The sequence below is a fragment of the Bacillus sp. C28GYM-DRY-1 genome, from assembly GCF_030519405.1.
Taxonomy (GTDB): domain Bacteria; phylum Bacillota; class Bacilli; order Bacillales; family Bacillaceae; genus Bacillus; species Bacillus spizizenii_A.
In genome coordinates this window covers 1-55,647 of sequence record NZ_JAUMKF010000017.1, presented here as the reverse complement: position 1 = coordinate 55,647, position 55,647 = coordinate 1, and the positions used below count along the sequence as shown (strand labels likewise).

At 42.6% G+C, this 55,647-nt stretch carries 66 protein-coding genes, 1 other RNA gene, 2 pseudogenes and 1 riboswitch; of the genes and pseudogenes, 18 read left to right on the top strand and 51 right to left on the bottom strand.

Annotated elements, in window-relative coordinates; translation table 11 throughout:
• Positions 1 to 51 precede the first annotated feature (51 nt).
• The 7 genes from Q3W56_RS15590 to ilvA all read right to left on the bottom strand — a co-directional run bounded on the left by Q3W56_RS15590 (position 52) and on the right by ilvA (position 5,380).
• Positions 52 to 1,347 carry an MATE family efflux transporter gene (locus tag Q3W56_RS15590; protein WP_302896114.1) on the bottom strand — a complete coding sequence of 432 codons (1,296 nt, stop codon included), beginning with the start codon at positions 1,345 to 1,347 and terminating at the stop codon, positions 52 to 54.
• Positions 1,348 to 1,418: 71 nt separating this feature from the next.
• The gene (gene ypmT, locus Q3W56_RS15585; RefSeq protein WP_019714694.1) at positions 1,419 to 1,613 is read right to left on the bottom strand and encodes a protein YpmT; all 195 of its coding nucleotides are present in this window, start codon (positions 1,611 to 1,613) and stop codon (positions 1,419 to 1,421) included.
• Between the two features lie 12 nt (positions 1,614 to 1,625).
• A complete protein-coding gene (locus tag Q3W56_RS15580) occupies positions 1,626 to 2,189 on the bottom strand; it encodes a YpmS family protein (RefSeq protein ID WP_302896113.1) in 564 nt (187 codons plus the stop codon).
• Between the two features lie 8 nt (positions 2,190 to 2,197).
• Positions 2,198 to 2,965: an SGNH/GDSL hydrolase family protein gene (locus Q3W56_RS15575; RefSeq protein ID WP_302896112.1), complete on the bottom strand. Its 768-nt coding sequence runs from the start codon at positions 2,963 to 2,965 to the stop codon at positions 2,198 to 2,200.
• A 77-nt stretch (positions 2,966 to 3,042) separates the two neighbouring features.
• Positions 3,043 to 3,624, bottom strand: coding sequence for a cytochrome c oxidase assembly accessory protein ScuA (gene scuA, locus Q3W56_RS15570; protein ID WP_019714697.1), 582 nt, complete (start codon positions 3,622 to 3,624; stop codon positions 3,043 to 3,045).
• Between the two features lie 150 nt (positions 3,625 to 3,774).
• Positions 3,775 to 4,026, bottom strand: a complete 252-nt coding sequence (locus tag Q3W56_RS15565; RefSeq protein WP_302896111.1) for a DUF2535 family protein — start codon at positions 4,024 to 4,026, stop codon at positions 3,775 to 3,777.
• 85 nt (positions 4,027 to 4,111) lie between these two features.
• The gene (gene ilvA, locus Q3W56_RS15560) at positions 4,112 to 5,380 is read right to left on the bottom strand and encodes a threonine ammonia-lyase IlvA (RefSeq protein ID WP_019714699.1); all 1,269 of its coding nucleotides are present in this window, start codon (positions 5,378 to 5,380) and stop codon (positions 4,112 to 4,114) included.
• A gap of 237 nt (positions 5,381 to 5,617) precedes the next feature.
• Here ilvA and Q3W56_RS15555 point away from each other — a divergent pair, with 237 nt between their 5' ends.
• Both Q3W56_RS15555 and trhA read left to right on the top strand, forming a co-directional pair.
• Complete coding sequence (locus Q3W56_RS15555) at positions 5,618 to 6,610, top strand: sigma 54-interacting transcriptional regulator (protein WP_302896110.1); 993 nt, start codon at positions 5,618 to 5,620, stop codon at positions 6,608 to 6,610.
• A gap of 20 nt (positions 6,611 to 6,630) precedes the next feature.
• On the top strand, positions 6,631 to 7,272 hold the full coding sequence (trhA, locus tag Q3W56_RS15550) for a PAQR family membrane homeostasis protein TrhA (protein ID WP_019714701.1): 642 nt from the start codon (positions 6,631 to 6,633) through the stop codon (positions 7,270 to 7,272).
• A gap of 32 nt (positions 7,273 to 7,304) precedes the next feature.
• Here the strand turns inward: trhA and Q3W56_RS15545 are convergent, their stop codons facing one another.
• The 11 genes from Q3W56_RS15545 to Q3W56_RS15495 all read right to left on the bottom strand — a co-directional run bounded on the left by Q3W56_RS15545 (position 7,305) and on the right by Q3W56_RS15495 (position 16,350).
• Entirely contained in the window at positions 7,305 to 7,925 is a 621-nt protein-coding gene (locus Q3W56_RS15545) for a lysophospholipid acyltransferase family protein (RefSeq protein ID WP_302896109.1), read from the bottom strand.
• Positions 7,926 to 8,432, bottom strand: a complete 507-nt coding sequence (gene dfrA, locus Q3W56_RS15540; RefSeq protein ID WP_268400718.1) for a dihydrofolate reductase DfrA — start codon at positions 8,430 to 8,432, stop codon at positions 7,926 to 7,928.
• The gene (locus Q3W56_RS15535) at positions 8,429 to 9,223 is read right to left on the bottom strand and encodes a thymidylate synthase (protein WP_302896108.1); all 795 of its coding nucleotides are present in this window, start codon (positions 9,221 to 9,223) and stop codon (positions 8,429 to 8,431) included. Before Q3W56_RS15535 ends, dfrA begins: the two co-directional genes overlap by 4 nt.
• A gap of 83 nt (positions 9,224 to 9,306) precedes the next feature.
• Positions 9,307 to 9,840, bottom strand: a complete 534-nt coding sequence (locus tag Q3W56_RS15530) for a phosphatidylglycerophosphatase A family protein (RefSeq protein WP_302896107.1) — start codon at positions 9,838 to 9,840, stop codon at positions 9,307 to 9,309.
• Positions 9,841 to 9,855: 15 nt separating this feature from the next.
• Positions 9,856 to 10,470: a YpjP family protein gene (locus Q3W56_RS15525; RefSeq protein ID WP_302896106.1), complete on the bottom strand. Its 615-nt coding sequence runs from the start codon at positions 10,468 to 10,470 to the stop codon at positions 9,856 to 9,858.
• Between the two features lie 258 nt (positions 10,471 to 10,728).
• Positions 10,729 to 11,514, bottom strand: a complete 786-nt coding sequence (locus Q3W56_RS15520) for a class I SAM-dependent methyltransferase (protein ID WP_302896105.1) — start codon at positions 11,512 to 11,514, stop codon at positions 10,729 to 10,731.
• Between the two features lie 41 nt (positions 11,515 to 11,555).
• Positions 11,556 to 11,990 carry a bacilliredoxin BrxA gene (brxA, locus tag Q3W56_RS15515; RefSeq protein ID WP_003218231.1) on the bottom strand — a complete coding sequence of 145 codons (435 nt, stop codon included), beginning with the start codon at positions 11,988 to 11,990 and terminating at the stop codon, positions 11,556 to 11,558.
• A gap of 105 nt (positions 11,991 to 12,095) precedes the next feature.
• The gene (gene ilvD, locus Q3W56_RS15510) at positions 12,096 to 13,772 is read right to left on the bottom strand and encodes a dihydroxy-acid dehydratase (RefSeq protein ID WP_302896104.1); all 1,677 of its coding nucleotides are present in this window, start codon (positions 13,770 to 13,772) and stop codon (positions 12,096 to 12,098) included.
• 291 nt (positions 13,773 to 14,063) lie between these two features.
• Entirely contained in the window at positions 14,064 to 15,197 is a 1,134-nt protein-coding gene (locus Q3W56_RS15505; RefSeq protein WP_302896103.1) for a conserved virulence factor C family protein, read from the bottom strand.
• Positions 15,198 to 15,225: 28 nt separating this feature from the next.
• On the bottom strand, positions 15,226 to 15,855 hold the full coding sequence (locus Q3W56_RS15500) for an HD domain-containing protein (RefSeq protein ID WP_302896102.1): 630 nt from the start codon (positions 15,853 to 15,855) through the stop codon (positions 15,226 to 15,228).
• A 12-nt stretch (positions 15,856 to 15,867) separates the two neighbouring features.
• Positions 15,868 to 16,350 (bottom strand): glutathione peroxidase, encoded by a 483-nt coding sequence (locus tag Q3W56_RS15495; RefSeq protein ID WP_302896101.1) that lies wholly within the window; start codon positions 16,348 to 16,350, stop codon positions 15,868 to 15,870.
• Positions 16,351 to 16,686: 336 nt separating this feature from the next.
• On the opposite strand from Q3W56_RS15495, the gene metA reads away from it, so the two are divergent.
• The 4 genes and pseudogenes from metA (at position 16,687) to cspD (ending at position 19,412) form a co-directional block, all read left to right on the top strand.
• Positions 16,687 to 17,592, top strand: coding sequence for a homoserine O-acetyltransferase MetA (gene metA, locus Q3W56_RS15490; protein ID WP_019714712.1), 906 nt, complete (start codon positions 16,687 to 16,689; stop codon positions 17,590 to 17,592).
• A 228-nt stretch (positions 17,593 to 17,820) separates the two neighbouring features.
• Positions 17,821 to 18,969 carry a diglucosyl diacylglycerol synthase gene (locus Q3W56_RS15485; protein ID WP_302896100.1) on the top strand — a complete coding sequence of 383 codons (1,149 nt, stop codon included), beginning with the start codon at positions 17,821 to 17,823 and terminating at the stop codon, positions 18,967 to 18,969.
• 101 nt (positions 18,970 to 19,070) lie between these two features.
• Positions 19,071 to 19,193, top strand: a pseudogene (locus Q3W56_RS15480) (hypothetical protein); the annotation flags it as partial.
• An 18-nt stretch (positions 19,194 to 19,211) separates the two neighbouring features.
• Positions 19,212 to 19,412, top strand: coding sequence for a cold-shock protein CspD (gene cspD, locus Q3W56_RS15475; RefSeq protein WP_003153604.1), 201 nt, complete (start codon positions 19,212 to 19,214; stop codon positions 19,410 to 19,412).
• Between the two features lie 51 nt (positions 19,413 to 19,463).
• Here the strand turns inward: cspD and degR are convergent, their stop codons facing one another.
• Positions 19,464 to 19,646 (bottom strand): transcriptional regulator DegR, encoded by a 183-nt coding sequence (degR, locus tag Q3W56_RS15470; RefSeq protein ID WP_003218247.1) that lies wholly within the window; start codon positions 19,644 to 19,646, stop codon positions 19,464 to 19,466.
• Between the two features lie 155 nt (positions 19,647 to 19,801).
• On the opposite strand from degR, the gene Q3W56_RS15465 reads away from it, so the two are divergent.
• Complete coding sequence (locus Q3W56_RS15465) at positions 19,802 to 20,071, top strand: DUF2564 family protein (protein ID WP_302896099.1); 270 nt, start codon at positions 19,802 to 19,804, stop codon at positions 20,069 to 20,071.
• 30 nt (positions 20,072 to 20,101) lie between these two features.
• Here the strand turns inward: Q3W56_RS15465 and Q3W56_RS15460 are convergent, their stop codons facing one another.
• Entirely contained in the window at positions 20,102 to 20,284 is a 183-nt protein-coding gene (locus Q3W56_RS15460; protein WP_004397944.1) for a zinc-finger domain-containing protein, read from the bottom strand.
• Positions 20,277 to 20,957 (bottom strand): ribonuclease H family protein, encoded by a 681-nt coding sequence (locus Q3W56_RS15455; protein ID WP_029317056.1) that lies wholly within the window; start codon positions 20,955 to 20,957, stop codon positions 20,277 to 20,279. The genes Q3W56_RS15460 and Q3W56_RS15455 overlap by 8 nt, the downstream gene beginning before the upstream one ends.
• A gap of 85 nt (positions 20,958 to 21,042) precedes the next feature.
• Here Q3W56_RS15455 and Q3W56_RS15450 point away from each other — a divergent pair, with 85 nt between their 5' ends.
• From Q3W56_RS15450 to sspL, 3 genes are read left to right on the top strand one after another with little or no spacing between them, the layout of a single operon-like run.
• A complete protein-coding gene (locus Q3W56_RS15450; protein WP_019714716.1) occupies positions 21,043 to 21,732 on the top strand; it encodes a queuosine precursor transporter in 690 nt (229 codons plus the stop codon).
• A complete protein-coding gene (locus Q3W56_RS15445) occupies positions 21,732 to 22,130 on the top strand; it encodes a reverse transcriptase-like protein (protein WP_302896098.1) in 399 nt (132 codons plus the stop codon). The genes Q3W56_RS15450 and Q3W56_RS15445 overlap by 1 nt, the downstream gene beginning before the upstream one ends.
• Before the next feature lie 40 nt (positions 22,131 to 22,170).
• Entirely contained in the window at positions 22,171 to 22,299 is a 129-nt protein-coding gene (gene sspL, locus Q3W56_RS15440) for a small, acid-soluble spore protein L (RefSeq protein ID WP_003218255.1), read from the top strand.
• 7 nt (positions 22,300 to 22,306) lie between these two features.
• Here sspL and exnP read toward each other — a convergent pair whose 3' ends face one another.
• From exnP to kdgR, 14 genes and pseudogenes are all read right to left on the bottom strand, one after another.
• Entirely contained in the window at positions 22,307 to 23,194 is an 888-nt protein-coding gene (exnP, locus tag Q3W56_RS15435) for a 5'-3' exonuclease ExnP (protein WP_483298534.1), read from the bottom strand.
• A 100-nt stretch (positions 23,195 to 23,294) separates the two neighbouring features.
• Complete coding sequence (locus tag Q3W56_RS15430) at positions 23,295 to 23,441, bottom strand: hypothetical protein (protein WP_003230761.1); 147 nt, start codon at positions 23,439 to 23,441, stop codon at positions 23,295 to 23,297.
• 74 nt (positions 23,442 to 23,515) lie between these two features.
• Positions 23,516 to 23,773 carry a YpbS family protein gene (locus tag Q3W56_RS15425; RefSeq protein ID WP_302896096.1) on the bottom strand — a complete coding sequence of 86 codons (258 nt, stop codon included), beginning with the start codon at positions 23,771 to 23,773 and terminating at the stop codon, positions 23,516 to 23,518.
• Positions 23,774 to 23,837: 64 nt separating this feature from the next.
• Complete coding sequence (gene dynA, locus Q3W56_RS15420) at positions 23,838 to 27,419, bottom strand: dynamin GTPase (protein WP_302896095.1); 3,582 nt, start codon at positions 27,417 to 27,419, stop codon at positions 23,838 to 23,840.
• A gap of 177 nt (positions 27,420 to 27,596) precedes the next feature.
• Positions 27,597 to 27,686, bottom strand: a complete 90-nt coding sequence (fbpC, locus tag Q3W56_RS15415; protein WP_100198919.1) for a Fur-regulated basic protein FbpC — start codon at positions 27,684 to 27,686, stop codon at positions 27,597 to 27,599.
• Between the two features lie 70 nt (positions 27,687 to 27,756).
• A complete protein-coding gene (locus Q3W56_RS15410; protein ID WP_268400707.1) occupies positions 27,757 to 28,263 on the bottom strand; it encodes an isoprenylcysteine carboxyl methyltransferase family protein in 507 nt (168 codons plus the stop codon).
• 3 nt (positions 28,264 to 28,266) lie between these two features.
• Positions 28,267 to 29,363: pseudogene (locus Q3W56_RS15405) on the bottom strand (type III polyketide synthase).
• A 72-nt stretch (positions 29,364 to 29,435) separates the two neighbouring features.
• Entirely contained in the window at positions 29,436 to 30,752 is a 1,317-nt protein-coding gene (gene pbuX / locus Q3W56_RS15400) for a xanthine permease PbuX (protein ID WP_302896094.1), read from the bottom strand.
• Positions 30,749 to 31,333 carry a xanthine phosphoribosyltransferase gene (gene xpt, locus Q3W56_RS15395; RefSeq protein WP_302896093.1) on the bottom strand — a complete coding sequence of 195 codons (585 nt, stop codon included), beginning with the start codon at positions 31,331 to 31,333 and terminating at the stop codon, positions 30,749 to 30,751. Before xpt ends, pbuX begins: the two co-directional genes overlap by 4 nt.
• A 92-nt stretch (positions 31,334 to 31,425) precedes the next feature.
• A riboswitch (purine riboswitch) is annotated at positions 31,426 to 31,525 on the bottom strand.
• Positions 31,526 to 31,667: 142 nt separating this feature from the next.
• Positions 31,668 to 33,173, bottom strand: a complete 1,506-nt coding sequence (gene ypwA / locus Q3W56_RS15390; protein ID WP_019714726.1) for a carboxypeptidase — start codon at positions 33,171 to 33,173, stop codon at positions 31,668 to 31,670.
• A gap of 108 nt (positions 33,174 to 33,281) precedes the next feature.
• Positions 33,282 to 34,274, bottom strand: a complete 993-nt coding sequence (gene kdgT, locus Q3W56_RS15385) for a 2-keto-3-deoxygluconate transporter (protein ID WP_019714727.1) — start codon at positions 34,272 to 34,274, stop codon at positions 33,282 to 33,284.
• A gap of 43 nt (positions 34,275 to 34,317) precedes the next feature.
• Positions 34,318 to 34,908: a bifunctional 4-hydroxy-2-oxoglutarate aldolase/2-dehydro-3-deoxy-phosphogluconate aldolase gene (eda, locus tag Q3W56_RS15380; RefSeq protein ID WP_302896092.1), complete on the bottom strand. Its 591-nt coding sequence runs from the start codon at positions 34,906 to 34,908 to the stop codon at positions 34,318 to 34,320.
• 1 nt (position 34,909) lies between these two features.
• Complete coding sequence (gene kdgK, locus Q3W56_RS15375; protein ID WP_302896091.1) at positions 34,910 to 35,884, bottom strand: 2-dehydro-3-deoxygluconokinase; 975 nt, start codon at positions 35,882 to 35,884, stop codon at positions 34,910 to 34,912.
• Between the two features lie 37 nt (positions 35,885 to 35,921).
• Positions 35,922 to 36,941, bottom strand: coding sequence for a pectin utilization transcriptional regulator KdgR (gene kdgR, locus Q3W56_RS15370; protein ID WP_302896090.1), 1,020 nt, complete (start codon positions 36,939 to 36,941; stop codon positions 35,922 to 35,924).
• 221 nt (positions 36,942 to 37,162) lie between these two features.
• On the opposite strand from kdgR, the gene kduI reads away from it, so the two are divergent.
• Both kduI and kduD read left to right on the top strand, forming a co-directional pair.
• On the top strand, positions 37,163 to 37,990 hold the full coding sequence (gene kduI / locus Q3W56_RS15365) for a 5-dehydro-4-deoxy-D-glucuronate isomerase (RefSeq protein ID WP_302896089.1): 828 nt from the start codon (positions 37,163 to 37,165) through the stop codon (positions 37,988 to 37,990).
• A 1-nt stretch (position 37,991) separates the two neighbouring features.
• A complete protein-coding gene (gene kduD, locus Q3W56_RS15360) occupies positions 37,992 to 38,756 on the top strand; it encodes a 2-dehydro-3-deoxy-D-gluconate 5-dehydrogenase KduD (RefSeq protein ID WP_302896088.1) in 765 nt (254 codons plus the stop codon).
• Positions 38,757 to 38,798: 42 nt separating this feature from the next.
• Here the strand turns inward: kduD and Q3W56_RS15355 are convergent, their stop codons facing one another.
• Positions 38,799 to 40,724: an ATP-dependent DNA helicase gene (locus tag Q3W56_RS15355; RefSeq protein WP_302896087.1), complete on the bottom strand. Its 1,926-nt coding sequence runs from the start codon at positions 40,722 to 40,724 to the stop codon at positions 38,799 to 38,801.
• Positions 40,725 to 40,827: 103 nt separating this feature from the next.
• Positions 40,828 to 41,019 (bottom strand): hypothetical protein, encoded by a 192-nt coding sequence (locus Q3W56_RS15350; protein ID WP_302896135.1) that lies wholly within the window; start codon positions 41,017 to 41,019, stop codon positions 40,828 to 40,830.
• A 162-nt stretch (positions 41,020 to 41,181) separates the two neighbouring features.
• Between Q3W56_RS15350 and Q3W56_RS15345 the strand changes: the two genes are divergently transcribed.
• A complete protein-coding gene (locus Q3W56_RS15345) occupies positions 41,182 to 41,334 on the top strand; it encodes a YpzG family protein (protein ID WP_010327933.1) in 153 nt (50 codons plus the stop codon).
• A 52-nt stretch (positions 41,335 to 41,386) separates the two neighbouring features.
• Here Q3W56_RS15345 and Q3W56_RS15340 read toward each other — a convergent pair whose 3' ends face one another.
• The 9 genes from Q3W56_RS15340 to Q3W56_RS15300 form a co-directional block, all read right to left on the bottom strand.
• Positions 41,387 to 42,544: a THUMP domain-containing class I SAM-dependent RNA methyltransferase gene (locus Q3W56_RS15340; protein WP_019714735.1), complete on the bottom strand. Its 1,158-nt coding sequence runs from the start codon at positions 42,542 to 42,544 to the stop codon at positions 41,387 to 41,389.
• A gap of 97 nt (positions 42,545 to 42,641) precedes the next feature.
• Positions 42,642 to 43,023: RNase P RNA component class B (rnpB, locus tag Q3W56_RS15335), an RNA gene on the bottom strand.
• Positions 43,024 to 43,088: 65 nt separating this feature from the next.
• Positions 43,089 to 43,385: a cell division regulator GpsB gene (gene gpsB, locus Q3W56_RS15330; RefSeq protein WP_019714736.1), complete on the bottom strand. Its 297-nt coding sequence runs from the start codon at positions 43,383 to 43,385 to the stop codon at positions 43,089 to 43,091.
• Positions 43,386 to 43,460: 75 nt separating this feature from the next.
• Positions 43,461 to 44,006 carry an SLOG family protein gene (locus Q3W56_RS15325; RefSeq protein ID WP_302896086.1) on the bottom strand — a complete coding sequence of 182 codons (546 nt, stop codon included), beginning with the start codon at positions 44,004 to 44,006 and terminating at the stop codon, positions 43,461 to 43,463.
• Positions 44,007 to 44,094: 88 nt separating this feature from the next.
• Positions 44,095 to 44,319 carry a spore coat protein CotD gene (gene cotD / locus Q3W56_RS15320; RefSeq protein WP_080010318.1) on the bottom strand — a complete coding sequence of 75 codons (225 nt, stop codon included), beginning with the start codon at positions 44,317 to 44,319 and terminating at the stop codon, positions 44,095 to 44,097.
• An 83-nt stretch (positions 44,320 to 44,402) separates the two neighbouring features.
• Complete coding sequence (locus Q3W56_RS15315; RefSeq protein WP_119996594.1) at positions 44,403 to 44,531, bottom strand: hypothetical protein; 129 nt, start codon at positions 44,529 to 44,531, stop codon at positions 44,403 to 44,405.
• Between the two features lie 99 nt (positions 44,532 to 44,630).
• Positions 44,631 to 45,881, bottom strand: a complete 1,251-nt coding sequence (locus Q3W56_RS15310) for a ribonuclease H-like domain-containing protein (RefSeq protein ID WP_302896085.1) — start codon at positions 45,879 to 45,881, stop codon at positions 44,631 to 44,633.
• 14 nt (positions 45,882 to 45,895) lie between these two features.
• A complete protein-coding gene (mrfA, locus tag Q3W56_RS15305; protein WP_302896084.1) occupies positions 45,896 to 48,145 on the bottom strand; it encodes an ATP-dependent helicase MrfA in 2,250 nt (749 codons plus the stop codon).
• Between the two features lie 103 nt (positions 48,146 to 48,248).
• On the bottom strand, positions 48,249 to 48,755 hold the full coding sequence (locus tag Q3W56_RS15300) for a PTS sugar transporter subunit IIA (protein ID WP_268400692.1): 507 nt from the start codon (positions 48,753 to 48,755) through the stop codon (positions 48,249 to 48,251).
• Between the two features lie 139 nt (positions 48,756 to 48,894).
• Here Q3W56_RS15300 and Q3W56_RS15295 point away from each other — a divergent pair, with 139 nt between their 5' ends.
• On the top strand, positions 48,895 to 49,317 hold the full coding sequence (locus Q3W56_RS15295) for an Hsp20/alpha crystallin family protein (RefSeq protein ID WP_302896083.1): 423 nt from the start codon (positions 48,895 to 48,897) through the stop codon (positions 49,315 to 49,317).
• A 20-nt stretch (positions 49,318 to 49,337) separates the two neighbouring features.
• Here Q3W56_RS15295 and Q3W56_RS15290 read toward each other — a convergent pair whose 3' ends face one another.
• Positions 49,338 to 49,706 carry a YppG family protein gene (locus Q3W56_RS15290; RefSeq protein ID WP_268400690.1) on the bottom strand — a complete coding sequence of 123 codons (369 nt, stop codon included), beginning with the start codon at positions 49,704 to 49,706 and terminating at the stop codon, positions 49,338 to 49,340.
• A gap of 184 nt (positions 49,707 to 49,890) precedes the next feature.
• On the opposite strand from Q3W56_RS15290, the gene Q3W56_RS15285 reads away from it, so the two are divergent.
• Positions 49,891 to 50,079: a YppF family protein gene (locus Q3W56_RS15285; RefSeq protein WP_003225611.1), complete on the top strand. Its 189-nt coding sequence runs from the start codon at positions 49,891 to 49,893 to the stop codon at positions 50,077 to 50,079.
• 39 nt (positions 50,080 to 50,118) lie between these two features.
• Here Q3W56_RS15285 and Q3W56_RS15280 read toward each other — a convergent pair whose 3' ends face one another.
• Together Q3W56_RS15280 and Q3W56_RS15275 are read right to left on the bottom strand one after the other, a co-directional pair.
• Positions 50,119 to 50,490 (bottom strand): YppE family protein, encoded by a 372-nt coding sequence (locus tag Q3W56_RS15280; RefSeq protein ID WP_019714743.1) that lies wholly within the window; start codon positions 50,488 to 50,490, stop codon positions 50,119 to 50,121.
• A 45-nt stretch (positions 50,491 to 50,535) separates the two neighbouring features.
• Positions 50,536 to 50,781, bottom strand: a complete 246-nt coding sequence (locus Q3W56_RS15275; protein WP_019714744.1) for a DUF5446 family protein — start codon at positions 50,779 to 50,781, stop codon at positions 50,536 to 50,538.
• 198 nt (positions 50,782 to 50,979) lie between these two features.
• On the opposite strand from Q3W56_RS15275, the gene sspM reads away from it, so the two are divergent.
• Entirely contained in the window at positions 50,980 to 51,084 is a 105-nt protein-coding gene (sspM, locus tag Q3W56_RS15270; protein WP_302896082.1) for an acid-soluble spore protein SspM, read from the top strand.
• A 24-nt stretch (positions 51,085 to 51,108) separates the two neighbouring features.
• Here the strand turns inward: sspM and Q3W56_RS15265 are convergent, their stop codons facing one another.
• Entirely contained in the window at positions 51,109 to 52,071 is a 963-nt protein-coding gene (locus Q3W56_RS15265) for a DUF2515 domain-containing protein (protein WP_302896081.1), read from the bottom strand.
• A gap of 40 nt (positions 52,072 to 52,111) precedes the next feature.
• Here Q3W56_RS15265 and recU point away from each other — a divergent pair, with 40 nt between their 5' ends.
• Positions 52,112 to 52,732: a Holliday junction resolvase RecU gene (gene recU, locus Q3W56_RS15260; RefSeq protein WP_302896080.1), complete on the top strand. Its 621-nt coding sequence runs from the start codon at positions 52,112 to 52,114 to the stop codon at positions 52,730 to 52,732.
• Positions 52,733 to 52,753: 21 nt separating this feature from the next.
• Positions 52,754 to 55,501: a PBP1A family penicillin-binding protein gene (locus tag Q3W56_RS15255; protein ID WP_302896079.1), complete on the top strand. Its 2,748-nt coding sequence runs from the start codon at positions 52,754 to 52,756 to the stop codon at positions 55,499 to 55,501.
• Between the two features lie 61 nt (positions 55,502 to 55,562).
• Here Q3W56_RS15255 and Q3W56_RS21040 read toward each other — a convergent pair.
• The coding region (locus Q3W56_RS21040; protein ID WP_131121716.1) for an IS3 family transposase at positions 55,563 to 55,647 on the bottom strand (85 nt) is incomplete at its 5' end.

The window sequence follows — 55,647 nt, the reverse complement described above, 5'->3', positions numbered from 1 at the left end:
GCGCCTCACTTATTTTCCAGTGAACAGTTTCATTGTTTTCCAGCGGCCGTATTAGTAATACAAAAACGCCGCACAGCTGCTTAATACAAAACTCATTCCAATTCCGAGCCCGATCCCTTTCTGTCCAAGCCAAGCTGAACATAGAGCTGTAAAAGGATATCTCAAAACCCAAAACGAAATCAAATTTAAAACCAGAACCTGCAGCATCGCTCCCGAAGCTCTGACGATTCCGTTCAGGACGAAGTTAATCCCAATAAAAGGATAGAAAAACGCGATCCACCGCAAATATTGTTCACCAAACGCAACCGCATCTGGCTCGCTGATAAATAACCTCATGAGGTATTTACCAAATACCCAAATCATAACAGCAATCACCAGCATGCAAGAAATAACAGCCATCACACCTAGCCTTGCAATCGTTCCCACTCTTTTATCGTTTCCGATTCCGATATTTTGCCCTGCCATACTGTTGACCGCCGTACCGGCAGCCATTGCTGGAAGCGTGATGATACTGTCGAGCCGCTGCACCGCGCCGAAGCCCGATACCACATGCTCCCCGTATGAGTTCACAACACTCATAATCGCCATCATTCCGCCTGTAATCACCATCATCTGCAAACCGGCTGGAATTCCGAGTTTCAAAATCAGCGCGGACTCTTCCCACTTGGGCACTCGCGGTATAGAGAACGGCACGAGCTTATGTTTGATGACATAGTACAATCCATACAGAAATGCAATGCCCTGTGACAAAATCGTCGAATAAGCAGCTCCCGCTATTCCCATGCGGAACACAGAAATAAAAAGCGGTGCCAACACTGTATTCAGCACAACGGCAAACGCGATAAACCGGAGAGGTGTCTTGCTGTCGCCGAGCGCCCGAAGCACAGTACTGATAAAGTTATAACCAAATAAAAATAAAATGCCGATAAATTGAATCTGTAAATAGGTCTCAGCAAGCGGTATCATTGACTCCGGTGTTTTCAGAAGACGAAGCAAGTGCTCTGACAGAAAAAAACCGGCCGCGCCGAATCCGATGCTTAGGCCTGTTAATAAAACGACAAAAGCGTTAATATACGACTTCATTCCTTTTTCATCGTCTTTACCCTTTTGCTGTGACAAAATGGTTAACGTCGCATTGTTAAGACCCAAAATAAAAGACAGTACTGTTAAAACAATCGTGCTTGATACCGCAGCTGCCCCTAGAGCCTTTGCCCCCAATAAATTGCCGATCCACAAACTGTCTATCAATTGAAAGGAAACCTGCAAGGCGTTTCCGAGCATAATAGGTGTTGAAAACAGCACAAGCTGTTTCAGCACGTTCCCCTGTGTAAAATCATATGCTTTCATTTTTTCTCCTTGTGTTATCAAATTTTCGTCAAACCGCACGAAAAAAGAGACGTTGTTTCATGTCTCTTTTTTCATGATTTATCGGTTTTTTTCCGGTCTCTCATACCGAATGTAAACACCATCACGCTTAGGAACAAGGCACAATAGGAAATGTTCAAATACGTTTGATCCATATCTTCAGCGGCTAGATGATGATATGCAAGCCAGCCGAAATACAGGGAAAATGTAAAGGATAATAAACTGAAATACTGGTAAATCCGTTTCATTTTCAGTCACCTCTATTGTTTAGGATGGTAATAGGAAAATTCAATTTCATCTTTTTCTAAATTTATTTTGTCCGCTTTGACATACATTCCATTCGCTAAAGGCATTTCTGACAGACGCACTTCGATGCTTTTATCGCCAGGATGAACGTGGACAAATGATGGCAATTCGTAAAAGCTATCCATATAATTTAACACAAAGCTAATTGGTATACTCAATTTCCCTAACGAAAATTTCGTGACATTCAGCTCCACATCGCCATTTTTTTTCACGCTCGGTTCAAAAGCGACAAACGCATCAATCGACGTGGAAAAGGCCTTGATTTTCCCTGCGACATGAACATCATCACTAATATCTACTTTATAATCAAGCTTGGTTGATGCTTTGTCGTTTAAATATGAGTTGACAAACGCAGCTAATGATTCTTTTGTGCTTGTCACTTGAAATCCATATTCGCTCTCAGCTGAATCCTTCACCTGGGCTTGTTCTCCCGGCATCATAACAAGTGCCATAAATCCAACGGCGAGGATAATATTAATTGCAAGCAATATAAAAAATAGTCGTTTCCACTTATTCATGTGTCACCCTACTCTTTCGGTAATCCTTCTTTTTTTATGGCTTGATAGACGCGTTTTGCAATGAGGGTATAACCCGTACCGTTAGGATGAAAATCATCTTCCTCAGAAATTCGGCTGCTGTCACTTTTTTGATTGAACAAGTCTGCGATATGAATGATCCTTGCATGTTTATCTTTTTTCAGCTCTTTTTCAGCAATATGGTTCCAATTAGTGACGACTCCGTTTATTTCACTTAATTCAGATAACGTAAACGTAAACGGATTATACATGCTGACATAAATCAGCTCAGCGTGATTATTCAGCTCCCGAATTTCAGAAATGATTTTTCCAAAACGCTTTTCATACGGCTTTTCCGCTTCCTGAAACGGTTCAACGGTTAATTGAAGAAAGTTTTGGCGAAGGACTTTCATCAGATCGTTACCGCCAATGGTAAAAAAGACATAATCTGCGTCCTTTATGCCTTTTTGAACCTTTTTATCTTTTAATTTCTCTAATAAATCATCCGAACGGTTCCCTTTCACGGCATAATTTTTTACGACTACCGTTTTGACTTGCTTTTCTGAACGGATGGAATCTGCCACCTTGCCGACATATCCCTTTCCGTCGGGATCTCCGATTCCTTCTGTCAGCGAATCTCCGACAGCCGCAATGACAATGTCCTCTTTCATTTTCGGTTCATGAGCTTTTTGTTTTCCCTCAGATGCTGTACGTATATTCGTACAAGCAGTAAGAAGCAAAATCAAACCGACCATGATTGAAAAAATGCGCAGCTTCAATCTTGTTGCTCCTTCCCATTCTACTAGTGGAAAGTGTATCATGTTTTAGAAGATTTGCAAATGCATAGTCTTCTAGCTTACTTGAGTGTACTGGCTGACTTCACATCGGCGATAATATCATCGTACGGTGTATTTTCCACTCCATTGTAATCTTTCAGCACCTTGCCGTCCGGGCCTACCAAATAAAAAGAAGATTGATGAATGACTTGGTCCTCTCCCTCCGGTTTCTTCACAATCGCTTTAAAGCTCTTAAGCGCGAACGCCTCAATATCACTCTGGCTGTAACCCGTGAGGAAATCCCAATTATCAAAGGATAATGGATAATTTGCGGCGAATTTCTTCAGCTGCTTCGGCTTATCGTTTTCTGGATCAACACTAAACGATACGATGCGGACATCTATATTCTCGGCTTTCAGTTTTTTTTGCAGATCTGTCATATGAGCCGTCATCGGCGGACATACCGTTTCACAATTGGTAAAAATAAAATCTGCCAGCCATACTTCTCCTTTTAAACTCTCTAAAGAAACGTTCTTGCCGTCTTGATTTTGAAATGTAAAAGGCTCCACCTCGTAATTGAGCGGATCTTTAATCTGTTGTCCCCCGCAGGCACACAAAAGCAGAAAAAACAGCCCTGCCATTACACCTTTGATAACCTTCATGACATTCACCCTCTCCAGCCAGCGTAAAAGCGCTTTCTAAAATTGTCCTTACTTGCTGTGTCCCATGCTTGTATTCGATACTGGGCAAAAAAATCCTGCATGCCTCCCATTCACTGATTCAAAGGGGGACATACAGGTATAAACGGCATATTACGCGTTGTGCTTTAACACCTCTTGATGAAAAACAGCCTGATAATCTGTCCATTTCATCTGGCGCTTCATATAATGTCGGAAAGAATACACTTTTGCCCTGCTGTTTGATGAAAACACTTCTTTTAAGTAGAATTGCAAATGGTGATGTAACATAAAGAAATAGTGCTCATCTTCCTTTAATACAGGTATTTCTGTCACTTTCACCTGAATCCCGTCACTGCGTTTGAACTCTAGGCTTTTGAGTAACAAGCTATCAATCCTCTTTTTTGTTTTTCTTCTATTATATACAATGCCAGCCGGACTGTCTGTCATTTTGCGCGGTTGTGTAAAAAAATTAGATCAGCAAATGGAACAGGTCCTCATCCTTATTCACCTCTACATAATGAAGCGGTTTTCTGTTCATCCGTTCAATCAGCGGCCCATAGTCGGCCTTGTTCTGCAGTTCGATGCCGACAAGAGCAGGTCCGTTGCTTTTATTATTTTTCTTCGTATATTCAAATCTTGTAATATCATCATTAGGTCCGAGAACTTCGTCAAGAAATTCGCGGAGCGCCCCCGCTCTTTGCGGAAAATTGACGATAAAATAATGCTGAAGCCCTTCAAAAATCAAGGACCGCTCCTTCATTTCCTGCATTCTTCCGATATCGTTATTGCCCCCGCTGACCACACATACCACATTTTTGCCTTTAATTTCATCTTTGTACAAATCAAGCGCTGCGACAGAAAGAGCTCCAGCCGGTTCAGCAACTATCGCACATTCGTTATATAATTCAAGAATGGATGTACATACTTTTCCTTCAGGCACAAGGAGGATGTCATCAACGACATATTCCAGCGTTTGGAACGTTTCCTCACCAATTTTTTTAACTGCTGCTCCATCTACAAACTTATCAATTTTATCAAGTGTGACGACATGCCCAGCTTTGTTTGATTCAAAATAGGATGCCGCTCCCGCCGGCTCAACAGCAATTACTTTTGTATCAGGAGACACATTTTTCAAATATGTACCTACTCCTGAGAGAAGCCCGCCTCCTCCGACACTTGCAAAAAGAAAATGGGGTTCTGTATCAATGTCGTTTAAGATTTCGACTGCCAACGTTCCCTGTCCGGCCATCACATCCGGATCATCGAACGGATGGATAAACGTCCGGGATTCCGCCTCACAGCATTCAACAGCGCTTTTATACGCATCGTCAAACGTATCACCTGTCAAAATAATATCGATAAACCCTTTACCGAATAGTTCAACTTGAGATACTTTTTGTTTCGGTGTAGTGGACGGCATAAAAATTTTCCCGTGAATGCCGAGATGCTTACACGAGAACGCCACACCTTGAGCGTGGTTTCCGGCACTTGCACACACAACTCCGTTCTCAGTCTGCTCGCTGGAAAGCTGTTTGATTTTATGATAAGCCCCTCTGAGCTTAAAAGATCTGACAACTTGCAAGTCTTCACGTTTCAAATAGATATTGCATTCATATCTCTCAGAGAGTCTATCATTCCTTTGCAATGGTGTGTGAATGACAACGTCCTTCACGTTTTGATGAGCCTTCAAAATGTCTTTCACTTGGATGAGAGAGTTTTCTTTAAGCAACGGTTTCATGTACAGATTCCTTTCTTGTTTTAAATCCCTATTTAATATGCCATTATAACACGAATATTCAAAAAATAAGACAATTAATTTTTTAATAATTTTAAAAAGTACTGACTATCTCCACTATATCTTGTCGTTACACCTGCTTCACCAAGGCCTAAGAAAAAAGATGACCGTAAATAAAACGTGTTTTCAGCCAAAAGGCATGTTATAATAAAACCAATTAGAACCAAAAGGAGCCAATTGATGAATACCGCACCAATACCTAACACATTTCAACATCTCATCGGAGAACATCAAACATTTCTAGAAACGAAGCGAATCGCCAAGCAGTTCTCACGATCAGAGCTTCCTGTCCTGATAACAGGAAAAATCGGAACAGGAAAAGATCTTTTCGCACAAGCAATACACCAGGGCTCTTCGAGATACAGCGAACCTTTTATCAGCGTCAATTGCAGTACCCATTCGGAAGAAAGCCTTATGCGTGAGCTTTTTGGTCCTAACGGAAACTCAGGTGTCTTTCAAGAAACGGCTCGAGGAACCCTTTTTCTTGATGAAATATGGCGCATGCCTACCTCTGTACAAGCTCAGCTGTTAAAAGTGCTTGATTCAGACACGGAGAAACCGAGAATCATCTGTGCTTCCGCAGATGGATGCGCAGACTATACATTCAGGCAAGACTTATTTTACAGACTAAGTATCTTAACGCTCACACTGCCCGAACTGTCTGAACGAAAAAGCGATATACCGCTTTTGACACAATATTTTCTCTCAAATTCCGGTCAGCAATTGTTAATTGACCCCTCAGTCTTTTCGATGCTGGAGCAACACACATATGAAGGCAATGTCAGGGAGTTAAAAAACGCCGCAGATTATATGGCGACAGTCGCAACCGGAGGAACGATTCATCCATATGACCTGCCTCCATATATTAGGGGTGCAATAGACGGAAAAGAGAAGAAAAAAGCAAAGCTGCTGACTTTAATGGAAAAAGCCGAGTTTTTGTTTATTTTGGAAACAATAAAAGCGTTAAACGAAAAAGGAGAACCAGCCAGCAGACGGATCATTTCGGAACACAGCAAAAACACCCAAACCTCGTTATCTCCGCAGCAGGTCAGAAGCCGTCTCGATTATTTGGAGAAAAAAGATTATGTCACAAAAAGCCGAGGACGCGCCGGCACTAAAATTACTTTAGAGGGTTTAAGCTTTTTAGAAACGCTGAAAAATCAAATGATCTAACGATCGAAAGGAGAATGCACTTGTTTACAATTAAAGAAGAAATCGCGAATGCGATAACACACGGGATCGGTGTGATCTTATCCATACCAGCATTAGTGTTTTTGATCATATTTGCAGCTCATTACGGATCTGCATGGGACATAGTCAGCTTTACAATATTCGGTGTCTCTATGCTGCTATTATATTTGAGCTCCACATTGCTTCACAGTATCACACATAAAAAGACGAAGGATATTTTGGAGATTATTGATCATAGCGCCATTTACGTACTCATTGCCGGAACCTATACGCCTTTTTTGCTGGGGCCGCTGAAAGGCACACTTGGCTTCACCCTGCTGGTTATCGTTTGGTCTCTTGCCCTAGGAGGAATCGTTTTTAAAATATTCTTCGTGAAACGGTTTATTCTATTGTCAACCTTAGTGTATTTGATTATGGGATGGCTGATGATTATCGCGGTTAAACCTTTATACGCTTCACTAAGCGGAGCGGGATTCAGCCTTCTTTTTCTCGGCGGCATTTTATACTCTGTCGGAACCATCTTTTATATTTGGAAAAAGATCCCCTTCCATCACGCCATTTGGCACAGCTTTGTATTAGGCGGAAGCGCTGCGATGTTTTTCTGTGTGTTGTTTTATTGTGTGAAGGTGCCGTTTATTTCGTAACAGAAAAGCGCAGTCTTTAAGACTGCGCTTTTTCATGCACGTAATTGTTTTTCATTTGTAGGTATAAAAGCTTTTGAAAAGGACAATTCAATGTCTGCTGGTTTTAAACGTTTAAAAAACGATCCCTTTTGCAAGTCATCTGTTCCTTTCGTCTCCACCATCACCAACGGAAGATGATAGCGGAACGCAAGCTCTACAGGATCTATAGAACCGTCTAATGAAAGAATCAGGCTCTGTCCTTTTTCCAGCTGTTTCGTCACATCTTCATATACCTTTTCTGAATCGCCGTCTGAAATCACATCCATCCGATCTAGCCATTGCCCGATAAAAGGCAAGCGAAACACTTTTGGATTGGCAATAAAACCGGCCGGTTCTTCAATATATCCAGCAATTAAGGCCAGTTCAGCCAAACGCAAACGAGGATGCACATACAAAACAGGACCGCGCGGTATTGGTTCAGGCTGATTAATCGTCACAACTGAACCGGTGATGCCGATACAGCCTTCCAAAAACGCCTTCGGCTGCTCGTAGACAAGGGTCATCTGTTTTTTGTATGACAGACGTGGATCAAGCATCCTTTGATTAAATAATTGTTTCATATTTTTTAACAGCATATACACAATATAAACCACTAGCAAGCTGTAACGAACCAATTAAAATCCTCCCGCTTCAGAAGAATTCTTTTTTTCATACACTAGAAATTCATAATCGTATGGGTTTTTTTCGTCCTTGATCCCCCGCTCAGAAGAAACCAGTTTCCAATTGATTTCGTCAAATTCTGGGAAGTGGCGGTCACCCTCAAACTCGTGATGAATTTTCGTCATATACAATCTGTCCGCATAAGGGAACAGCGCAGTATAAAGCTGAGCCCCTCCGATCACAAAGCATTCGCCAGAGCCTGAACAAATGTCCAAAACATCCCTTAACGAACTGACAACCGTGCATCCCGGAAATTCTGAAGCCGGAGCTGATGTGACGACAATATTTTTCCGGTTCGGAAGCGGACGTCCAATCGATTCATATGTTTTCCGGCCCATAATGATTGAATGGCCCGATGTTACTTTTTTAAAGTACGCAAGATCATTGGGCAAATGCCACGGCAAATCATTGTCTTTGCCGATCAGCCTGTTGGCATCCATCGCAAAAATGAACGAAATCATACGCTGACCGCTCCTTTAATATGAGGGTGCGGATCATAATCCTCTATGATAAAATCCTCAAATGTAAAGTTGAAAATAGAATCAATTTCTCTGGCGAAACGAAGCTTCGGCAGCGGGCGCACATCTCTTGTCAGCTGCAAATTGACCTGTTCAATATGATTTTGATAAATATGGACATCGCCAAATGTATGAATAAACTCGCCCGGTTCAAGCCCAGTCACATGAGCAATCATCATGGTTAACAGGGCATAAGAAGCAATATTAAACGGCACACCGAGGAAAACATCAGCAGAGCGTTGATACAGCTGACAGGACAGCTTGCCATCAGACACGTAGAATTGGAACAGGCAATGACACGGCGGCAATGCCATTTTATCAATTTCACCAACATTCCATGCGTTCACGATTAAGCGTCTGGAGTTCGGATTTGTCTTAATATCTTCAATAAGGCGGGAAATTTGATCTACGGTTTCCCCGTCAGCTCCCCGCCAAGAACGCCATTGTGAACCGTATACAGGTCCGAGTTCACCATTTTCATCAGCCCACTCATTCCAGATTCGTACTCCGTTTTCCTGCAGATATCGTACATTAGTATCTCCTTTTAAAAACCATAGCAGCTCATGCGCAATTGATCTAAAGTGGAGTTTTTTTGTGGTCAGCATCGGAAAGCCTTCCTGTAAATGAAATCTCATTTGATACCCGAAGGTGCTGATTGTTCCGGTCCCTGTCCGGTCTCCCTTTTTTTCGCCATGCTCTAATACATGTCTGCATAAATCCCTATACTGTTTCATTTTTTTCATCCTTTAAAAGTAGTCTTCTAGTAGTGTAACACAATAAAAAAATCATTTCTGAACCAGAAATGATTTTTTTATTGTCAGCTGATGACAGGTTTTTCATCCTGTTCTTTTTCTTCGTCTTGCAGATCCTGATGCGTATGAGCAATTCTGCTCGCCGCTGCTGCCGCAAGGGCTGCCACAATATCATCCAAAAAGGTATGAATACCGTCTGTACTTTCATCAAGTTCCTTAATGATTCCAACCTTCTCTTTATCCAAATAACCGAAGTTGGTCAAGCCTATCGATCCGTACACATTAACGATAGAAAGAGGGATAATTTCATCTATGCCATAAAGCGGTTCATCCGTTTCGACAAGGTGCTGCAGCGGTTCCGGAAGAAGTTTCTGCTCAGCGAGCTGATCAAGCGCAAGACCTGTTAAAACAGCATGAATAATTTCACGTTTGTTCAGCACCTTATCTACGTTCTCCATACATACACTGAGCGGAAGATTTGGATTGTATTTTTCCTGAAGTTTTTGAACAATCCGCGCAATATCTTCTAACATAACGCCCCGTTTATTTAGCATATCTTTTGTTATATCGACCATTTCATTCATTGTGTACTTCTTCATGTCATGGCATCTCCTTTACGCACTCATCCAGTTGGGAGGCGTGTTGCGGTCCCAGTAAATGCTCCCAAGCTCATGATGTGATTGAAATCCATCTTCTGCTGTATGATAGTGAAAATTAAACCAGTAGCCGTCGTGGGGCGGGTGGTCTCTTCGCACATGAAATCTGATGAGGTCTTCTCCAGTCGTCCGATTGTAAACGTTGAACATTTTTTCCGTTTTGCCCGCTGAAGGCATGCTGGAAATTACGACATCTTGATACGACTCATCATCTTGCAATGTTGCTAAATAATCACTAATCACGTTTTCAATTTGCGGCAGGATCTCTTTCCGATAGTCATCCTCAATGACCGGAGCGATTTTGCTGCCGAATTTCAAAAAGGACTGATCCTCAGCACTATCGAGGAGCTGTTCCTTGTACGATTGAAAAAGCAGTTCAGGGTCTTGCCTGTCTTCCAACTCATTATCATCGTACAGATCATGCTCATCATAAAAAGCGGTGTAATCATTCTGCTCAAGACTGCTCGGCTGTCCGGAGGGCTTGTCCGCCATAAGAGCAGCCGGAGGAGATACGAGCCCGAAGGTTACAATGGTAAATAAAACTACAAGAGTCTTTCTCATCCACAATTTCATGACTGCTTATTCCTCTCTATTTTATTGTCATATTTCTCTTATTTTAGCACACCCGAAACATGCAAGTCATGTATGATATGAAACTGATATGCAAATTAGGAGATTCGTTGCTTTGCGGTTTGTGTAATAACGCTTACAATATTCTATGAAAGGAGGCATCCGCATGATTGACGCTCTGTTTGCCACAGTTTCACTCTTAACATTGTTATACTTTGTCGTCATGGAAGTCACCGATTAACAGAAAGCCCGTGATATCAATCACGGGCTTGTTTTGCTTGCGGCTTGAATAACGCCATAATGGAACAATGCTGTTTTTCTTTTCATGACGTTAAAACCAAACTGTTCAAATCGCGGGCTTTTCCAGTGGTCTTTTAGCACAACACTTTTTCTGGCAGCGCGCACCGCTTCTTTGATACACCCTTCATCCAAAACTGAGTCCTCTGCCAAATCCCGTAAAGGCGCGATACCGTCAGACGACTCTACAGGCTCATGAAACATTGGATCAAAATAAACCACATCAACAGAGTTGTTAGGAAGCTGCTTGATGTATTCAAAGCAATCACCATTCTTCACTTGAATTCTTCTCATTGCAGCCTGAAGCTCTTCTATGCCTGTTTCCCATGAATGCAGTCCCGCCCTCACCAAAACGGACACAAGATGGTTTTTTTCAATCCCAATCACAGAACCCGTTTTGCCTACTGCCATACTTGCGATAATGGCGTCAGAACCTAGTCCGAGTGTGCAATCTAAAAATGTGTCCCCTTCCGATAAACCAGCTGCCCGAAGCATCGGCTCCTGCTCCCCCCGTATGAAGCGTTTAGCTCTGAACATCGCTGTATTCGGGTGAAAAAAGAATTTTGCGCCTTGTTTCGTATAAAGTTCAAACCGTTCTTTGCCGACCACTAGTAAATTACGTTCAGCTGACTTCAGCAGGTTTTCAACCGTTTGTTTATTTCGGCCGCAAAATGGCATATTCAGCTCTTTTGAAAGCTGCTTTGCGGTTTTTATGGTATGTTCAGACGGTCTATAGCTTGTTGTTATCATCTTCAGTACTCCTAAAAAGAAAATGCCCGGAAAACGGGCATTTAGCAGTGTGCATCAAAGGCAGCGGTCAAATTTTTCATAATCTCTTCCATATCATGTCCTTCAATTTCATGGCGTGGAATAAAATGTACGACTTCTTTGCCTTTCAAAAGAGCCATTGATGGTGAAGAAGGCTCCTGGCCAGTAAAATACTCACGCATTTTTGCAGTAGCTTCTTTATCTTGGCCCGCAAATACAGTCACCGTATTGTCAGGTGTTTTGTCATGCTGGAGGACTGCCTGTGTTGCCGCAGGACGTGCAAGGCCTGCCGCACAGCCGCACACAGAGTTAACGACTACAAGTGTTGTGCCCTCTGCCTTTTCCATAAAGTTTTCTACTTCTTCCGCTGTTGTTAATTCATCAAAACCTGCCCCAGTCAGTTCACGGCGCATCGGTACGACAAGCTGGCGCATGTATTCTTCATAAGCCATTGACATAAAAAAAGCCCCCTCTATTATCCTTCATCTGAAGTAAGGATACTATAGAGAGGGCCGGATTTCAAATGTTCACGCCTTAAAATAGAAGAAAGAGTTCCCCGTTGTCTAGATTTTCATGATACCGCCGGTGTTGGCGCTTGTCACAAGTTTAGAATAACGTGCCAAGTAGCCGGTTTTTACTTTCGGTTCAAACCCTTTCCAGTTGGCTTTTCGTTTTTCCCATTCTTCTTCAGGCACTTGTACATCCAAAATGCGTTTTTCAATATCAACGATGATATGGTCTCCGTTTTCAACAAAGGCAAGCGGTCCTCCCTCTGCGGCCTCTGGTGATACGTGACCGATTGAGAGACCTCGGGAGGCTCCGGAAAAACGTCCGTCTGTAATCAATGCCACTTTTGGGCCAAGCCCCATTCCAACAATTTGGGATGTAGGCGCAAGCATTTCCGGCATGCCAGGGCCGCCTTTTGGTCCTTCGTATCGGATGATGACAACGTCGCCTTCTTTTACTTTCCGGTTGATAATGCCATCAAGTGCCTCATCCTGAGAATCAAATACGACAGCCGGCCCTTCGTGTCTTGTAATACCGTTTTGTACGCCGCCTGTTTTAATGATAGCGCCGTCTGGAGCCAGATTACCGAATAAAACAGCAAGGCCGCCCTTTTCAGTGAATGGTTGTTCCAGCGGATGGATGACGTCATAATCCTTTACTTCATGTCCAGCAATGGTTTCTCCAAGTGTTTTTCCTGTAACAGTCAGCGCGTCCAAATGAAGCGCTCCTTCTTTCTTGGAAAGCTCATTCAGCGCCGCTGACACACCGCCTGCTTCATGAAGATCTTCAATAAACACATCAGATGCAGGCGCCAGCTTGGCCAAGTGCGGTACGCGCTCAGCAACTTCGTTAATGCGTTCTAAAGAGTAATCAACGCCGGCCTCGTTTGCAAGGGCAAGCGTATGAAGAACGGTATTAGTCGAACCGCCGAGCGCCATATCGAGTGCAAACGCGTTATCAATCGCTTTTACAGTGACGATATCACGCGGTTTGATATCTTTGCGAATGGTTTCCATTAATTGCGTAGCAGACTTTCTGACAAACTCTTTGCGTTCCGGTGATGTCGCGAGAATGGTTCCGTTACCCGGCAAAGCAAGTCCAAGTGCTTCGGACAGGCAGTTCATTGAATTTGCCGTAAACATGCCAGAGCAAGACCCACATGTTGGACATCCGAACTGCTCTAATTCTTGAAGTTCGTTTTCGTTGATTTTTCCTGCTTGGTAAGCGCCTACCCCTTCGAAAACTGAGGAAAGGGAGATTTTCCGTCCGTCACTTGTTCTTCCTGCCGCCATCGGCCCGCCGCTGACAAAAATCGTCGGAATGTTGATGCGCATTGCCGCCATGAGCATTCCAGGTGTGATTTTGTCGCAGTTCGGTATACAGACCATTCCGTCAAACCAGTGTGCGGATACAACCGTTTCCACAGAGTCAGCGATGATTTCACGGCTCGGCAATGAATATCTCATACCGATATGCCCCATCGCGATGCCATCATCTACTCCGATGGTATTAAATTCAAACGGTACGCCCCCAGCTTCTCTAATTGCTTCTTTTACGATTTTCCCAAACTCCTGCAAGTGAACATGACCGGGAACGATATCAATGTATGAATTACAAACCGCAATAAACGGCTTGCCGAAATCCTCTTCTTTTACACCTGCTGCTCGAAGCAAACTGCGGTGCGGAGCTCTGTCGATTCCTTGTGTGATCATGTTACTGCGTAATTCTGCCATGGTGATCCTCCTAAACACTTTGAATTGTTGGATTGATTTTTATTTTAACAATTTTCAGTTTATTTTGGGCTGTTTTTGCAAAAAGATCAAATACAGGCCGCCCTCCCCTGGATTGTTTCTCTTATGTTTTTTTATATTTATATAACATTCTGTCGATCTGAACCCTCCAACTATTAATATTGTTACTTACTATATATAGTTTTTGCTCATTTTTCAACAATATTCGAAATAATTTTTATAAAAAGTGAATTCACATAAAAAAGGTGCATGAGCTGCACCCTTTTCTTGGTTTTATTCACCTTTTTTTCTACTCTCTGTCATTTGCTTCCAAACAGAACCTTTTGCTTCTTCTCCATGCTCAATACGTTCAAGCGCCATTTTCACTTGTAGGCTGACCTCAAATTCCGGATCGTCTTCGGCAGCGCGCAAAGCTTCAATTGCACTTTCATCGCCGACCTCGTACAGGAACATAGCCGCACGCCAGCGGACAAGCTTGCTGGAGTCGCTTAACGACTTAATCATAGCAGGAATGGCTTGAGGGTCGCCGATATCTGACAGGCAGTCTCCAGCCGTTCTTCTGACTGATACAGCTTTGTCCTCAAGTGCTTTATACAATAGAGGAAGAACATCAGGTGTTTCAATCATTCCTAAGTATACAACAGCCTGTCTTCTGATGGACACCTTGGGATCATCTAATGCCTTCTGTAAAACCGGGATATCCTCCTCTTTCGGATCCATCTGTTCCAGATGTGCATAACGATTTTTCCAGTCCTCATCATCCAGCATGTCGAGCGTTACTTTATACGCTTTGCGTTGTACAGCTTGTTTTGCTTCGCCCTTTCCTTGAGCGGCTGCTTCTGTCAGCCGTTTCAAACGTTCATCACTGTATGCGGCCTGAAGCTCTTCTGTCACGTCGTGACCAATTTCATTAAAGTCGCCGAATCTAACGCCTTGTTCTTTCCAGGCCCGCTCAAACACAACATTTGAGGCTTCAGATCTGAGTTTTAAGATCGCCTGCTGAAAGCGTTCAGGTAAACCGAAGCGCTCTTCCCGCTCTCCATCCGTCAATTTGACCTGCATAGGAATGCCGCTGAACATCTGCACAAAAACTTTTACCTCTCCAAAAGACTCTTGGTCTTTGCGGTTTCCTTCCGCGCTTTCAGCACTTTCCATCCCAAATGCAGTGCGGACTTGCGGTAAAATGTCTTTCCAGTCGTATCTTGCGTTCCGTTCAACAGCAAGAAAGTCAGCAACGTGGTACACCCCTTTAACCCCTTCAATTTTAAGGATTTCAGATATAACAAGCGGTGCGCCTTCTGCTTGATCCGGTTTATAGTTATTGCTTTTTCCCGCCGGAAGCTCTTCTGTTAAGATAACCTTCATTGTATTCGGGCTTGGCGTAGGTTCAATTGATTTTATCTTCATGATTGTCCTCCTATAGCATATCTGTGACTTATTCTATCATAGTCGCCCCATGCCTTCTATTACGACGTATGTCTTTTTCTAATTGATGGATAAACCGAAGCATAAAATCGTGTCTTTCTTCTGCCAGTTCCCGTGCAGTGTCTGTATTCATCATATCTTTCAGCCGCAGCAGCTTATGAAAAAAATGTTCGTAGGCGCTTTGCTCATCTCCATAAAGGCCGTGCCCTTTTGCGCCTGCAAACATAAAAGCTCTGGCAATACCAACTGCACCGATCGCATCAAGCCTGTCAGCGTCCTGTACGACCTTTCCCTCAATGGAGAGCGGCTCCCCCTCAAGCTTCTCCCTGTCCCGAAAGGACATCTTTGTGATGATGTCAGTCACTTTGTCAGCATCCTCTTTTCTAATTCCGAAAATAACAAGCTGATCATTTACTTCGCTCAAAGAAAGCCTGACCGTATCAGGAAGTTTGACATCAATTAAATCATGAACCAACGCCGCAGTTTCAACGATGAACAAATTCGCGTTTTCCTTTTCTCCAATATACACAGCAAAATTTGCAACTCTTGATACATGTAGCCAATCATGTCCAGAACTTTCGCCTGTTAAGACAGATTGCACCCATGTCCTGATTTGGTCTGACTGCTTCAATTCCTGCATAAAAACACCTCTTTATTGCCCTAATAGCTCCATGATAACGTCTTCCAGCTCTCTCGGATTTGTATTTGGTGAATAGCGCCCAGCGATTTCTCCATTTCTGTCCACTATAAACTTCGTGAAATTCCACTTGATTGCCTTAGTTCCCAGCATTCCTTTCGCGTGCTCAGTCAAATACACAAACAGCGGATGTGCATCTTTTCCATTTACTTCTACTTTTGAAAACATAGGAAACGTAACACCGTAATTTGTTTCGCAAAAATCCTGTATGTCTGCCTCATCACCAGGCTCTTGATTCATAAATTGATTGCAGGGGAACCCTAAGATCTCCAAGCCCTCCTGCTGATATGTATCATATAATTCTTGAAGCTGCTTCAACTGGGGAGTAAACCCACATTTACTCGCTGTATTCACGATCATCAGTACCTTTCCGGCAAAAGGCTGAAGTGTCATGTCTTTCCCTGTTATTGTACGTACTCTCATATCATATATAGACATGTAAGTCCCTCCTATGTCCCTGCTGCTGATTATTTTACCTTTTTTATACCTCAATTCAAAATGCAAACATCATTTATCAGAACTCTTAGTGGTGAGCATCTGCTCATTATAATTTTTGTCGCTCATTTTTTATCTTATCATTCTATAAAACAATACAATTCCCTTCTGAGATACACCATGGAAAATCATTTCACTGTGAAACCAAAAGGCGTATCTATGCGTTTTATTTAAAGAGTTTTCTGTTGTTTCTCCCTCAACACTTATAGATAGATTGAAAATTGGCGTGAAAATTCCTATAATGAAGAAAATCAACGGGGAAATGATGGGGGTGGCACGTTGCCTATTAATATACCAACACACCTGCCGGCAAAACAGGTGCTTGAGAGTGAACATATATTTGTAATGGATGAAAGCAGAGCATTTCATCAGGATATCCGGCCGCAAAAAATTATCATATTGAATTTGATGCCGAAAAAAATCCAAACAGAGACTCAACTTCTCAGATTGCTTGGAAATTCTCCTTTACAGGTTCATTTTACATTTTTAATCCCAAGCACACACACGCCGAAAAATACTGCAAGAGAACACCTTGACGAATTTTACACGACTTTTTCCAATATCCGTCACAAGAAGTTTGACGGCATGATTATCACCGGTGCGCCGATCGAGCATTTGGCGTTTGAAGATGTTTCATATTGGGAGGAGCTCAAAGAGATCATGGAGTGGAGCAAAACAAATGTCACTTCAACCTTGCATATTTGTTGGGGCGCTCAAGCAGGTTTGTATTACCATTACGGAGTTGAAAAAATTCAAACGCCGAAAAAAATCTTCGGTGTGTTCGAACATACAGTTCTTGCAAAACACGAAAGATTGGTAAGAGGTTTTGACGAGCTATACTACGTGCCGCATTCCCGGCATACAGATATAAATATGGAGCAGCTTCAAGCAGTGTCCGAGTTAAATATTCTTACCGCATCGAAGGAAGCTGGGGTTTGCTTAATTGTGTCTAAAGACGAAAAACAAGTCTTTTTAACAGGGCACCCTGAATATGATACAAATACGCTTCTTCAAGAGTATGAAAGGGATCTTGAACGAAACCTTTCTACTGTCGAGCCGCCTAAACATTATTTTGCAGAAGACAGCAAAGAGCCTGTGAATCGCTGGAAAGCGCATGCGACATTATTGTTTATGAACTGGCTGAATTATTACGTTTACCAAGAAACTCCTTATGAATGGGACTAATTTTTCTTTTTAGTGATACGCTGAGCAAAAAATATGATAAAATACATCTGATTCAGTATGCGTATAACAAAAATTAAAAATAATGGAATCCAAATCTTTTAAAATTAGCTTAATTTTTTCACTGCATTAATAATTCGATTATGTATTTGTGTTATGTTTATGTATAGACAATAACTCCTTACGATGCATGAAGCTTGCTTGTTGTTGATTACATTGAGGTGAATTTACTTGAATACCAATAAAAGAGTGTTAATTTTGACTGCAAATTACGGAAATGGACATGTGCAGGTAGCCAAAACGCTTTATGAGCAATGTGTACGTCTCGGCTTTCAGCATGTAACAGTTTCTAATTTGTACCAAGAGTCAAATCCGATTGTTTCAGAGGTAACTCAGTACCTTTATTTAAAAAGCTTCTCAATCGGGAAACAGTTTTATCGTTTGTTTTATTACGGAGTTGACAAAATCTATAATAAACGTAAATTTAATATTTACTTTAAAATGGGCAATAAACGATTGGGCGAACTTGTCGATGAACATCAGCCCGATATTATTATTAATACATTTCCGATGATCGTCGTGCCGGAATACAGACGCCGAACAGGGAGAGTCATCCCTACTTTCAACGTCATGACTGATTTTTGCCTTCATAAAATTTGGGTTCACGAAAACGTGGATAAATATTATGTGGCAACAGATTATGTGAAGGAAAAACTGCTGGAGATTGGCACTCATCCAAGCAATGTAAAAATCACCGGTATTCCAATCAGGCCGCAATTTGAAGAATCTATGCCGGTGGAACCGATATATAAAAAGTATAATCTTTCACCAAACAAAAAAGTGCTTCTGATCATGGCAGGCGCCCACGGTGTATTAAAGAATGTAAAAGAGCTGTGTGAAAACCTTGTCAAAGATGACCATGTGCAAGTGGTTGTCGTGTGTGGAAGAAACACGGCTTTAAAAGAATCTTTAAGTGCGCTTGAAGCAGAGAACGGTGACAAATTAAAAGTTCTTGGCTATGTGGAGCGCATTGATGAGCTGTTCCGGATTACAGATTGCATGATAACAAAACCTGGAGGCATTACTTTGACAGAAGCAACTGCTATCGGTGTGCCTGTCATTCTGTACAAACCCGTGCCTGGCCAGGAAAAAGAAAATGCAAACTTCTTTGAAGATCGCGGAGCTGCGATCGTCGTGAACCGTCATGAAGAAATTCTCGAGTCAGTCACTTCCCTTCTCGCGGATGAAGATACGTTACAGCGTATGAAGAAAAACATTAAGGATCTTCATTTAGCAAACTCATCTGAAGTGATTTTAGAGGATATCCTGAAGGAATCAGAAATGATGACGGCCAAACAAAAAACCAGAGCGCTATCTTAATGATGTTTTTGGAGAGCATACGATTTTCGTGTGCTCTTTTAATTTAAATTTATCTATTTTTAAAAGCGGTTACATTTTTTTGTGAAACTTGCTCTTCTTTTGAAAATAAGCAGTTTCGAAACTTGACGCGTGCTCCCAGATGGTGTATAGTTGAACCATCATTTAACAATGAATCAGCGTTAAATGATGACAAAATTTTTTTTAGCACACAGGTGCTACAGTACTGGGAGGAATTAAGCAATATGCAAAACGGTAAAGTAAAATGGTTCAACAACGAAAAAGGATTCGGCTTCATTGAAGTTGAAGGCGGAGACGATGTATTTGTTCACTTCACAGCTATCGAAGGAGAAGGATACAAATCATTAGAAGAAGGACAAGAAGTTTCTTTTGAAATTGTCGAAGGTAATCGTGGACCTCAAGCTTCTAATGTTGTAAAACTCTAAACTCAATACATGATGATGAGATGACAAATAGAGGAGAGGCATTTGCCTCTCCTATTTGATTTTCATCTGGATTTCTATCGCCAAAATATTTTGTTTACACCTCTGTTCAATCTCTTCAACATGTTTTTCCATTGATGGCTTCCCTTTTTTCGCAATATCCGCCAGTTCTTCTAAATCACTGTATATTTCTATAAATGTTTTGTGAAGGATCGACTTCAAGTCTTTATCATCCATAGCTGCGTTCCCCTTCTCTGCCAAGATACCTCAAATAGTAAAACAGTCCTATTTATTCTGGTTCAATAGTTATATCGGCTTATTTTCATTTTATTTTCTATTTTAGTACATAAATTTTAAAAAAACTCTGCAAAATAATTGCGGAGGTGTTTGTTGTGAGTTTAGAATTTCATGATGAGGATCAGACTGGCTTTACGGATAAGCGGCAGCTGGAACTGGCGGTGGAAACAGCGCAGAAAACGACAGGAGCCGCAACGAGAGGCCAAAGCACAACATTGGTCGATTCCGCATACCAAGCCATTGAGGATGCAAGAGAACTGTCACAATCTGAAGAGCTGGCAGCTCTCGATGATCCTGAATTTGTCCATCAGCAACAGCAGCTGCTGGATGACAGCCAGCATCAGCTTGATGAATTTAAAGAATAAAAAACCGCAGCTTCTGCGGTTTTTTATTCTTTAGTGATTGGTTAAGACATCTCCGTATGCTTTCAGCTTTTCACCAACCGTACATTTATTAATACAAAATGAATGCGCATAGGTTTTGCCAAATTCCTTGCGAAACTGCTTCTTAATAAAACAGTCCTTGCAATATTCATCGTGCAGTTCTGTCAGTTCTTTAAAGATCATTTTCTTATCCAAGATCGTCATCTCCGTTACGGTCTAATTTCGTGTGGCTTTCTACAAATTGATGGGATAGAATTTTTTTAGCGAGCCCGTCAGCTTCCTGGTTGTCTTTCCGCTGTATGGTTTCGTAGGTTGGAGTAAGCTTCAGCGATTCAAGGAGTGCTTCTATTTTGTCCAGCCATTCATTATGAGACGGATCATAGCAAGGCCAGCTGCCGTCAAGCTGATTCAGCACAACAAGGGAGTCTCCTTTGATCGTAATTGAATTTCTGCTTGCCCCAAGCTCTCTAACTTCTCTTATTGCTTCATACAGCGCCGCGTATTCAGCTTCATTATTGGTTTTCAGCCGAAAGCTTTTATTTTTTCTCAAACGATGCCGGATTCCTCCCAATGAATAATAAATGACGATTCCGAGTCCGGCCAGTTCACTCTCCTTATCGAAACTGCCATCAAAATAAACAGTAATGTCATCAGGCTCCTGAGCAAGCTCCTCTGTCAGCTTTTCCAATTCCTTCAGCGACCAGCTGCCGCCTTTCTCGTCTTCAAACAAGAGTTCTTTCATGTATGGAAAACGGCCAAGCTCTCTGGCGAGCATCCGCGCTTGCTGTGCTGTCAGCCAGTCTTCGCCCAAAAATGAGACCGATCCCGTCCCTTTCGCTTCTATTTTCATATGCGGTCTGAGCTTCATTACAATCACCCTTACCATTCATTAGTTGCCGGGCTTGTGCTATAATCAAACCAATCTCCTAACCCGGAAAGGAAGCATTTTCATTTTGTTTAATAATTCATTTTGGATCATTTTTGCGATCATTCATTTTATCATTGTTCTTTTATTTTATAAAGGATTTGGCAAAATGGGACTATTTGTTTGGATCGGTTTTGCGACAGTCTGTGCCAACCTTCAAGTCGTAAAAACAGTCGAACTGTATGGCTTAACAGCAACGCTCGGGAATGTGATGTACGGCACAATCTTTTTTGCGACAGATGTGCTGAATGAAAAATACGGACCAGCTGAAGCCAAAAAAGCAGTATGGCTGGGATTCTCAACGCTCCTGACGCTGACATTTGTCATGCAAGGCGTGTTGCTTTTCGAACCGGCTTCCAGTGACATATCACAAACAGCGCTGGAAACGATTTTCGGATTCCTTCCACGAGTAGCGTTAGGAAGTCTGCTTGCCTTTATCTTCAGCCAAACGCTGGATGTTTATGTATATTCGGCAATCAGAAGGATATTTCCTTCTGATCGGCTTTTATGGCTCAGAAACGGCGGCAGTACAGCAGTCAGCCAGCTGTTTGACACATTTATATTCACTTTTGTCGCTTTTTTTGGCATTTATTCCGCAGGCGTTTGGCTTCATATTTTTATTTCTACATATTTGATTAAGTTTGCGGTATCTTTGATTTCATTGCCTTATGCTTATGCAGCAAAAAAAATGATACCAAATGATGAAAGGAGTTCATAATGCCTACAGAAATATATGTAGACGGCGCAAGCGCCGGTAATCCCGGACCATCCGGGATCGGCATTTTTATCAAACATGAAGGAAAAGCAGAATCTTTCTCTATTCCAATTGGAATGCATACAAACCAGGAAGCGGAATTTCTTGCATTAATTGAAGGGATGAAGCTATGTGCAAAGCGCGGGTACCAATCTGTTTCCTTTCGAACCGATTCAGATATTGTGGAACGGGCCGCTGAGTTTGAAATGGTTAAAAATAAAGCGTTTCACCCGTATGTGGAAGAGATCATCCAATTAAAAGCGGCCTTCCCTCTTTTTTTCATCAAATGGATACCGGGCAAGCAAAACCAAAAAGCCGATCATCTGGCAAAAGAAGCGATTCGGCTGAATGATAAGAATTAAATCTCGATCAATGGTCATCCTAATGACGAGGTGAACAAACATGAAAAAGAAAGATAAAGGCCGGCTGACCGGCGGTGTTACTCCGCAAGGCGATCTGGAAGGCAATACACATAATGACCCTAAAACAGAGCTTGAAGAAAGAGCCAAAAAGAGCAATACAAAACGCTAGAGAAGATCTACACGATCTCTCTAGCGTTCAGCTTTTCAAGCATGCGCTCAATTCCTTTAATTTGGTGGCGGCGAAGCATGTCAGCCGCCTGTTCCATCTGCAGGGTAAATAGAGCATCTTTCAGTGTGCAGACCAACGGTACAGAACAATGAATTTCCGCAAGTTTCCTCGACATCTCCAAATCGTTCAGCCCTTGCTGAATTTTCCCCTGCTGTCCCTTCGGAAGAAGAGAAAGATTTTCTAATAAACGGTCAATCGTTTCGTATTCCCGAATCAGTTTGTAGGCCGTTTTTTCTCCAATCCCTTTGACGCCGGGATAGTTATCACTGGAATCACCCATAAGAGCTTTAATATCAATCAAAGCCTTCGGCAAAACGCCCGTTTCTTCATAAAAAGTATCTTTTGTATAGACTTTATAATTTCCAATGCCTTTTTGGAGCAGAGCCACGCTTACTTTATCCGTTAACAGCTGAAGTAAATCTTTATCCCCTGTTACGATCGTAATGTCCGCTTCATCCGCAAACAAAGCGGCAAGAGTTCCGATACAATCATCCGCTTCATACCCGGCAAAGCCGATATTCATGATACCAAGCTCAGCGGCCGCTTCCTTTGCCAAATCAAACTGCGGGATCAGCTCCACAGGCGGTGCGTTTCGGTTCGCTTTATAATCTTGGTACAGGTCATTTCGGTACGTTTTGCTTCCCATGTCCCAGCAGCAGATGACGTGAGTCGGCTGGAAAGTTTCAACAGCTGTAATCAAATGCTTTAAGAATCCGTTGACGCCGTTCGTCGGCACCCCGCTCTCATTTATCATAAAGTTGCGATGCACGGCCGTGGAAAAAAACGCCCGGAATAAAAGAGCCATGCCGTCAACTAGCAATAGTTTATTATTCATAAGATATACTCCCTTTTCATTCATTCTTTCTATTTTACCATAAAGCAGCGCAAAAATAAAAAACAGCATCTCTTCAATTAGAGATACTGTTTTCCTGTCATCAGTCGTTGTGTCTTTTGTTGCTGGCGATCAGCTTTTCAGCTTCGCGTCCTGCGTAAGAGTCAAAATGGGTTTGAAATCCGTTTTTCTTTTTGGCATTATTATTGGCCTGTGCATTTCTGTTTCCCAGTTTTGTTCTGCCCAACATGAATCCCCCCTTACGTCGGATACATATAGTATTTGCTTCCGACAGGAGATTCACTCGCGACAGGATCATCCAGCTTACATACGGTTTACGTATTCTCTGACCATTTCTTTTGATACAAGGCGTCTTGTCGGGACGATGCCTTTTTTGGCAAGCTGATTGATCTGCTCGGTACATTCATTAATTGCATCTGTAGTAAAAGGCTCATCGTTTTTGCATTTTGAAACCGCTTCTTCAATGGCCATTTCACGCATGTTTTCAAGACGCATAAATGCTTTGATATGCTCATGCTGTTTTGCTGAATGTGCTGAAATTGCTTTATGTACCTCTGACATGAATCGTTCATCTCACTTTTTTCTATTTAGTCTATCATGACTTGACATACAAGCCAACTGAATTTTACATTTTGATTGTATGGTCTGATCTTTGCCAGGAGATGCATGCTTGGTATGCCTTTTCAATCTCTTTCGCATGTTCCCCTTCCCCATATCCTCCTAAATACGTATCTTTTTGATCCTTTATTTGTTCCATTGCATTTTCAGCCATATCCACCTGTAAACGTCTAAGATGATCTGTGTAATGAGAGATAAGGCTTTCTTCTTCATTTTTCACCCAAACCTCTGTGATTTTCGTGAGTTTCATCCGTACAGCTTCGATGAAGGCCATTTTTCCTTTCTGTTCAAAAAACTGCTTCGGTGATTTGATCTCTTTTCGTTCCTGCTCAAAGGCACGTTCATCAAATTCAGGTTCAACTTCCTTAAGCTGTATGCCGTTCGAATACTGATTACCCGTATAAATGGAAAAGTAACCATCCTCGTTTAATGTTTTTTGAAAGCTTTCCAGCCACTCTTCGGCAATATACCGCTCAATGAATCCGCTCATGCGAACATCAAGCGTTTTGATTTCCTGAACATATTCAAACTGATATTCTTTTAAGGCGGTTGTCATCGCCTTACCTACATTCCTTTTCCAATCGCCGTTCTGAAGCCCGGGATGAAATGCCGATTTTAATAAATCATTTGCATAAAAGGATAATCGCTGTGTAATATGGTAAAGTTGCTCTTTTGTGTCTTTTTTTACTTTCTCAATAATGGTTTCTGCGTTTCGCCGTTTCTCAATCTCGGCTGCAGTCCGCTCAAATGAAAGCATAAGGCGCTTTTTCTGTGCTTCCTTTTCCTCCCTGGACTGATGTTGGGATTGGTGAAGCTGAAAAACTGTTTCGCATAGTTTGTCTGCTTCGGAACTAAGCTGTGCAGCTGCCGCTTTTTTTACATCCACTTCGATAAACTGGTCTAAGCGTTTTCTTACTTTCGGGAACTGGTTATAAAATGATTCCGGACTGCCCAGCAGTTCCTCTTTACTTGATACAGTAAAGAGCTGCGGTTCATGAATTCCTTCTTTTACAAGCTCTGCGTTGACATAATCGGTCACTGTTCCGAGCTCTGTTTGATCTTTCGCAAGGTCTGCCGCATTAATGACGAAAAACATTTTATCCATGCTGAGCGATTCTTTAACCAGCCCGAGCTTTCGCAAAAATGAACGGTCTCCTTTCGAGAAGGAATGCTGATAATAAGTCATATAAAAAAACGCATCGGCATCTTTAATATATTGGAACGCCAGCTCTGTATGCCGTTTATTCATGCTGCTCGCGCCGGGCGTATCAACGATCGTAATCCCTTTTTCAGTCAGTGGGCATGTATAATAGACTGTTACCTCCTTCACAGCGCAGGCCGTTGTCTCCTCTGCCACATATGGCTTTAATTTAGACAGCGGAATCGTTAATTTCTTTTGTTCCTGTATATATTGCTGATACTTTTCGTATGCAAACAGGAAGTTGCTGATCAATTTGATGTGTTCTTCCGGCAACCGGCTTTTTTTGACTGTTTTTTCCCATTTCTCTGTGAAAGAACCGCCTGAAGGTTCTTTTTCTATTCCGGTGAGCTGTAAAATGTCAGCCGTTATATCTTCCTCTGTCTTAAACACCACATCCGCTGTTTTGTTGCTGTTATCTTTGGTTGCTTTTGTAATTTTGTTAATTGTGGCTGTGGTTGGCGTTGGTGAGGACGGCAGCACCTTTTCGCCAACAAGCGCATTGGCAAATGATGATTTTCCCGAACTGAAGCCTCCAAAAAGAGCAAGTGTAAATTTCCGTTCCTCAAGTCTTTTAATTCTATTCCGAAAAGCTGAAATTTGCTTTGATAACATGCTGTATTCACCTAAAAGGTCAGACAACGTATGAAAGCGTTCGATCTGGTTTTGAAGCGGCAATTCTTGCTCCATTTTGATTTCTGGTTTCTGCATTGACTGCTGCGTCTGCTGGCCTTGGCTTCGTCTCTGTTTTGGAGCCGCTACTGTTTTTTTCTTCGTTTTAAACCAGTCGTTGTCTACATGCATCGGGCATGCGGACTTCTCTTCCCAAATAGCCCATATGCAATCGGCTTTCTTGCGGGCATTATTTTCTAAACGGGCCTGTTCTTGGAGGTGTGAGAGTTTTTCTGATTCCTGAATGAGACGGCCATTAATCGCTTGCAAGTCTTTGGTAACACGCTCTTTCACCATCGCGGTAAGCGCCTTTATGATGTCTGCCGCTTCTCTTTTCGCCTTTTTGCGAATCAGCTCTGCCAAATCTTTTGTATACTGCAATACATATTCGGAAGAAAATGCTGCACCATGCTTGACAGCATGCTCAATCATGTCAATTTCAAGCGGGGTGCGATAGGCCTGAATCAGCTTTTCACTTTCAGCTGTATGAACATCAAATTCCTTGGCGAGTTTATGGAACGTGTCTATCATGTGCCAGTCCGCTTCGGCCTCTGTTCGGTTTTTCACATCAGAGAAAAAAGCATCCCTTCTTCTATCTCTTTCCTGTGCAGTTTTTGCTTTAGAAAAGAAAAAACCAGTTTTAAAAGACGGCTCTCGCGATTCTAGGAATGCAGCTGCCAGCTCACGCATTTCAAAGGGCGTCAGGTTGGCGTTTTTTAACATGCGATTGACTTCTTCCTGCATCGTGTTTTCTGCCTCAGTCGCTTGTTTTGCCGCCTCATCCAATTGATCACGCAGCGATTGGACCAGGTCAGTTTGTATATCAAGCTGTTCGGCAAAGGTTGGACCGTCTGTTTCATCTTTCAAAAGGATTTCTGTATGTTCCTTCAGCAGATTACGGACTTTTTGTTCTGTTAAAGCCTGCAAATTGCTTTTTGTTAGCTGTTCTATTCTTTTTAACTCTTCTCTCAAGACCCCAATCTGATTAAACGGGTGGTTCGGTTCTGTCACTGACGTAAAATAAAGTGATTCCTTTGAAATGCCTTCATTGCAAAGCATCTCCTCTACCTGTGCTTTATAGTCTTCGAACTGTGTCTCCGTCTCATCGTGGCGGTCAATTTGATTGACGATAAAGTACACATTCTGAATGCTTTCTTTTATTGACCTGAGAAACTTTACATTTTCCTCAGCGTGCACATGATTATAGTGAACGACATAAAAAAGCACATCCACCTGATTGAGAATAGACGCCGCAGATAGAAAATGGGCATCATCTGTTGAATCAATCCCAGGAGTATCAATATAGGCAACCCCAGAATCGATCTCAGTATATTGGTCAAAAATTTCAACGCTTTCAATCTGCTCCCCATCTTTGCAATATTGCTGTACCTTGTCTTTCTGGTAAGCCCCCTCCAGCTCAGCACACGCTCCGTCTGTTGTATGAAGCCGAACACGCTTATCCCCGTTTCTGATCACAACAAGATTAGCGCTTGTCGGGATCGGGCTTGTCGGCAATATATTCTCCATTAATAGACAGTTCAGCAGTGACGATTTCCCCGCTGAATAATGCCCGGTAAACGCGATATAAACTTCTTCATCTACCGCTTTTTTCATGACTGCAGCCAGTTTAGCGGCTCTGTCTTCATCTTGATTCTCGATGAACTGCTTATAAAGTTCCCCTGTTTTGTGCAAAAGCTCTTTTCTGCTATGTTCTGTCATAAATCTGAACCCCTTTGTGCCGTATCAATTGTGAATCTTTTTCGAAAGATCTGAATACATTCCTCTTTCATTTTACACAAGAATGAGCCAAATTTCTTTAAGAGAATAGAAAAAAGCCGCCATTACGGCAGCTTCTATAAAAAAAAATCTGCAACTTTGACAAGTTCCAGATTCAATTTAAACAGTTTTATTAGAGATTCCTTTTAGTACAAAACCAATTAATACACTATATGTACAAACCGCCCCAAGCAAAAATAGCATTGTCATTTGCTTCACCATCCTGATTGAGAATCTTTTTCACATTCATCTTAACATGAATGAGAATGATTTTCAATCTCTATTTTATACTGTATTCCTCTAATGCTTTGTCTTCTGTACGTATCCTGACAGTTAACAACACGGCGTTGACAATGGAAAATAGACACATGGTGACGTACGCTTGATACAGTAGCGGAATCAGTAAGATTTCTAATATAACAACGGTATAGTTTGGATGCTTCATCCATTTATAAGGGCCTTTTTTTACAAGTTCCACACCTGGTACGACAAGGATTTTCGTATTCCAATATGCTCCTAAGGAACAAAGTGCCCAATACCGTACTGCCTGCACGCTTAAAATAGCCGCAGCGATACCGATCCACCAGCTTGACGGTTGTTTGTTCATCAGCAGCACTTCCACAATTAAAGACAGGAAAAAAAGGATATGCATGATGATGATATACGGATAGTGGCTCTCCCCGAATTCAATCGCCCCTTGTTTCTTGACCTTTTGTTCGTTTTGTCTGGCTACTGCCATTTCAGCTGCTCTTTGAGTAATGAGAATGGCGATTAACAACCAAAACATGAGTCAAGCCCCCTTTTCCCAGCTGAATAACAGCAGCTCTGATGAAAATCCCGGCCCTAATGCGCCAATTAGTCCCGATTCTGCTTCCTTTTTATGTCCGTTCAGCAGATGCTCTTTGATCACATACAATATGGTGGCTGAAGACATATTTCCGTGCTTTTGCAATATGCTTTGTGCAGCTAAAAGCTTTTCTAATGACAGCTCAAGAGATTTGATGTATGCATCGATCACTTTTTTTCCGCCTGGATGTGCCAAAAAAACACTAATATCACTGAATGACAGCTGATGTTTGTCCAAAAAAACTGTACATTTGTTTTGAGCCATTTTTCCACCAAAGTCGGAATGTCTCTTGAGAAAATGACTTTGAACCCTTGATCAGTAAAGTCCCAGCCCATAACATCTTCTGATTGTTTCATTAAAACAGATTGGGAATCTGCTATCTTTGGTACAAGCTTCATTTTTGATTTCCTGCGGTCTGCCTTCTCTCCGCATAATAAGGCTGCAGCAATGCCGTCGCCAAAAAGCGAGGTGCCGATAAAATTGCTCTTCGTTTTATCTTCCGGCTGGAATGTCAGGCTGCACAGCTCGGCAGCAATGACGAGCACGAAAGCCTCAGGATACGCTTTGCAGTATTCGGCGGCGCGCGCTAGTCCGCTGGCTCCTCCTGCACAGCCGAGTCCCCAAAGCGGAATCCGCTTCGTATATGGAGAAAACGGAAGTTCATTCATGAGGCGCGCATCGATGCTCGGTGTGGAAAGGCCCGTGCTGGAGACGAAAAAAACAGCATCGACTTTCTCATAAGGAATGGCTTCTTGAAAAAAATCAGGATGTGAAAGGCACTCTCTCACCGCTTCTCTGCTGTGCTTAAGTGTTTCTTCTATGTATATTTGATTTTTTTCTTCGAAGCTGTGATCCTCTTTATACCATTCAATCGGCTTGACAAATTGTCTCGAGTGAATCTGCCCGTTTTTAAAGGAGGTTAACAGCCGGTCAATATCTTTAAAGGAATGCTGAAACATATAGCGGGCGAATTCAGTCGCTTTCTCTTGGTTTACATCGTAAGCAGGAAGACTTGTTCCGATGGATAAAATAAACGCCATGTGATCACCTCTTTGCATACATTGTGCCGCAACGGCCTTTTTTATATGCAAAAAACTCCGCCGCGACGGAGTTTAGACTGCTGTTTTTTGCTCAGTGATGTCAGCTTTTTGTTCTGTTTTTTTAGCTTTAGAAAATACGTTATATATTATGTTTAAGATTACTGCAGTGAAGCTGCCTGCGACAATGCCGTTGGTTGTAAGAAGCGTTAAGGCACTCGGCAGCTGCTTAAAAATATCCGGTACAACTGTCACACCGAGACCCAGACCCACTGAGCAGGCAACAACCAGCAAATTTTCCTGCTTTGCAAAATCAATGCGGCTGAGCATTTTGATTCCGTAAGCGATTACCATTCCAAACATCGCCACCATTGCACCTCCCAAAACAGCAGATGGAATAATGGTCGTGAAAGCAGCGATCTTCGGAAACAGCCCAAATGCCATTAAGATTGCACCCGTGGCAACAATTACGGTATTTTTCTTGATTCCTGTGAGCTGTACAAGCCCGACATTTTGAGAAAATGCCGTGTAAGGAAAAGCGTTAAAAATACCCCCCAGCAGCACAGCCAGCCCTTCAGCTCGATAGCCTTTTGACAAATCCTTCTCTGTCAGACGGCGGTTCGTCAGGTCACCTAAGGCAAAGTAAACACCAGTTGATTCTACAAGGCTGACAATTGCAACGATGGACATCGTAATAATAGGCGCTGCGTGAAAAGACGGCGCTCCGAAGTAAAATGGCTGAATCATTTGAACAACTGCCGCGTCCGAAACGTTATCAAATTGGACTTTCCCCATAAAATAAGCGATGAAAGTCCCAATCAAAATACCGATCAAAATCGAGATGGATTTGATAAAGCCTTTCGTAAAACGATATAAAAGCACAATGATACTCAAAACGATAAAAGCGAGAGCAAGATTGGAAAGATCTCCGAAATCTGCGCTTCCTTCACCGCCGGCCATGTTATTCATGGCTACCGGCATAAGCGTAATACCGATAATTGTAACAACTGAGCCTGTCACGACCGGCGGAAAAAACGATACGAGCTTTCCAAAGAAAAATGAAATCAGAATGACAAGAATACCTGAAGCGATAATGCTTCCATAAACCGCTGAAACCCCGTATTCAGATCCAATCGCAATCATCGGCGATACAGCTGTAAATGTACAGCCAAGGACTACCGGAAGCCCGATCCCGAAAAATCGGTTACTCCACACTTGCAGAAGAGTAGCCACCCCGCACATAAAAATGTCAATCGATACTAAGTAGGTCAGCTGTTCGACAGTCAAGCCCATTGCTTTTCCGACAATCAGAGGAACGACAATGGCACCGGCATACATAGCGAGCACATGCTGTATTCCTAAAGACAGCGTTTTGCCAAATCCGTTTTTCATGAATGAACCTCCTGAACGAAGGTCACTTTGCCTTCTTCTAAAGACTGAATTCTTGCCAAAGATTCTACCCGGTAGCCTAAGTTCATAAGTTCATCTCTTCCCGGCTGAAATGACTTTTCAATGACAATGCCAAGTCCCGCAATAGAAGCTCCTGCCTGCTTCACAACCGATACGAGCCCGTGCGCTGCTTGCCCATTTGCCAAGAAATCATCGATAATCAGCACATAATCCTTATCCGACAGGTGGGTTCCTGAGACTGCGATTTGGCTTTCTGTTTGCTTTGTAAAGGAATAAACAGACGCTGTCAGCAAGTTGTCAGTGAGTGTTAATGATTTATGTTTTCTCGCGAAGACAACCGGCACACCAAGCTTCAAACCTGTCATTACGGCGGGAGCGATTCCGGATGATTCAATTGTCACAATTTTAGTAATACCGTCATTTGCAAATCTGGCGGCAAATTCGTCACCGATTTTCTGCATGAGCAGCGGATCAATTTGGTGATTTAAAAAAGAATCCACTTTCAATACCTGATCAGATAATACGACGCCTTCTTCCCTTATTTTCCGTTTCAGTGCTTCCATCCTGTCTTACCTCCGTTTATGAGAATAAAAAAAGCATTGCCCGCTCAAAAAAGAGCAAGCAATGCTGATATAACAAAAAACCGTACACACGCGCGGTCTCATTGCTCACTCATAGTCGGACATTTACGGTGCCCGGTAGAAACTTGCGTGCCATATCCACGCGATTATATGAGTGTTCCTATAATATTGTAATAAATTATATCAAGATTCTAATCTCTTGCATAGACGAAATATGAAAACCCCCGAACTTTATTCATATTTTCTGAAACAACATTCGCCTTTCAAGACATTTCGATCATAAAAAAGCCTGACGGCCGCGCCGCCAGGCTTTTGATTACGACAGATAGAGATTTGAATATTTGGTTGACAAATATTCAATCAAATAGCGTACATTCAGCTCTTCTCCTGTCGCATCTTTAATAATGTCTAACGGCTTTTTCCGTTTTCCGTGAATGTGTACTTTTTCCGTCAGCCATTGCTTTATCGGATGGAATTCCCCTCTTTCCAAGAGAGTGTCAAATTCAGGAATATCCCCAAGCATTTTTTGTTTCAGCTGAGCCGCATACATGTAACCGAGCGCATAGGATGGGAAATAGCCGAAATCTCCTCCTGCCCAATGGACGTCCTGTAAAATCCCCTCTGCGTCCGTCTGCGGTGTAATCCCTAAATAATCCTGGTATTTTTGATTCCATAGTGACGGCAGTTCTTCTACTGACACTTCATTGCTAAAAATCGCCTTTTCAATTTCATACCGGATGATAATATGAAGAGGATACGTTAATTCATCCGCTTCAACCCTGATAAATGAAGGTTTAGATTCATTAATTGCACGAACAAAATCATCCAGAGAGATACCGTTGAACTGTTCAGGTGATGCTTCTTGAATCTTTTTATAATACGGTGTCCAAAAATGTTTGTTGCGGCCGATAAAATTTTCGTAAAATAATGATTGAGACTCATGGATTCCCATTGATGCACCGTCTGATAGGTTCGTGCCGCTCAGTGCTTCGTCAATATTTTGCTCATATACCGCGTGGCCGCACTCATGAATGGTGCCAAAGATCGCCGTACGAAAGTCTTTTTCATCGTATCTCGTCGTGACCCGAACGTCTCCGCGGTTCATCGTGGTCGCAAACGGATGAACCGTTTCATCAAGCCGTCCACCATCAAAATCGTAGCCAAGCTCCTGTAAAAAATACAGGCTGAGCTCTTTTTGCTTTTCTTTAGGGAACGATTTTGTGATAAAGCTTGTATCTGGTTTATTTCCAGAGGCTGTCACCTGCTTAACAAGAGGAATAATTGCTTCCTTAAGCTCGGAAAACAGCTGATCAAGCACCTTTACCGTGACACCCGGCTCAAACAAATCAAGCAATGCATCATAAGGATGCTCTTGATAACCCCAGTACGTAATAAACCGTTTATTGAATTCAATCAGTTGTTCTAAATAAGGGGAAAACAAGCTGAAATCAGATTTTCCTTTCGCTTCTTCCCACGCAGTTTCTGCCTTTGAACACAGAATCACGTATTCCCTGTATTCAGCCTCAGGAATTTTTTTATTCTCTTCATACTCTTTTTTCGCCAGCTCCACTGCCTTTTTCGTATCTTCAGACAAGTCATCAAAACGTTCATACAGGGCATCGATGAGCTCCTTCATCCGATCTGATGTCTGGATATTGAATATATCTGTTGAAAGCTGGCCGATGCTTTCGGCACGGTCCTCTGAGCCGTTTTTGGGCGCGCCTGTTCTGGAGTCCCAATGCATTAACGCAACTGCTTCGCTGTAATGTGAGATTCTTTTTAAAAGATCAAAAAATTCTTTCTCATATGTATGTATCTGCATATCCATTCCCTCCCTATTCTAGCCGCTCCATTACAGGCTAATGGAAGGGGGTATGAAAGTCAAATTGTTTGTATAAAAGACTGCCGGCATGGCGGCAGTCTTCTTTGTTCAGCTGATTGTCATTTGATTTTTTGGCGGCGGTGTTTTCCGTTTTTTCTTATTGATTTTTTTATCCACCCATACTGTTGCCAGCGGGGTTAACAGCGAGGTGACGATAACGCTTGTCGCTATGATTGCAGTAGCTGATTCGGCAACTGGCGCAAACGAAGCATTTGCTTCCGCTAATGCGTATGGCACCGCTACAGCCGCCCCCGCCGTAGAAGAAGCCGCCACTCCCGCGACACCATCTCCCCTCGCAACAAAACGATCAAGCAAAAACAAGGAGCTTCCCGATAAAATGACGACAGCAACACCGATCAAAATGCCGAGCAGCCCCGATTGGATCAGCATACCAAAATTCAAGGTGTTGCCAAGGGAAAAGGCAAAAAACGGGATGATTGCCGGCACAACCTTACTGAATAAGTCTCTGAGATCATGATCAAGATTTCCAAGTATACAACCGAGTAAAAACGGGATGACTGTCGCTGCCAGCGTTTCCCACGGAAATGCGGCAAGTCCCGTCACACCAAACGTCACCATGGTCATAAAAGGTCCTGATTCTGTACTGATAAACGCAAAAGCGCCAGCATCCTCTTTTCTTCCCATATGGTTCATAAGCGCCAAATATAGGCCACCGTTCGTTTCATTCATCACTGCGACAATTGCTAAAACAGAAAGACCTGCAAAAAAGCCGGATTGTATGCCTTCATCAGGTATAAATTGCGCTGCGATCACGCCAAGCAGCGCCGCAAATCCGACCTTCCCCAATAATAATGTGATCCCTTTCCTTGCGATATACCCTGAAGAACGAAAATCAATCGTTGCTCCTACGCAAAAAATAAAAACACCCAGTATCGGCAGCGTTCCGGTAATCAAAGCACCCGTAAATCCTCCAAAGAACTCCGCTGTTCCAGGCGCGAACGTATTGAGCGCCGCTCCCAGAAACAGCGGAATAATCATCATTCCGCCAGGTACCCGTTCTATAGTCGCTTTGATTTTCATATGTGGATTCTCCTATCCTCCGGTTATGAAAAAACACTTCCACTTACACTTGGAAAACAGCCTGCAAATCTTCTTTTGAACAGCTGCCCAGCTGGCTTCCGACACCGACGGCGCCAGCTCCGGCCTTGAGCCAATTCGGCACTTCAGACGGATGTATCCCGCCTGTCGGAATAAAGGTTACCTGCGGGAAAGGGCCCGCTAAATTTTTCATAAACGGGATGCCAAACACACCGCTTGGGAATAGTTTCAATGTGGTAAAACCGCATATCAGCGCTTGCATGATTTCGCTCGGAGTCAATACGCCAGGGATATAATGCGTCTTTAAGAAAGTAAGGTGTTCAGCAAGGTCAGATGAAAAACCTGGACTGACAATAAACTGCGCGCCAGCCTCAGCAGCTTCTCCCGCTTGCTGTGCAGTGATGACCGTGCCCGCGCCAATTAAGATATCTTCTCTATTACGGAAGGAATCGATAATATCCGAAGCCCCAGGTGTCGTATAAGTCACTTCAACCGCGCGAATCCCTTTATCTAGTAAACTCTCAATCTGCTGAGAAGCCTCCTGTTTATCCTTTGAGCGGATGACTGCAATCAGTTTTGCTTCTTTCAGACGGTTTTCAACGATTTTAGACTCCATATTAATAATCCCCTTTCTTTTGGTAAACCGTTCTTTGAGCAGATAAATATGCGGCTAATTTCTCCCTGGTCGGCAGGCCGTCCATATCCCCCGGTGCCTGCACTTGCAATGCACCAATCGCATTTCCCCTTTGCACCGCATCCTTGTACGACAAACCGTCGAGGATACCACTGATCACACCGACTGCAAATCCGTCTCCGGCACCGACTGTATCAACCACCCGGTCGACCCGAAAGCCTTCTGCAAATCCTTCACTTGTCCTCGTTTTATAGTAAGCGCCTTCTTTTCCGAGTTTAATAGCGACAAAGCTTACACCTTTTTTCAGATAAAAGTCAGCAATGCCTTCAGGTGTTTTTTCTCCGGTTAATAGCTCTCCCTCTGCGATCCCTGGGAAAAACCAGTCTGCAAGCCCAGCCAAATCATTGATTGTGTATACCATTGTTGCTTGATCAGGCCAAAGTGAAGGTCTCAAATTGGGATCAAGTGAAATCGTCTTCCCAGCGTTTCTCATGTCGTTCATTACATGATACGTGAAGTCCTTCATATCGGCTGATAAGGCAGGCGGAATGCCTGTTACATGCAAATGGCCTGCGGATTGAAAATAATCTCTCGGATATTCAGAAGAAGTTAATGTGCTTGCAGCTGAGTTTTTCCTGTAATAGGTAACTTGCGGATCACCTTCTTTCACTTTTGACTTCAGCAGGAGACCAGTGAGGTTTCCGTCCTGCGAGCGGATCACGCGTGACACATCCACCCCCTCTTTTTTAAGCTCATGTAAAATAAATGTTCCGAGCTGATCATTGCCTACCTTGCTCATCCACCCCATCTGAAACCCGAGTCTGGACAGGCCGCAGGCGACATTACTTTCCGCTCCGGCAAGCCCTTTAGAAAAAGTGGATACTTCATGAAGGCCTCCGTATTCATTTGCGTAAAACATGGCCATCGATTCCCCGAATGTCACCGCATCAAGCTTCATCTCTTCCCAACCTCCTCTTAGTTGAGGGCACCTAGGATTAAAGTGACTGTCTCATGATGACTTCTGCCTCTAATTCAATGGTTTGAGGGGCACCCTTGTCACCTTCAATCCTTTTCAATACACGTTCCATCGCCGTCCTGCCCATATCATGTGACGGCTGGGCAATCGTTGTAATGCCCGGACCGATCAGTTTATACCATTCCGTATCATCGAACCCAGCAATCCCTATATCTTGAGGGATGCGCAGGCCAAGCTCTTCCATACAGCTGATGATTTTCAGCATAATTAAGCCGTTCAAAGCCAGAATCGCTTTTTTTTGCTCCGGCATATCTTTGTGAAAAGAACGAAGCGCCACCTTGAGCTGCTCCTTATTTTTTGCGTCAATTTCATACATTCTTACAAGACCGTTCGCATTTTGGGCCGAAGCCATTTCCTGATACACAGTTGCTCTTTCTGCACGAGGGCTGATTGATGAAATCGGTTCGGTAAACAGCGCGACATCCGTGTACCCTTTGCTGTAAATCTTTTGAAGAATCTCTTTTGTGATCCTTCTGTTGTCAGTCGTTACCGTATCCAGTTTCAGATCCGGAAGTTTCCGGTCAATTAATATCGTTGGAATTTGCTGCTCGGCAAAGGCCTGCAGTACATCCTTGTTTTCTCCGGTTGCGTTTAAAATCAGCCCTTCAACCGAATGGGCTTCAAGCTTTAAGAGCATATCCCGCTCTTTTTCAGGGCTGTTATCTGTGTTGCATACCATAATGCTGTAGCCATATTGATCACAAACCTCTTCGACTCCTCTGAAAGCCGCGACTGAAAAAGGATTTGTAATGTCAGCTACAACAAATCCAATTAATTTGCTTTTTTTTATTTTCAAACCTTGTGCCATTTTACTTGGTCGATAATTCAATTCTGAGATTGCCTTTTTAATGTTTTTCACTTTTTCAGGAGAAATCGCATCAATTTTTCCGTTGATATAGCGGGAAACTGTCGATTTTGAAACTCCTGCATATTCAGCTACGTCTTTGATGGTCGTATGGCCTGTTGTTTTCTTTTTCATTCAAGTGCTCCTGTATCTCATATATTTGAAACCGATTTCAAAACCGTTACAACAAAAGAATACCATATTTTTAAAAATTAGAAAGAGTTTTTTTAATAATGTGCTTATTCACAATTTTTCCGTTGACTCTTTTCACTATTTATCCTAAAATTTTCTTTGAAACCGTTACCAAAATATTTTCATTCAAGTGATGCTGAAATCCTAACCAAGGGGGAAATACAATGGAAAATCGTTATTCTGTACACCCTGAACAAGTAAAACGCTTTACAACAGAGGAGCTTCGCAGTCATTTCTTAATGGATACTTTATTTACGGAAAACAAACTTACGATGTATTACTCACATGAAGACCGGGTTGTCATCGGCGGCGCCGCTCCCGGGCAAGGTGAATTGAAGCTTGATGCCGGGGATTTCCTTAAAACAGATTTCTTTTTAGAACGGCGTGAAATCGGGATCATTAATGTCGGCCAGCCAGGCGCTGTCAGGGTTGGTGATGATGAATATGTGCTTCAAACAAAGGATTTTCTCTATATCGGAATGGGCAATCAGGATGTAGCATTTACAAACCTGAACGGAGAACAAGCTAAGTTTTACTTCGTTTCCGCTTGTGCTCATCAAAGCTATCCGACGCAAAAAGCCGCTCTTTCAGAACTGACACCGGCACGGCTTGGCGATGATGCAGCGTCTAATGTTAGAAGCTTGTACAAGGTCATTCATCAAGATGGCATTAAAAGCTGTCAGCTTATGATGGGAATTACAATGTTAGATCAAAACAACAATTGGAATACCATGCCGGCACACGTCCATGACCGCCGGATGGAGGCTTATCTTTACCTTGATCTTGAGAAGGATTCGAAAGTGTTTCACTTCATGGGCCAGCCGGATGAAACACGCCACCTAGTTGTCGGAAATGAGCAGGCTGTCCTTTCTCCTGCCTGGTCTATCCACTCTGGCGCAGGAACATCAAACTACAGCTTTGTGTGGGCGATGGCTGGAGAAAACTACACATTCACGGACATGGATGTCGTTCCGATGGATGGGCTGAAATAAGATGAGTTATCTACATGACGCCTTTTCATTAGAAGGAAAAACAGCGTTGGTCACAGGACCGGGAACGGGAATCGGGCAAGGAATTGCCAAAGCGCTGGCCGGGGCTGGCGCTGATGTTATCGGCACAGCACATAAAAGCAGTCTGTCTGAAACACAGCAGCTTGTGGAACAGGAAGGCCGAACGTTTACACCTTTTACATTGGACATGAGCAAGCCAGATGCAATAAAGGATTCTGCAGCTGAGCTGTTTGAAAACCGGCAGATCGACATCCTTGTCAATAATGCCGGCATTATTCATCGGGAAAAAGCGGAACACTTTGCAGAAGAGAACTGGCATCACGTACTGAATGTCAATCTAAACAGCTTGTTTATTCTCACACAGCTGGCAGGCAGCCACATGCTGAAAAGAGGATATGGAAAGGTTATTAATATCGCTTCTCTCCTATCTTTTCAAGGCGGTATCCTCGTTCCCGCTTACACAGCGAGCAAACACGCGGTTGCCGGTTTGACAAAATCATTTGCAAATGAATGGGCGGCGTCCGGTGTTCAGGTCAACGCAATAGCTCCGGGCTATATTTCTACCGCGAATACACAGCCTATTCGGGATGATGAAAAGCGAAATGAAGACATTTTGAAAAGAATCCCAGCCGGCCGCTGGGGAAAAGCAGATGATATCGGAGGAACCGCAGTCTTTTTGGCATCACGTGCTTCAGATTATGTAAATGGTCATATTTTAGCCGTTGACGGCGGCTGGCTGGCCCGCTGACAAAACAAAAAAGCTGACGAACACGATCGTCAGCTTTTTCTATTACATCATATGCGGTTTAACAGGCAAGACCTTTTTGACTTCATCAATGATGCGTTCATTTTCTCCGCCAGCGTAAATGTGAATCGAGCCGTTGTCTTGATTCGAACGAATCAGACGCCCGATGCCCTGTCGTACGCGTAATAACATATATGGCAAATCAACTTCTTCGAACGGATCTTTTTTCGCCCCGTTGCGTTTCGCTGTAAATACCGGATCATGAGGAGGGAATGGCAATGACCAAATCGTAACATTCTTCAATGCATCACCAGGAATATCGAGTCCTTCCCATAAGTGAACCGAACAAAGTACGGTTTCCTCTTCCTCTTGGAATTTCTCCACTAAACTGCTGATTTCCTCATCACCTTCAAAGAAAATCGGATACGGCAGCTCCCAAGCCGACGATAGCTGCTTAAACTCGTTTAATTCCTCAAAAGAAGGGAAAAGCACCAGCGTTCTGCCTTGATAATGTTTGATTGTTTCAATCGTTTCAGCCGTTTTTTGTTCAGCAGCCATATCTCTTTTCGCATATAGATTTACGGTCATTTGCTCGTCATAATCATAAGGAGAATCAACGGTTAATGACAAGTAATCGTGAATTCCGAGACTGTCGGCAATATAATCAAACGAACCGCCTTCTGACAGCGTGGCAGAAGAAAAGATATAAGGAATTTTCTTAGAAAACACTTTTTCGCCAAGCACTTCCGCTACCGTTCTTGGCATCACAACAAAGGTTGATTCTGCTTCCTTTTTCTCAAGCCAGCTGATCGCATCCTTTTGATATAGAGATAATGAATACGCCATTTGTTCAACATATTCTTCCACAACTGACAGCTCGTATTGATCAATCGTGTACATTTCAGACTCGAAAACAAGAGCCTCACCGATTTTATCAAGCAAACGGCAAAGCTCGTCCGCCGCCTTTTTGACACGCTGGTCATTTTTTATTTCTAAACGGTGTGAACCGGCTACTTCTTTTGATTCTTCAGAAAGAACATAGAAAAACTCATCGTTTGCAGCAAGCGCATCTTCAATCAGTTCAGCAAACTCTTCTCTGATGTCATTTTGAAGCAAACGTTCTAAAAACAATTCAAGAGTAGACTGTTTCACTCTGTAGGTTAACGCTTTTTGTGCAGCAAACTCTAACAGATGCCCTTCATCAAATACAACTGCGCTATGATCAGGCAAGAGCGGCAGCTGGCCCTCTCGTTTGCGCGGTTCTTCCGTCCACACATGCTCCATATAAAAATCATGGGAACAAATGATCAAGTCCGTTGACTTGCGGTAATAATCTCTGGAAAGTGTCAAACCGCATCTGTGTCTCATATCACAAGTCAGACAATCCTGAAACGAGTCGTAGCTTACTTCAGACCATTCTTCATTCGATAAATTTGCGTACTGCTTACGATCGCCATACGGATAAAAGCGCTGCATCGCCTGTGATTCATGAACAAATGACGGTAATGACTCATAAAGATCCAGCCATTGATCATCATCAGATCGCTGCATCGTTTTTTCAAGCTTCTTCAAGCATAAATATTGCTCATGGGACTTCGACAGCCTTGTATCAATATTCAGGTCCAAATGCTCAGCCAGCTTTGAAATATCGCCTTCTTTTTTCACTAGCTGTTCGATTAATGTTTCATCAGCACAAGCGATAATGGCAGGTTTGCCGACATATCTTGCATAGCTGATCGCGAAAAGAAGATAAACCAGCGTTTTCCCCGTTCCCACTCCAGCTTCAGCAAACATGACTTTTTTCTCTTTAAACGCCCGCTCCAGCTGAAAAGCCATAAATACTTGCTCATCCCGAAGATCAAACCCTTTCTCGGGAAGGATATCGTAAAACACGTCACCAATCCAATTGTTCAATTCTTCATAAAAATTCTTTGTTTTCGTTAAAGAAAAAGGCAAACGTGATGTTGTCACCTAGTTCCAACCCCCAACTATTCGACATTCAGACCACCAATAATATCATTTTCTACTGATGAATACAATAAAAAAACTTGGCAATGCCAAGTTTTTTTACAACTTACTTTCGATTGATCACATGCGCCGATAAAAAAGGATGGTCTGTTGAATAAATATGTTCCACCGCTTTTTCTAAATCATTTAGTGCATGCGACATCACAGACGGAGACGAATCAGTCCCGAGCTCCTTCAGCTCGTTGGCTGTTGTGTCAAGCGCCCTTTGAATAAGTTTAAAATGTTCGCTGTTCAGCATGAGATCACCTCTGATTGAAATAATCATCATTGTATGCGAACTTTTCATTTTATATACATGCTTTCCGCATGTTATCGCGGAAATATGCACAAACTACATTCGATATTCCGTACCCAGAATATCCGTCTTATCAACAATATTCTATCAGGGAGTGATGTTGACATGAGTTATAGAAATCGATTAGATCAGCATTCTGAACTGTTTCATCACAATTGGACGCGGCCTAAACGTTCTAAGTCTCAAGTAAACGGTCACACAGAAATGTCCCAAACCAACATTATATTGAGAAGCAACGCGAAAGCGCACCGTTGGTAACGATAGAATATGGCTGAAAGATGAAAGAAGACGCATGCAGAGCGTCTTCTTTTTATGCGTTTTCTGTTTTCTTGCGCTGTGGTCTTACGTTTGACCAGTATTGATAATAATCCGTTTTAATAAATCCATTAAAGAGCTTTCGTTTCTTCGTCGCTTTTCTGCCGTATGCTTCCTCAAAATTCTCATTTGATGTCAGCATATACACAGACCAAGTATCAAGCGGTTTGAACGCCTGTCCCATTTCTTTGTACATCTGCTCAACGGCTTTTTTCTCGCCGAGACGTTCTCCGTAAGGCGGATTGCCGACAATTACGCCAAACTCCAGATTTGTCGTGAAGTCCTTGACCTGCATCTGCTTAAATTGGATTAAATCCCCCAACCCTGCTTCCTCTGCATTCTCTTTTGCGATTTGAACCAAGCGGTGGTCTATGTCGCTTGCGAAAATCGTAAGAGGCTGGTCATAGTTCGCCTTTTCTTCGACTTCAAGCCGTGCTTTGTCCCACAGATCTTTACCGATCCATTCCCAATCCTCAGAGACAAAATCGCGGTTAAAACCCGGGGCGATGTTTTGGCCGATTAGCGCGGCTTCAATTGCGATCGTTCCGGAACCGCAGAAAGGATCGACAAATGGACGGTCCGGGGTCCAATTGGTTAATTGCACTAAAGCGGCAGCAAGTGTTTCTTTAATCGGCGCGCCGCCCTGATCAACACGGTATCCTCGTTTGTGGAGGCCTGTCCCTGACGAATCCAGCGTAATCACCGCCTGATCTTTCAATAAAGAGATTTCCACCTTATACTCGGCACCCGTTTCTTCAATCCAGTCATTGGCTTTGCCGGACTGTAGCTTGAGCTTTTCAACAATTGCTTTTTTGACGATCCGCTGACAGTCAGGAACACTTGCAAGTGTTGATTTTACTGATTTCCCGATGACAGGGAATTTCCCGTTTTCAGGTATAAATGAGCGCCAGTTAATCGCTTTCGTTTTTTCAAATAGTTCATCAAATGTTTTCGCTTTAAAAGAAGCTACCTGAACCTTTATACGGTCGGCTGTTCTAAGCCAAAGGTTCGCACGGCAAATGGCAAGCGCATCACCTTCAAAAATCACTTTTCCGTTATCAACCTTGCACTCGTATCCTAAATCTCGTACTTCCTTAGCGACAACAGCTTCAATGCCCATCGGAGCCGTTGCAATTAGTGTATACTTCGTCATCGTATCACCCTGTCTTTAAAACTTTTCTCTTTTCAAGATAAAAGCTCTCCTTATAGGGAGAGCTTGTTTTCATCATTTTAATGTAAGTGGTCTAACGTTCTGTAAGCCATGTTTTGTTCCGTCGTACTGCAAACGGCTCATCACCTCGTACTCGGGCGGCAATCATCTATCTACAGAAAGCATTCTGTCCTTCTCTCCGTTGAATTCCGTTAAGAAGGTTCCCCTACCTAAATTTGGGTTTCTCGCTCGAGGGGTTTACCGCGTTCCACTCTCACCATTTCTAGTGAGACTTCGTCACTGTGGCACTTTCAAGGATACTTAGCCATATCCAAAGGACGTAGGCTTTTTTCCTGCCGTCAGCCTCTAAAGGCTGCCCTAGCTTATGACTTCGCTAGGCACGAACACTACGGGCATCTCAGCACCGTGCGAGCATGGACTTTCCTCTACAGATTCAAGATCTGCAGCGATTACCCGAACGTTAAGAACATGACTTATTATATAACAACTGATTGCAATTTACAAGCGCCATTTTTTTCAAACGCGATCAATCGTAAAGCTTGCTGCCAAAAACGTGTTTTTCTAAGTTGGACAGCCGTTTTAAAATATCAAAGTTTGTTGTGTTAGATTGCACAGGCTGTTTTTTGCTGGCTTCTTCAAGCTGTTTTTTCAGCTGCAGATTTTCCTGCTGCAATTCTTCAATTACTTGATGGAAGGTTTCATAATCCTTAATAATCATATCTAAAAATTTGTCAACGTCTTCTTGCTTGTAGCCTCTAACGCCTGTTTTAAATTCTTTTTCCAAAATTTCTTTCGCAGAAAGCTTTACTTTATCAGCAAGCATCTTTTTCACCTCGTATTGTGAATCATTACATATATTTTTTCAGAAAACTGTACGGTTGTCAAATTTCTCTTATCGCTATGAGTAGCTGTCTTCCTCTACTGTGACTCTCAAGTCATCCATTGTGATAAAGTAAATGGGATAGCCATCCTGTTCGCGTCTCTTTTCAGCCGTCTCAAGCATGTACCTTGGAGAACCTTCCCTCTCAGGATCATACAAAAGCATCAGCGCGTCTGATTTTTCTATGAAGAACTGATTTTTTTGTTTAAACTGAAGTGGGCTTTCATACGGCCTGTGAGTCAGGCTTTCTTCGTAGTCAGCCTGTGCCAGGACAGCTTCATAAAGCTCCTTATTGGGCTCTTTCCAGTTCTTATCCTGATCGTAAAAAGGAGTAATCACAGCCACCTTTAAATCAGGGTATTCCTCCTGCAGATCATATGCCGCTTCAGCCGCCCACAGTTCCGCCCCAAGCTGGCCCGATATTAAAATCCATTCTAAGCCCTCGTCTAAAAATCCGACCAGCCGGTTTTTGATCGCTTTTTTTATGTAATACAGTGCCTTATCATCATGTTTAAAAATCCCGAGTTCAAATGGCTTGTATCCTGTTACTGCCAATACTTTCATTCCTTCACCTGCTTTAAAAAATGGGGCTCCCATTGGGCCCCATTTTGATGTGCTGTTTGTTTACACCATCAAGCTGCACGTTTCCATACTAGTCGCAGCAAGGTCTTCCTGCTTGAAAATGCTGATGCGTTGCCGGATCAACATTTGAGAAAGTGTGTGGAAAGTAGTGAACGTGCTGAAAATGCTGGTGATTTACGTTTGTTGTGTGCTGTGGGTGAATATGCGGCACGATAGTATTTGAAAACGTATGGTGTTCACAGCAATGAGTAGGATGGACAATCGGCGCCATCATGTGCGGTCTGCAGTGATGCATAATGAAATCCCCTTTCCATAATCTTTATTACATTACTAAGTTATGAAAAATAAGGGGTACATGTTCTAATACAAAGACCTATTTTAAAAGTGTACAATTAAGCTGTCTTTAAAGTTTGAAAACACGAAAGCAATCAAAAATACCACAACAAAGAACAAGTAAAAAACACCCTTATACATACCAACTCTCCCTTTAAAAATAACTAACGTCATTTTACAGGATTCGCCGCTATTCTACAACAAAATCAATGTGAATTCAGCAAAAAAATTCATGGCGAAACAAGTCGTCTTTTGCGCTTTCCCGGGGAATATTTACGAGGAATATTTCCTTTTCAGCCGGGCTATTCTCTCATGCAGTTTTTCTGCTTTCTTTTCTGTTATGAATGCCGCATCGTTAAGTAATTGTTCTGCTATATACAATGCTTTCCCAAACTCTTTTTTCTTATGTTCAAAATATTTCGCAAGCTCTATCATAGCAGCGTATCTGCACTTCTGATTTTGGGAGCGAGACAGCTTTTCCCAAAGCGGCACTGCTTCCTCCAACCGGTTTTGTTTTTTGTACAGGAGTGATAAGTCCAGCCGTGCTCTGTCCTCATCCTCAAACGATTTTTCTTTAAGCCTTTCGAGCTGTTTGACCGCTTGGTCCGTTTCTTTATGGGCCATAAACCATTTCGCCATGGCATAAGCTTCACTGTGCTCAATGTGCTCTTTTGGCGCATAAGATGCTGACAGAATTTTTTTAGACATATGAATGTACAATGAAATGAGCGAGAGCACATCCATTTCATTATGATGCAGGACTCCCTTTAGAAGATCAGGCTCTTGCGCCTTGATAAAATGAAAGTAAAGCATTGGCGCCAAGTAGCCCGGTGTGTCTTCCTGTCTTCGTATGCCGAGCTCCTCTTTTTCAACCGTCCCAAGTGATACGCGGTCCATTTTGTGTTTCCATAGGCGTCTTGCCCCATGCAGAAGGTCAAAGTGACCGAACTCCGGAAGCTTCGGAAGTCTGTCACGGATCAATGTGTGCCTTGTTTTCACCTGCGGCCAATCAAAGGCTTTTCCGTTGTAGGTTACAAGTGATGTAATGTCAACCTCGCTTAAAAAGCTTTGATACAAGGCGACTTCATTCCCCGGTTTGGGCAAAAGATGCTGTTTGACTGTCACTCGGTCTTCATATACTCTCGCATGACCAAGCAAAAAAATGGTATTTCCGGCTCCGCCTCCAAGACCAGTTGTTTCTGTATCAAAGAAAAAGAGACTGTTTTTGTGATACCCTTTTGCTGACAAAGTATGCGACAGGCTGCTTTGATTCCACAGTCTGGTCACTTCATCAAGTTCAGAAAAACGGTATAACCCATGGCGGTGAGAAAGCGGATATTCTACTTCTCTGACGAGGCAGTATTCATCTTCGAAGAAAAAAGGCTTCATGCCAAAAGCCTCCCACTCTTCTAGAAACGGAATTTTAGCGTAATGGTTTTCTTGTTTGCCTGCTTCTATTTTATGTTCTCCTTCGTCAAGCACCATATGCTTTTTCATTCGCTGGAGTTTCCCTTTTAATGACATACCTGACCTCCTTCTTACGACATTTGATCCAACAGCCGCAACATTCTTTCTTTTGCTTTTATCCCTTCTATTTCGGTACCTATACAAGACGGACAGCCGTCATGACAAGGACATTGTTTAATGAGCTGTTTTGCGGCTTCATTAATGTCTGAAAAACGTTTGAAGACTTCCTCAGCCAAACCGATGCCGCCCGGATAATGATCGTACAAAAAGATCGTCGGCAATCCGGTATGGGCTGCTTTGATTTGAGAAATGACATGAACATCGTTTCGGTCACACATTATATACACAGGGACAATATGCTGCAGCACATTTGAGATGCCATGAAGCAGCTGTTCCAGCGTCTTTTCCCCGATGTCTTCATCTGCTGCTTTGATTTCAAGCCAAGCTGCACTTGTGTGCAGTTCTTCTTCCGGCAAATGAATAGGACCAGACCCGATATTTTCAAAAGTGGTCATTTTAATTTTTTTAAAAATGGTCGGCAGGGCATTGACAGTGACGTCACCATAGTGCAATGACGTACGGCTTTTTTCCTTCGTTTTATCAATTTCTAATACTTTTAACTGAACTGCCAGGTTTGCATCTGTATAATATTCGACATCGACTTTTCTGACATAAGCCTTTTTATGGTCCCAGTCGAGCTTCTCTACTTGATATTGAATCCCTTCATGCAAATAAATCGCTTCATCATGCAAAAGCGTCATCGCGCTAAAACGATCCATTTCACCGATAATCCTTACATTTGCAATATCCGATTGATCAACAATAACGACATTTTCCTGTGAAGCGGACCGCAAACTGATATTTGATGCGGGGAATGATTCACTTGCCCAATGATACCGTTCGCCGTTGCGATGAAGAACGGCCTCTTCCTGAAGGTACTCAAGAATATCACTTACATCCATCGGCCCAAACTCTTCATCAGCTCTAAAAGGAAGCTCATAAGCCGCACACTTTAAGTGGTCTACTAAAATAATCAAATTCTCCGGATTGATTCTTGCAGATTCCGGCGAGCGGTTAAAGAAATATTCGGGATGCCGAACGATATATTGATCGATCGGCGTTGAATTGGCAACCATGATAATCAAAGACTCACCGTGTCTTCTGCCGGCTCGGCCCGCCTGCTGCCATGCACTTGCCACACTTCCGGGATAACCCGTCATCACACACACTTGCAGCTGGCCGATATCAACACCAAGCTCCAAGGCATTCGTACTGACCACTCCTAAAATGTCACCTTCTCTCAAACCTCTTTCAATTTCTCTTCGCTCTTTCGGAAGATAGCCTCCCCGATAGCCTCTGATTGACTTTGTCCCAATCTCTTTTTTCACAAGCTCTTGAATATGGCTTAAAATAATTTCCACCCTGACTCTGCTTCTGGCAAAAACAATGGTCTGCACTTTGTTTTTTAGGAACTCTTTCGCCAGTTCATTCACTTCTGCTGTTGCACTCTTTCTAATATTCAACGGCTTGTTCGCAATTGGCGGATTATAAAACACGAAGTGCTTCCGTCCGCTCGGGGCACCATTGTCATCGACCAGCCGCATCGGTTTGCCCGTCAGCTGCTCTCCCAATTCCTTCGGGTTGGCAATTGTTGCGGATGTACAAATAAAAACCGGATCACTTCCATAAAAACGGCAGATTCGCTTCAGCCGCCGGATCACATTCGCCACATGGCTTCCGAAAACACCGCGATACGTATGAAGCTCATCGATGACGATATACTTAAGGTTTTCAAACAAGCTGACCCATTTCGTATGATGCGGAAGAATGGCAGAATGCAGCATATCGGGGTTTGTAATAACAATATGACCTGCTTTTCTCACCTTTTGTCTGATTGCCGGAGACGTATCCCCGTCATATGTAAAGCTTTTAATATCAATGCCCATTTCATCAATGATTTCATTAAGCTCGCTTTTTTGGTCTTGTGCCAGCGCTTTAGTCGGAAATAAATATAGCGCCCGGTTTGTTTCATCTTGTGCGATGGACTGCAGGACTGGGAGATTATAGCATAACGTTTTTCCTGATGCGGTTGGCGTTACGGTAACAATGCTTTCTCCTTTTTGCACAAATTGAAAAGCGGAAAATTGATGGGTATATAGTTCATCAATGCCCCTTTTCGAAAGGGCTGCTTTTATTCTTTCATCTATACTTTCAGGCATCGGCCTTGTTCTTGCCTCACGAGGCTCAATTTCATGCCAATTCACAACGTTTTCATTTCCTTTTAACTCAGAAATGAGCTCAGTCAGTGATTTCTTTTTCATTTCTTTACACCTCTTTGTCAAGTACAGTTTACCGAATATTTGTTTGCATGGCTAGGTGCAAATTTTATACAATCGAACAAAAAAAGCAAGGCATACGCCCTGCTTATTTCGCTTTTATTGTAAGGAGCTTTGTTTCACCTTTGCTGGCAGCCTTTTCGCCTGCCGGCACAATTGATCCTACAGCCTCACCATTCATAATAACGATTGGGATGACTGTACTGCTCGCTTTTTCTTTTATCAATTCCAAATCACACGTAATCAGCGGGTCACCGACCTTCACCTTGTCCCCTTCTTTGATGTGGGCAGTAAACCCTTCTCCGTTCATATTGACCGTTTCCAGCCCAACATGAATTAACAGCTCAATGCCCGAGCGAGTCCGAATGCCAACGGCGTGTTTGGTGTGGAAAATCTGAATCACTTCACCTTCAGCAGGTGAAACGATTTCACCGTTTGAGGGTTCCACCGCTATTCCTTCCCCCATCATTTTTTGTGAAAAAACAGGGTCCGGCACATCTGTCAGGTCCATTACCGTACCGTCTGCCGGAGAATAAATAACCTCTTCTGTCACTTTTTCCTGAGTTTTGCCCATTCCGAATAATTTTTTCAGCAATGTGTTTTCTCCCTTCTCATTCGCTTCAACCGTTATCCCTTCATTCACCACTATTTAACCACACTTTCAATTTCGCTTCAATTTATAACAACATCTGGCATAGGCGCATAATCTGGATAAAAAAGAGGCGGTGGCAGATTTGGAATTCAATGATGACAAAAAGAACGAGTTGCAAAAGAAAGAAGAAAAAATAATTACGGAGGCGATGGATCATCTTTTTCAATCCTCAGCATTCGGCAACCTATTAAACGGATTTCAAAACCTGATCAACTCGAGTGTTAAGGATGTACAGACGACTATACATGTCAGAGAAAGAGATACCGGGCTGTATGTTGATATTGCCATTCCAGCTACGTTTCGTGATGGCGAGATTGCCGTTGATAGTAGATCGCGGTATCTGCATGTAACACTCCAAGAGAAACAGAAACAGCAAAATGAGGCTACTTTTACAAGCATGACGAGAACAGTCCAGCTGCCTTATGAAGTACACCAAGAAGACATGGAAACATCTTGGAACGAGCAGACAATGACACTTTTCTTTCCAAAAAATAAGCATGAATGAACGATTCATTCATGCTTCTATCATTTGAAAAAGCTAGTAAATCCCTTTATTAAAGATCCGACCTGATTCATTGCACTCATCACTTGACCTGTCGTATCCATCATTTTATTAAAATCAAACTGCCCGTTGGCTTTTTTGAACTGCGACATAATATTTTGGAATTGTGTGGGCTGCTGCTGATTAGGCCTCGGGATCGGATAAGGGTTAGAAAATACAGGCGGCTGCATAGGCATAGACTGATTCGGAGCATACGGCTGATAATATTCCTGCTGCCCATAATGATGCTGCGGGAAGTATTGCCCAGGTGAAAACTGCTGATAATGTCCCTGCATTTGCTGAGGATCATAATAGCCCATTTGCCGAGGATAGCTCTGAGAACTCCTGTTCATTGCGATTCCCCCTAAACTCTACATGTTTCTTCTATATATGTATGAATGAAATCTATTGTTTGTGTCACAGGTCCTGATTCGCGTTTGTCAAATTGTGTCGAAAGTTTAAATTTTTTAAAAACAGAAAAAAGTCGAATCATTATGGTACCATATTTTCAATACAGATGAGAGGGGATGCACCATAATGAACGTATCATACTTAAGCAAACGTTTTGCAGAAATGAAGAAATATGAAACAGACTGTATGAATAAACTGATGGACTTTGCCAAGTTCCTCTATATTCAAGGACATCTCAGCACAACTGAGTTTCGTAACAGTATGAAGGTTCTCGAAGCAAATGGAGCAGAAAGCCCGGCATATGAGTTGAATTAACGTCCGGCCCCCTATAACAAACCTAAAAGAAGACAGCCTTTACCGGCTGTCTTCTCTTGCCATTTCATCCTTTACTGCGTGCAATGTATAAAGGACTGACTCAGTAATGTCCTTGAATCGTTTTTTATGAATATGATGAACATATGATTGAAGGACCAACTCCAGAAAATTATCCTTTACGGTCTCGATTTGCTCTTTATGCACATATTTCGGACGGCGGGCTTTTATGAATTCAAGCGCCCCTTGCGCCCAGCGTGCCGCCAGATCATCATTCTCTTCTACTGCAGGCTTTATCGTCTCAAAAAAATCATAAGAAAGATCACTGTCTTTTCCTTCATGATATCGATCCGCACCTTTTTCAGCAGCTTTAATCATTTGCTCGGTCATTTCCAGCAACGTTTGTGATTGCAATACCCTTCACCTCAATGCTTATCGTACCAAATTTCACTCGCAAATTCAGCCGATGCGGTATACCTTTTCAAACGCATACCTGTGTTGAGGCGATTGGCACAGCTCGTTTATACAAATCTGAAGGTCCATGAGTTCTTCTTCAAGCACACTCAAGCGATCGTTTTCCGTTTCCCTCATCTCAGCCTCAAAGGCCATTAAAGAATGATTTATGCTTTGCTCAGCTCGGGTTAATTCATCTTCTATATCAGAAAGCATACGGAGAATATCTGTTTTGCTTACGTAACCGGACATTCGTGTACCTCCCTTTCCTCGTCTCTCCCGGTTAACATTCTTTGCTCTTCAGGCTCTTTCCTTCCTCATGACAAAACTAGAAGCAAATCGCCAAACAAACAGGCATTCCACGAAAAGCTGAAGTTTTCGACAGAAACACCCGCAAAAATTGTATGATCCTCTCCCTTATTGCAAACGATACTTGTGAGGAGGTGCCGTATGAAAACAAGATCGAAAAAAGCCGGCCAGCAAAAAAAGACTAAATCAAAAGCAATTGATTCTTTAGATAAAAAACTAGGCGGCCCGAACCGCCCTTCTACGTAAGAAGCAAGGAAATTCCTTGCTTCTTTATTTTTTCAGCCAATGCTCCACCGCAAAAAGGGCATGAAGCTGGCGTTTTTTTTGTAAATACCAGTCTGTCAATTCAATCTGCTTCGGCAATTCCTCACGCCTAAAGAACGCTTTCTTTATCTTTCCATGAAACCAATCTGTTTTCTCTCCGTCTAATGAGTGGATTACCTCAGAATAGCATGTCCTTAACATAGGAGATGTTCTTTTTGTGATCCCGATCATTTTTTCCATATCAAAACGGGAGCCTGTATGCGGCACTGTGTGCAAAAATTGATAAAAAGAGGAGAACAATTCCGGACTGAACAGCAATTGAGACAGCTGCTTTCCCAGTCTTACCCTTTCCTCTGTCTTTGAAAAGCGTTTCACTGAAATACCGTAAAGAAACCCGTCTGAAGAAGGAAAAATAACCGTGTTAAAATGAAACCAATCACTTAAATAAAAAGGAATCGTGTCAAAAACATTCTTTTTAAACGAAGGATTTTGTATAATAGGTGTTTGGATAGTGTTTTGTTCATTTATAATGAGAGCATACATCAGCCGCTCCGTGTTGCGCTCATGCCAAAAACGGGTCCATTCTTCCGTCATAAAATGTGAGACGCCAAACACATGCAGGTGATGGAACAGCGGTTTCCCGATTTTTTTTGACCAGTGGTACAATAGAAGCTGCGGATAGGCATCCGAAAAAATAAGCCAGTTCGCTCTTTCATAGGCTAAGAAGAACCACTTTTGCTGTCCCTCACGGAGTCCAAGCTGAAACAGACTGCCTTTTAAGTCAGTCATTGACCAGCCGGCATTGCGAGAAACAAAGGATGCCAAAAGCGACCATTTAATTTCCGGATGACGGTCATAAAACGTTTTATATGCGTTCGTTCTTGAAATATTATCTGCGTTTTTTGATTTTGTCTGCCGCTCAATCCGGCTCAGAAGCTTTCTGATGGTCTGTTGTTCTTGCACGTTCATTCACTTCCGTCATGAATAGTTTAATAAGGAGGATGAGAAAGTGATTCGGTATCCTAACGGAAAAACATTCCAACCGAAACATTCGGTTTCATCCCAATACAGTCAGAAAAGGGCCCCGTCTTACAGTAATCGCGGAATGACCCTCGAAGATGACTTAAACGAAACGAATAAGTATTATCTGACAAACCAAATTGCCGTTATACACAAAAAGCCGACACCTGTTCAAATTGTAGATGTCCATTATCCAAAAAGAAGCGCCGCAGTGATTAAAGAAGCTTACTTTAAACAATCATCGACAACAGATTATAACGGGATTTACAAAGGGCGGTATATTGATTTTGAGGCGAAAGAAACGAAAAACAAGACCTCTTTCCCCCTGCAGAATTTCCATGACCATCAAATTGAGCATATGAAGCAGGTAAAGGCTCAAGACGGTATTTGTTTTGTTATTATATCCGCTTTCGACCAGGTTTATTTTTTGGAAGCCGATAAGCTGTTTTATTTCTGGGACAGAAAAGAAAAAAACGGCAGAAAATCAATTCGAAAAGATGAGTTAGAAGAAGCAGCCTATTCGATTTCTCTTGGATACGCACCTAGAATTGATTATATTAGTATTATTGAACAGCTTTATTTTTCGCCAACATCTAGTGCGAAAGGTTGATTAACGAAAGGTTGAGATGTTATGTCAGATCAATTTAACAGCCGTGAAGCTCGACGAAAAGCGAATAGCAAATCGAGGCCTTCACCGAAAAAAGGCAAGAAACGAAAAGGCGGATTGTTTAAAAAGACCCTTTTCACTCTACTCATTCTGTTTGTTTTAGGTGTAGTCGGCGGTGTGGTAACATTTGCCGTCATGGTTTCAGATGCCCCATCACTAGACGAAAACAAATTGAAGACGCCTTATTCATCGACAATTTATGATAAAAATGGAGAAGAAATCGCTGAATACGGCTCCGAAAAGCGGACCTACGTCTCGATAGATGAAATTCCCGATGTTGTAAAAGAAGCCTTTATTGCGACAGAGGACGCCCGTTTTTATGAGCACCACGGGATTGACCCTGTCCGTATCGGAGGTGCCTTAGTCGCTAACTTTACAGATGGCTTCGGGGCTGAAGGCGGAAGTACGATCACACAGCAGGTCGTCAAGAATTCCCTTCTTTCTCATCAGAAGACGCTGAAACGGAAGGTGCAGGAAGTTTGGCTATCGATTCAGCTTGAACGCAATTACTCTAAAGATGAAATTTTAGAAATGTATTTAAACCGGATTTATTTTTCTCCTAGAGCTTACGGAATCGGAAAAGCGGCGGAAGAATTTTTCGGCGTCACAGATTTAAGCAAATTGACTGTGGAACAAGCTGCGACACTTGCGGGTATGCCGCAAAGCCCGACAGCGTACAATCCCGTTAAAAACCCGGATAAAGCGGAAAAAAGACGGAACATCGTACTCAGTCTCATGAAAAAGCAAGGATTTATTTCTGACTCTCAATATAATAAAGCCAAAAATGTGGCAATGAAAGATGAAGGCGTCGTTTCACAAAAAGAATATGAAAAAAACAATTCAAACAAGTACAGCGCGTTTGTGGAAGAAGTCATGAAAGAAATTGAAGAAAAATCTGATGTCAATCCAGGCACTGACGGATTAAAGATTTATACGACATTAGATACTACAGCGCAAGACAGACTAGATGAATTAATGAACGGAGACACTGTCGGATTTACTGAAGGCATGCAGGGCGGCGTTACGCTTCTCGATACAAAAACCGGAGAAGTCCGCGCGATTGGTGCCGGTAGAAATTCTACTGTTGGGGGCTACAATTACGCCACTCAAGCTCAGCGACAGCCTGGTTCTACCATTAAACCCATTCTCGACTACGGTCCAGTTATTGAAAATAAAAAATGGTCTACCTATGAGCAAATTGATGACTCAGCTTACACCTATTCGGATGGAACTCCTATCCGAGACTTTGACCGCTCCTATAAAGGGCTCATGTCTATGCGTGAAGCGCTGGCACAATCTCGTAATATCCCGGCTTTAAAAGCATTCCAAGCAGTCGGAAAAGATGCTGCGGTTGACTTTGCCAATGGACTTGGACTGGGATTAGATAAAGATACCGTATATGAATCCTATTCTATTGGTGGATTCGGAGAAGGCAATGTTGGTGTCTCTTCACTGACGATGGCAGGAGCATACAGCGCGTTTGGAAATAACGGAACGTATAATGCACCGCATTTTGTAAAATCTATTGAATTTAACGATGGCACGAAGCTTGACTTAACACCGAAATCAAAGTCAGCAATGAGCGATTATACTGCGTTTATGATTACAGATATGCTGAAAACAGCTGTTAAGACAGGTACTGGACAGCTTGCACAAGTACCCGGTGTGGAAGTCGCAGGAAAAACAGGGACAACAAACTTTGATGAAAGTGAAGTCCAAAGGCATAATATCGCAAGCGACGGTGCCCGAGATTCTTGGTTTGTCGGCTACACACCGCAATATACAGCAGCCGTCTGGACGGGTATGGGAGAAAACGAAGCTGGAAAGAAATCTCTTTCAACTGAAGAACAAAAAGTTGCAAAGCGCATCTTCGCCCAGCTCATTGCCGATGTCGATGACGGAAGCGGATCATTTGAGAAGCCTGACAGCGTAGTGGAAGCCACTGTAGAAAAAGGCTCTAACCCGGCAAAACTGGCAGGGCCAAATACGCCAAGCGATAAAAAGCTCACAGAGTACTTTGTAAAAGGCACAGCTCCTTCTACTGTTTCTAAAACCTATGAGAAAAAAGAAAAAGAAGAAGCAGAAAAACTGTCTGGTTTAAACGTGAAATATGATAAAGACAATCAATCTTTGACATTAAGCTGGAAATACGACGGAGATGCGACCTTTGCTGTGAAGCAATCTGTTGATGGCGGCAGCTACTCAGAAATTCAAAACAGCTCTGCAAAAGAGGCAGTCATTTCGGGTGTGCAGCCAGGATCTGTATACAAATTCGAAGTAACAGCCGTCAGTGATGATGGCAAAAGTACAGCTTCCACATCCTATGAAGTGCCGAAAGCTGAAGACGATGAAGACAAAGAAGACCAGCAACAATCGGATGATGAAAATCAAGATGATGAGAAGACTCAAGATGACACACAAACTGATGATTCTCAAACAGATGACAGTCAGACAGATCAAGATCAGACAGATGATTCAACAAACGATCAAGACAAAAAACAAGACGACACGAACACCAATCCGTCTGACAACAGCAACCAAGATCATCCTAACAATAACAACAATAACAATAACAATAATAATAACAGCAGCAACAATCAGGATACATCGGATGGTGATACAAACTCAGATACGAATGGATCATCAGGCTCTGAAACAAATAAAAACAAAACACAAACGAACTCATCATCAACAAATGAAAAAACAAATTAAACAAAAAGCCATCACCTTTGGGGACTGACCCCCGTTTTTGAGACAGGGATCAAAACACCTTTTAAACAGCCAATTGTCGATAGTTTATCGGTGATTGGTTGTTTAGTTTCGTTTGAATACGAATATTGTTATAATAATGAATGTAT

Bases quoted from the DNA above. Each gene is read 5' to 3' on its own strand.
- Q3W56_RS15590 (WP_302896114.1), bottom strand. From the start codon at position 1,347: ATGAAAGCATATGATTTTACACAGGGGAACGTGCTGAAACAGCTTGTG.
- ypmT (WP_019714694.1), bottom strand. From the start codon at position 1,613: ATGAAACGGATTTACCAGTATTTCAGTTTATTATCCTTTACATTTTCC.
- Q3W56_RS15580 (WP_302896113.1), bottom strand. From the start codon at position 2,189: ATGAATAAGTGGAAACGACTATTTTTTATATTGCTTGCAATTAATATT.
- scuA (WP_019714697.1), bottom strand. From the start codon at position 3,624: ATGAAGGTTATCAAAGGTGTAATGGCAGGGCTGTTTTTTCTGCTTTTG.
- ilvA (WP_019714699.1), bottom strand. From the start codon at position 5,380: ATGAAACCGTTGCTTAAAGAAAACTCTCTCATCCAAGTGAAAGACATT.
- Q3W56_RS15555 (WP_302896110.1), top strand. From the start codon at position 5,618: ATGAATACCGCACCAATACCTAACACATTTCAACATCTCATCGGAGAA.
- dfrA (WP_268400718.1), bottom strand. From the start codon at position 8,432: ATGATTTCGTTCATTTTTGCGATGGATGCCAACAGGCTGATCGGCAAA.
- Q3W56_RS15535 (WP_302896108.1), bottom strand. From the start codon at position 9,223: ATGAAACAGTATAGGGATTTATGCAGACATGTATTAGAGCATGGCGAA.
- Q3W56_RS15530 (WP_302896107.1), bottom strand. From the start codon at position 9,840: ATGAAGAAGTACACAATGAATGAAATGGTCGATATAACAAAAGATATG.
- Q3W56_RS15525 (WP_302896106.1), bottom strand. From the start codon at position 10,470: ATGAAATTGTGGATGAGAAAGACTCTTGTAGTTTTATTTACCATTGTA.
- Q3W56_RS15520 (WP_302896105.1), bottom strand. From the start codon at position 11,514: ATGATAACAACAAGCTATAGACCGTCTGAACATACCATAAAAACCGCA.
- brxA (WP_003218231.1), bottom strand. From the start codon at position 11,990: ATGTCAATGGCTTATGAAGAATACATGCGCCAGCTTGTCGTACCGATG.
- ilvD (WP_302896104.1), bottom strand. From the start codon at position 13,772: ATGGCAGAATTACGCAGTAACATGATCACACAAGGAATCGACAGAGCT.
- Q3W56_RS15505 (WP_302896103.1), bottom strand. From the start codon at position 15,197: ATGAAGATAAAATCAATTGAACCTACGCCAAGCCCGAATACAATGAAG.
- Q3W56_RS15500 (WP_302896102.1), bottom strand. From the start codon at position 15,855: ATGCAGGAATTGAAGCAGTCAGACCAAATCAGGACATGGGTGCAATCT.
- Q3W56_RS15495 (WP_302896101.1), bottom strand. From the start codon at position 16,350: ATGTCTATATATGATATGAGAGTACGTACAATAACAGGGAAAGACATG.
- cspD (WP_003153604.1), top strand. From the start codon at position 19,212: ATGCAAAACGGTAAAGTAAAATGGTTCAACAACGAAAAAGGATTCGGC.
- degR (WP_003218247.1), bottom strand. From the start codon at position 19,646: ATGGATGATAAAGACTTGAAGTCGATCCTTCACAAAACATTTATAGAA.
- Q3W56_RS15455 (WP_029317056.1), bottom strand. From the start codon at position 20,957: ATGAAGCTCAGACCGCATATGAAAATAGAAGCGAAAGGGACGGGATCG.
- Q3W56_RS15445 (WP_302896098.1), top strand. From the start codon at position 21,732: ATGCCTACAGAAATATATGTAGACGGCGCAAGCGCCGGTAATCCCGGA.
- sspL (WP_003218255.1), top strand. From the start codon at position 22,171: ATGAAAAAGAAAGATAAAGGCCGGCTGACCGGCGGTGTTACTCCGCAA.
- exnP (WP_483298534.1), bottom strand. From the start codon at position 23,194: ATGAATAATAAACTATTGCTAGTTGACGGCATGGCTCTTTTATTCCGG.
- Q3W56_RS15430 (WP_003230761.1), bottom strand. From the start codon at position 23,441: ATGTTGGGCAGAACAAAACTGGGAAACAGAAATGCACAGGCCAATAAT.
- Q3W56_RS15425 (WP_302896096.1), bottom strand. From the start codon at position 23,773: ATGTCAGAGGTACATAAAGCAATTTCAGCACATTCAGCAAAACAGCAT.
- dynA (WP_302896095.1), bottom strand. From the start codon at position 27,419: ATGACAGAACATAGCAGAAAAGAGCTTTTGCACAAAACAGGGGAACTT.
- fbpC (WP_100198919.1), bottom strand. From the start codon at position 27,686: ATGACAATGCTATTTTTGCTTGGGGCGGTTTGTACATATAGTGTATTA.
- Q3W56_RS15410 (WP_268400707.1), bottom strand. From the start codon at position 28,263: ATGTTTTGGTTGTTAATCGCCATTCTCATTACTCAAAGAGCAGCTGAA.
- pbuX (WP_302896094.1), bottom strand. From the start codon at position 30,752: ATGAAAAACGGATTTGGCAAAACGCTGTCTTTAGGAATACAGCATGTG.
- xpt (WP_302896093.1), bottom strand. From the start codon at position 31,333: ATGGAAGCACTGAAACGGAAAATAAGGGAAGAAGGCGTCGTATTATCT.
- ypwA (WP_019714726.1), bottom strand. From the start codon at position 33,173: ATGCAGATACATACATATGAGAAAGAATTTTTTGATCTTTTAAAAAGA.
- kdgT (WP_019714727.1), bottom strand. From the start codon at position 34,274: ATGAAAATCAAAGCGACTATAGAACGGGTACCTGGCGGAATGATGATT.
- eda (WP_302896092.1), bottom strand. From the start codon at position 34,908: ATGGAGTCTAAAATCGTTGAAAACCGTCTGAAAGAAGCAAAACTGATT.
- kdgK (WP_302896091.1), bottom strand. From the start codon at position 35,884: ATGAAGCTTGATGCGGTGACATTCGGGGAATCGATGGCCATGTTTTAC.
- kdgR (WP_302896090.1), bottom strand. From the start codon at position 36,941: ATGAAAAAGAAAACAACAGGCCATACGACCATCAAAGACGTAGCTGAA.
- kduI (WP_302896089.1), top strand. From the start codon at position 37,163: ATGGAAAATCGTTATTCTGTACACCCTGAACAAGTAAAACGCTTTACA.
- kduD (WP_302896088.1), top strand. From the start codon at position 37,992: ATGAGTTATCTACATGACGCCTTTTCATTAGAAGGAAAAACAGCGTTG.
- Q3W56_RS15350 (WP_302896135.1), bottom strand. From the start codon at position 41,019: ATGCTGAACAGCGAACATTTTAAACTTATTCAAAGGGCGCTTGACACA.
- Q3W56_RS15345 (WP_010327933.1), top strand. From the start codon at position 41,182: ATGAGTTATAGAAATCGATTAGATCAGCATTCTGAACTGTTTCATCAC.
- Q3W56_RS15340 (WP_019714735.1), bottom strand. From the start codon at position 42,544: ATGACGAAGTATACACTAATTGCAACGGCTCCGATGGGCATTGAAGCT.
- gpsB (WP_019714736.1), bottom strand. From the start codon at position 43,385: ATGCTTGCTGATAAAGTAAAGCTTTCTGCGAAAGAAATTTTGGAAAAA.
- Q3W56_RS15325 (WP_302896086.1), bottom strand. From the start codon at position 44,006: ATGAAAGTATTGGCAGTAACAGGATACAAGCCATTTGAACTCGGGATT.
- cotD (WP_080010318.1), bottom strand. From the start codon at position 44,319: ATGCATCACTGCAGACCGCACATGATGGCGCCGATTGTCCATCCTACT.
- Q3W56_RS15315 (WP_119996594.1), bottom strand. From the start codon at position 44,531: ATGACGTTAGTTATTTTTAAAGGGAGAGTTGGTATGTATAAGGGTGTT.
- Q3W56_RS15310 (WP_302896085.1), bottom strand. From the start codon at position 45,881: ATGTCATTAAAAGGGAAACTCCAGCGAATGAAAAAGCATATGGTGCTT.
- mrfA (WP_302896084.1), bottom strand. From the start codon at position 48,145: ATGAAAAAGAAATCACTGACTGAGCTCATTTCTGAGTTAAAAGGAAAT.
- Q3W56_RS15290 (WP_268400690.1), bottom strand. From the start codon at position 49,706: ATGAACAGGAGTTCTCAGAGCTATCCTCGGCAAATGGGCTATTATGAT.
- Q3W56_RS15285 (WP_003225611.1), top strand. From the start codon at position 49,891: ATGAACGTATCATACTTAAGCAAACGTTTTGCAGAAATGAAGAAATAT.
- Q3W56_RS15275 (WP_019714744.1), bottom strand. From the start codon at position 50,781: ATGTCCGGTTACGTAAGCAAAACAGATATTCTCCGTATGCTTTCTGAT.
- sspM (WP_302896082.1), top strand. From the start codon at position 50,980: ATGAAAACAAGATCGAAAAAAGCCGGCCAGCAAAAAAAGACTAAATCA.
- Q3W56_RS15265 (WP_302896081.1), bottom strand. From the start codon at position 52,071: ATGAACGTGCAAGAACAACAGACCATCAGAAAGCTTCTGAGCCGGATT.
- Q3W56_RS15255 (WP_302896079.1), top strand. From the start codon at position 52,754: ATGTCAGATCAATTTAACAGCCGTGAAGCTCGACGAAAAGCGAATAGC.